Below are 54,965 nucleotides of genomic sequence, written 5' to 3' on the forward strand. Positions count from 1 at the left end.
TTCGGAGCGTCCGAGAAGCGGAGTGTGCCGAAGTGGCCGGTCGGCAGGTCGCCGTTGTCGAAGAACGACAGGGCGCGACCAGCGGTCAGGCCGCCGAACTGGATGAAGGCCTGGTCGACGTTCGGGGTGTTGACGAAAGCGCCGTACACGCCGGTGTCGCGGGTGATCTCGAAGCGGACGAACGTGCGCAGCAGGCCGTAGGCCGTGGCGGTACGGGCGTCGAGCTGGATGCGGCCACGAGCGCGGAAGCCGATCGCGTCCTGATCGCGGGTTTCCGGCTCAACGTAACGCAGTTCGGCGCGGACACGGCCGCCGACGCGGAGGCAGGTTTCCGTGCCGGGGATGTAGAAGAAGCCTGCGCCGTAGGTGGAGCAGACGCGGACGTATTCGACGGCAGCGGCCTTCTTCGCGGGAAGATCAGCGGCCTGAGCGCCGGCAACGGCGGCGAGACCCGCAACCGATCCGAGCAGAAGGCTCTTAACGAGCTTCATGGTTAAACCTCCAAAGTTTCGAGACCCTTGGGGGGTCGGGCTTTTGTGCTCTGAAGGCTTCGATGAAGCTCCAAACACACCCTTTTCCCCTAGTGATCTGGCGGCCCGCCTTTCGGCTGAACCCACCAAATGACGACTGGGGTGCCCCCGTCGCTTCTGTCACATTAGCCAGAGCGGTTCCGCAAGCAACCGAATGAAGGCACAAAATGGGCAGTCAGGGGGGCTTTTCAGGGGCATGTTGCACAAAGGCAACGTTTTCATCCCAAGGTGTTTACCTTCCGTCAAACTTTGAGGTCGGTTCCTAACAAACCCTTAATTTTCAAGGGCTTTCAATCTGAGGAGCGGCGCCCGGAACATAGTCCCTCATCCCCAATTTCAGGAATCACGAACGGGTGAGCCTGTGAATAAGTTTGTCCACATATTGGGCAGGACTGGGCCTCTGCAACTCGAAAAAAGAAGGCCGGGCAGGTCCCGGCCTTCGTCGAATCGTGGCCTCAAAGGGAGCCTCAAGCCACCTTCGGCTTCAGGACACCACGGCGAATCTGATCCTCCTCGATGGATTCGAAGAGCGCCTTGAAGTTGCCCTCACCGAATCCTTCATCGCCTTTGCGCTGAATGAACTCGAAGAAGATTGGGCCGATGGCGGTCTTGCCGAAACGCTGGAGCAGCACCTTCGTGAACCCGCCCTCCACGACGCCTTCGCCATCAATGAGGATGCCGTTCTTCTGTAGACGATCGAGAGGCTCGCCGTGGCTCGGGAGGCGCTTGTCGATGCGCGAGTAGTAGATGTCGTTCGGCGCGGGCATGAATTCGAGCCCGCTTGCGATCAGCGTCTCAATGGATTCATAGAGATCTTGCGAACCCAGGGCGACGTGTTGAATGCCCTCGCCTTTATACTCCTGCAGATACTCCTCGATCTGCCCGGTCTCGCCGGCATCCTCGTTGATCGGAATGCGGATCTTGCCGTCGGGGCTCGTCATCGCGCGGGAATGCAGGCCTGTCAGCTTGCCCTCGATGTCGAAGTAGCGGATTTGCCGGAAGTTGAAGAGACGCTCATAAAAACCCGCCCATTCGTTCAGCCGGCCGCGATAAACGTTATGGGTCAGGTGGTCGATATAATAGAGGCCGACGCCGCGCGGCTTGGGATCTTTCTCACCGAGCCACTCGAAGTCCACATCATAGATGGAGCCCTTCGCACCGTAGCGGTCGACGAAATATATCTGCAGGCCACCGATGCCTTCGATAGCCGGGATCTCGAGTTCATTAGGACCGACCTGCGTCTGTGCCGGCTTGGCGCCCATGGAGAGCGCGCGCTCATAGGCATATTTCGCATCGACCACGCGGAAAGCCATGGCTGGAGCGGATGGGCCGTGCTGGCTGGCGAAGCGTTCGGCGAAGGAGCCGGGTTGTGCATTCACGATGAAATTGATGTCGCCCTGCCGGTAGAGGAGCACGTTCTTCGAGCGGTGCTTGGCGACGACGGAGAACCCCATCGTCTTGAACAGCTCATCCAGCGCCTGCGGATCGGGGTGGCAGAATTCCACGAACTCGAAACCGTCGGTCCCCATCGGATTGTCTTCGCTGATGGCCGGTGGCGGTGCGTCGTGCGGGAACGGTCCCATGGCTTTCCTCCTGTCATGGATGCAGGCTCATTGAGGGCCTGCCGGTTTTTCGTCGGCGCATGCCTCACACGGGATGCGCCCCTTCTCACACCGCGTCCGGCTGGCGTTCCGGCGCGGCATCCTGAAAGGCGCGGAGTTCAGCGCAGGCTGCATCCACCGCGACGATCTTCGGATAGGCATGAAGCGGGATGTTGAAGCGCCGCGCATTGAAGACCTGCGGCACGAGGTAAATGTCAGCGAGCGTCACGCGCGAGCCGCAAACATAGGGGCCGGGCTCGATAAGTGCCTCGATAGCGTCGAATCCTTCGCGGACCCAATGGGCATACCAAGCATCGACTATCGCCTGATCATGCCCCAGCTTTTTCTTGAGATAATTGAGAGGCCCAAGATTGTCGAGCGGATGAACATCGCAGCCGATGATCGACGCGATGGCGCGTACCTTCGCGCGATTCACGGCACCGACGGGCAGCAGGGGCGGCTCCGGGTAAACCTCATCGAGATATTCGAGGATGGCGGGAGACTGGATCAGTATCGTGCCGCCGATGTCGAGAGCGGGAATGCGCTTCTGAGGGTTGATGGCGCCATATGCTTCTCCCCGCTGCTCGCCCTTGAGAAGGTTCACGGCCACGGATTCGTATGGCACGCCCTTGAGATTGAGAGCGATCCTGACCCGGTAGGCCGCCGAGGAGCGAAAATAAGTGTAGAGCTTCACCCTTCCGCCTCCCCTTCAGGTGCCATCTGGCGCGCGTGGCCGCTCAGGCGATCGATGAGGGAGGCGAGAACCCTCTGCTCCTCCTCGGTCAGCACGGAGATGAAGCGCTCCTCGAAGGCGAGCGCCTCGGGAGCCAAGGCCTCGTAGATCTCCCGCCCTTCCTCCGTCAGCTGCAGCAGTTCCTCCCGCCGATCGTCCTCGTTTGGGCGGCGCGCGATCAAACCGCGCTGCTCCAGGGCCGAGACCGCCCGCGAGACGGTGGATTTGTGCATGACACCGTGAGCCGCGATGTCCCGGGCCGTGCGGTATTCGTACTGGCCAAGCGTCGCAATGACCCGCCAAGCGGGAATCGAGAGGCCGAACCTCTCGGCGTAGATCTGCGCCAGCGCGTTCGAGGTCAGGCTCGCCAGCACATTGAGGCGGTAGGGCAGGAAATGCTCCAGGACCACCATAGGGCTGGGAGCCTCCTGTTTCTTTGCTGCGGAACGTGGGGCCATGGTTGACAAAATTTTGTTGCTGATGCAACTAATAGGATAAATTCGTTGCATTAGCAACTAGATTTGCGAGCCGTCCGGCCAATATCAAACGAGACTGCGATCGGCTCCGTTCCAGGGAGAACGCCTATGAACGTTCAGAACGTCTCCGGTTTCCAATCCGATGAGCCACGCAAAAGCGCTATCGTGCCGGGCTACATGTCGGGCTTCGGCAATTCGTTCGAGACGGAGGCGCTGGAGGGGGCCCTGCCCATCGGGCGCAACTCGCCGCAGAAGATCAATTACGGCCTTTATGCCGAGCAGCTCTCCGGCTCACCCTTTACGGCCCCGCAAGCAACCAACCAGCGCTCCTGGCTTTACCGCATTCGTCCGTCGGTAAAGCACTCCGGTCGCTACGTGAAAGTGGACAAGGGCCACATGCGCACGGCGCCAGCGGCGCGTGAAGAGAGTGATCTCCCTCTCGGGCAGTTGCGCTGGGATCCGACACCGATCCCGGATGAGGCACTCACCTTCGTGTCTGGTCTTCGCACCATCACGACGGCGGGCGATTCCGACACGCAGACCGGCATGGCGGCGCATGTGCTTCTCGTCACGCGGTCCATGGACAACGAGTATTTCTTCAATGCGGACGGCGAGTATCTCATCGTGGCGCAGCAGGGTAAGCTGCGCTTCCGCACCGAGTTCGGCGTGATCGACATCGAGCCCGGCGAGATCTGCATCATCCCGCGCGGCGTGATCTTCAAGGTCGAACTCATCGACGGCGCGGCGCGCGCCTATGTGTGCGAGAACTACGGCGGCTCCTTCACCCTGCCTGATCGCGGTCCCATCGGTGCGAACTGCCTAGCCAACCCACGCGACTTCCTCACGCCGGTTGCAGCTTATGAAGACAAGGAAGCCCTCTCCTTGCTCTTCGTGAAGTGGGGTGGCGAGCTTTATCGCACGGAGATCAACCAGTCGCCGCTCGACGTGGTGGCGTGGCACGGCAACTACGCGCCTTGCAAGTACGACCTTCGCCATTTCTCGCCGGTCGGCGCGATCATGTTCGATCATCCCGACCCGTCGATCTTCACCGTGCTCACCGCACCCTCCGAGACGCCCGGCACGGCGAACGTGGATTTCGTGATCTTCCCAGAGCGCTGGTTGGTGGCGGAAAACACCTTCCGCCCGCCCTGGTATCACCGCAACCTGATGTCGGAATTCATGGGCCTGATCTACGGCGTCTATGACGCGAAGCCCGAAGGCTTCGTGCCGGGCGGCATGTCGCTGCACAACCAGATGCTGCCACATGGTCCCGACACGACGGCTTTCGAACATGCGAGCAATGTGGAGCTGAAGCCGGTGAAGCTCACCGGCACCATGGCTTTCATGTTCGAAACGCGCTTCCCGCAGCGCGTAACGAAATACGCGGCCGAACTGCCGACGCTTCAGGACAACTACATCGATTGCTGGCGCGATCTGAAAAAGCACTTCGACCCCAACAAGCGCGAGCCGAAGTGAGGGCTACATTCGACACGCACGAGAAAAAGGCCGGCGCAGGGCACCGGCCTCTCTTAGGCATTCAAGGCTTCCGAGGCCTACGCCCGTCCGCGTGTGCGGATCATGAAGGTGTCGAAGGCGTATTCGTTGAGCTGCCACCAAGGCAGCACATCGTTGCGATAAGCCACCATCGAGTCATAGGCCTTCTTAAAGTTCGCGTTCTTGGCCGAGAGCTCGTCGTAAAGCTCGTTGGCCGCCTTGAGCGAAGCCTCCATGATGGGCTGCGAGAAGGTGCGCAGCTCGGCACCCGCGCCCACCATGCGGCGCAGCGCCTGGCCGTTCACGGCGTCGTACTTTGCCAGCATCCAGTTGTTTGCAGCCTCGGCAGCGTTGGACATAATGGCTTGGTAGTGCTTGGGCAGCTCGTCCCATTTCGCCTTGTTGATGACGAGGTGCAGCATGGCACCACCCTCCCAGAAGCCGGGCGCGTAGTAGTACTTCGCGACCTTCAGGAAGCCGAGCTTCTCGTCGTCATAGGGGCCGACGAACTCTGCCGCATCGAGCGTGCCACGCTCGAGAGCGGGATACACGTCGCCCGGGGCGATCTGCTGCGGCACGACTCCGAGCTTGGCGAGGACCTGGCCGCCGAGGCCGCCGATGCGGAACTTGAGACCCTTCAGATCATCGACGGTGTTGATCTCCTTGCGGAAGAATCCGCCCATCTGCGCGCCGGAATTGCCGCAGACCAGCGAGGTGCAGTTATACTTCGCGAGCACCTCGTTGATGATCTCCTTGCCGCCGGCGAAGTGCCACCAGGAATGAGATTGACGGGCATTGAGGCTGAACGGCAGGCCGGTGGCGACGCCGAGAGCCGGCTCGCGGCCGATATAGTAATAGGTCGGGGTATGGGCGAGTTCGACGGAGCCGTTCTCGACCGCGTCCATGGCCTGGAGACCGCCGACGATCTCCCCCGGGGCGAAGACCTGGATCTGGAATTTGTTGTCGGTCGCTTCCGCCATGTACTTGGCGAAGGTCTGGGCCGTGCCGAAAATCGTGTCGAGCGACTTGGGGAAGCTCGAGGTCAGACGCCAGCGGATTTCGGGGCTGGACTGAGCGATGGCGGGGGCCGCCACCGTGGTGGCTGCGGCCGCAAGGCCAGCCCCCTTCAGAAAGTTTCTTCTCTTCATCGTCGTCATTGGCGTTTCCCCGCGGACTCTTTCGTTGCAAGCTCAATAAACCACAACAACCAGGTGGGTGGCTATGAAGCTCTCCTCGCTCAAACAGGGCCGTGATGGCCGGCTCGTAATCGTCTCGAGGGACCTGACCCGCGCGACGGACGCATTTTTCATTGTTCCGACGCTACAGCAAGCCCTCGACGATTGGGAAAAAGTCGAGCCTCGCCTGCGTGACCTCGCGGAACAGCTGGAGCACGGATCCGTGCCCTCCTTCCGCTTTCACGAGCATGACTGCGCTTCGCCCCTGCCCCGCTCTTACCAGTGGGCGGACGGATCGGCCTATGTGAATCACGTAGAGCTGGTACGCAAAGCCCGGGGGGCCGAGATGCCCCAATCCTTCTGGACCGATCCGCTCATGTATCAGGGCGGCTCGGATTCATTCCTCGGGCCACGTGATCCGATCATCGCCGTCAGCGAGGCGCAAGGCATTGATTTCGAGGCGGAAATCGCCGTGATCACGGATGACGTGCCCATGGGCGCGACCCGGGAGGAAGCAGCAAATGCCATCCGCCTCGTCGTTCTCGTCAACGACGTTTCGTTGAGAAACCTGATCCCTGCCGAACTCGCCAAGGGCTTCGGCTTCTTCCAGTCGAAACCCTCTTCAGCCTTCTCTCCCGTGGCCGTCACGCCCGACGAGCTGAATGATGCATGGGATGGTGGCAAGGTTCACCTGCCCCTCCTCTCCACCCTCAACGACAAGCCCTTCGGCAGGCCCAATGCCGGGGTGGACATGACCTTCGACTTCCCGACGCTCATCGCGCATGCCGCCAAGACCCGGCCGCTCGGAGCCGGCACGATCATCGGCTCGGGCACCGTCTCTAACAAGGACGAAGGCGGAGGGCCGGGCAAACCCATCGACGATGGCGGCCTCGGCTATTCCTGCCTTGCGGAGCAGCGCACGGTGGAAACCATCCTCCACGGCGAGGCCCGCACGCCCTTCATGCGCTTCGGCGATACGGTCCGCATCGAGATGAAGGACAAGGAAGGCCACTCGATCTTCGGCGCGATCGAGCAGGAGGTTGTGGCTTATCGGAAGGAGACTTGATGCGTCTCCCATAGGCGACCGCCCGGAGCGCTCTACAACACTGCGTGCAAGCAACGCAGGGAGCACCCCATGGACGATCACGTCTACAAAGTTGTCGAACTCGTCGGCTCATCCACGGAGAGCATCGAGGATGCCATTCAGACGGCGATCAGTCGCGCGGGCAAGACATTGAGAAACCTGCGTTGGTTCGAAGTCCTGCAAACCCGTGGGCATGTCGAGAACGGCGAGGTGCGCCATTATCAGGTGGTGCTGAAGGCAGGCTTCACCCTTGAAGAAGGCAGCCAGTAACCCTCAGCGCCGCTCCCGTGAAGTCAGTCGTCCGCACGAACATCGAAGAGACGGGGATACTGATGGGGCTGTGAGCGCAGGTACTGATTTGGCGCCTTGACGGAGGCGCCGAAATACGCGGCCGCGTGCCAAGGCCAGCGCGGATCGTAGAGAATGGCTCGGGCCAAGGCGATGAGGTCGGCATCGCCGGTGGCGAGAATGGCCTCCGCCTGCACATAATCGGTAATCAGACCGACCGCGATGACCGGCATCCTGGTGGCTGCCTTGATGGCGCGCGCAAGCGGCACCTGATAGCTGGGCCCCACGGGGATCTGCTGCGCCGAGGAAAGACCGCCGCTCGAAACGTGCATCCCACTGCATCCGCGCGCTTCGAGCGCCTGTGCGAAGGCGACGGTCTCCTCGATCGTCCACCCGCCCTCGGCCCAGTCGGTTCCCGAGACCCGCACCGTGACGGGCCGCTCCGCCGGAAAGGCAGCGCGAACGGCATCGAACACCTCGAGCGGAAAGCGCATCCGGTTCTCCACCGAACCACCGTAATCGTCCGTTCGCTGGTTGGACAGTGGCGAGAGGAACTCGTGGATCAGGTAACCGTGAGCCGCATGGATCTGCACCGCATCGATGCCTAGCCGCGAAGCCCGCCTGGCTGCTTCGGCGAAAGCATCACGCACGCGCGCCAGCCCATCCCGGTCCAGCGCGGTCGGAGGCACATCACCGGCAGCGAATGGAAGCGCCGAGGGCGCTTCCGTCTGCCAGCCGTTGGCGTGATCCGGTGAGATCTGATGCCCCCCTTTCCAGGGCACCTCCGTGGAAGCCTTGCGCCCGGCGTGAGCCAATTGAATGGCAAACGGCATGTCGGACCAGCGTCGGACGCTGTCCAGAACGCGCCCCATGGCGGCTTCGCACTCATCCGAATAAAGGCCCACGTCGGCATAGGTGATGCGCCCTTCCGGCACGACTGCGGTCGCCTCGATAGTCAGGAGCGCGGCACCCGAGAGAGCCAGCTGACCGAGATGAATCACGTGCCAGTCGGTCATGCACCCGTTCTCGGCCGAGTACTGGCACATGGGTGCGATCACAATCCGATTGGGAAGTTCAAGCTCTCCGACCCGGAAGGGCGTGAACAGATTTGCATGGGCCATAGCTGTCTCCCAGGTAACGGCAGGGCTCGAAGTCACCGAGCTAAAACGCGCAAGAGATCCAAAAGGTCTAAGCGGAGCGATCAGCCGAGACGGGCGACGATGTCCCCCATAAACATCGTCGCCCACCAGGTGACAATTCGCTACTTCACCTCGGCCTCGTAGATGTAGAGCACGGACTTGTCGTCCTCGGGCATGAAGTAGCCGCGAATCCCCGCCTCGCTCGTCTCCATCCAGACCGGGTTGTGGGTCATGTCGAACCCGGAAGCGGTCCAGAGCAGCACCGGCGTCTGGAAGAGAGGGCGCCCATCGGTGAGATCGACCAGATCGAGCCCGCCGAGCCGGAACGGAGCTTGATCGGGCGTGACCCGCATTTCCGTGACGCCGGAGCATAGCATGCGGTGATTGCCAGTGTATTTGCAGTCCTGATAGTCGAGATAGTGCGACGTGTTCAGCTTCCTCAGCTTCTCAGGCGATTCATCCCCATTGGTGGGCTTGCCGCCGGCATCGAGAGTCCAGCGATAGAACCGGCGCGAACCCCAGCTCACGCCATGCAGGGAATTGTCGTCGGTATCGTGAACCACGCCGCCGATATGGTCCGCGAAGCGGAACATCTCCTCCGCCTTCATTGTCTCCGGATCGACCCGGTAGACGATGGAGCGGCTGTTCGGCCGATATTCCGCCACCGGCACCCAGATATAGCGCCCGTCATAATCGATCCCGCCCGGATGATAGATCGAGCCTTCCCCGAGGGTGATCTCCGAGATGAGGTTGCCCTTCATGTCGATCTTGAAGAGATGACCCACGCCCGCACCCGTGTCCCGGTCATAACCATCCACGGGCTGCGGAAAGCGCCTGGTCGGTTCCTTGATCTCCACAGACGACACGAACAGCGTATCGCCGATCCTCACCATGCCCTGCGGATGATAGGTCATGAAGTTGATCGGAACGGCCGAGACCGGCCTCCACTGCGTGCCACGAGACAGCTTGGTGACCCGTTCGGCCAAGAGATCCCGATCGAGATCGGCCGCCTGCAGGACCGAGGGCACCGCCCCGACACTGAGCATCGTCAGAAATACGGTCAGGAAATATCGTGAAAAGCAGTTCATCACACTCCTCCTTGGTGACGATCCGCTTCTAGCGAGCGGGTGATGTCACTTTAGTGTCGAGTTCCCATCCTCAGCAATGCCGTTAGGTCATACCGAACGCTCATTGTGCGGACCGGGGTGACGGGTCGACCTTATCCCTCCAGCTCCTCACGCAGCATCTCCAATTCCAGCCACCGCTCTTCCGCCGCATGCAGATCCGCCTGCAGCTGCGTGAGCGCGTCCATTGCCTTCTGGAACCGGGCGGGGTCGCGGGAATAGAGTTCCGGATCGGCGAGGATCTCCTGGACCTTGGCGATCTTGGCCTCCAGCTCCTCCATGCGCTTGGGCAGAGTCTTGAGGTCGTGCTGCTCGTTGAAGCTGAGCTTCCGCTTGGCTTGAGCCGAAGGCGCAGCAGCTTGTTTCTCGGCACTCCTCGGCTTCACGTCCTTCTCGGCGGTACGGGCCTGCACGCCCTGGCCGCGCTGGGCCACCATGTCGGAATAGCCGCCCGCATACTCGATCCAGCGCCCCTCGTTTTCCGAGACGAGGACGGAGCCCACCGTGCGATCGAGAAAGTCGCGGTCGTGGCTGACCAGGATGACCGTGCCGGAATAATCCGTGATCATTTCCTGCAGCAGGTCGAGGGTTTCGAGATCGAGATCGTTGGTCGGTTCGTCGAGAACGAGAAGATTCGAGGGCTGAGCCAGGGCGCGGGCCAGCATGAGACGATTGCGCTCACCGCCGGAGAGCACGCCCACGGGGGTGCGGGCCTGCTCGGGCGAGAACAGAAAGTCCTTCATATAGCCGATCACGTGCTTCGTCTGCCCGCCGATGGTGACGCTATCCCCTCGCCCGCCGGTGAGCGTCTCGACCACCGTCGCGTTGGGATCGAGGCTCGCGCGCCGCTGGTCCAGGGTGACCATCTGCAGGTTGGAGCCCAGGCGCACCCGCCCCGAATCCGGCTCGAGATTGCCGGTGAGCAGGTTGATGAGCGTGGTCTTGCCCGCGCCGTTCGGACCGATGATGCCGAGCCGGTCGCCGCGCAGGATGCGCAAGGAGAGGTTCGAAACGATGGGACGCGCGCCGTAAGCCTTCGAGATGCCCTCCGCCTCCACCACGAGGGTGCCGGACTGCTCGGCCTCGGCCAGGGTCATATTGACCATGCCGACGGCGCGCTTGCGGTCGCGGTATTGCTGACGCATGGCATGGAGGTTGCCGAGACGTCGGACATTCCGCTTGCGCCTTGCGGTCACGCCGTAGCGCAGCCAATCGGCTTCGGCCACGAGCTTGCGACCGAGCTTGTGGTGCTCGGCCTCCTCCTGTTCCAGCACCTGATCGCGCCATTCCTCGAAATGGGCAAAGCCCTGGTCCATGCGCCGGGTGCGGCCCCGGTCGAGCCAGATGGTGGACTGGGACAGGCTTTCCAGGAAGCGCCGGTCGTGGCTGATGAGCACGAGGGCGGAGCGCAAACTCTCCAACTCGCTTTCCAACCACTCGATGGCCGGGAGGTCGAGATGGTTGGTCGGCTCGTCCAGCAGCAGAATATCGGGCTCCGGAGCCAGCACATGGGCGAGCGCCGCCCGGCGGGCCTCCCCGCCCGAGAGATCGGCAGGCTTCTCTTCGCCGGTCATGCCGAGCTGCTCCAGCAGGTAGCGTGCCCGGTAAGGATCATCGCCCGGGCCGAGGCCGGATTCCACATAGGCCAGGGTATTCGGAAAGGCGCTCAGATCCGGCTCCTGCGCCAGGTAGCGCACGGTAGCGCCGGGCTGGACGAAGCGCTTCCCGCTGTCCGGCTCGATCATGCCTGCGGCAATCTTGAGCAGGGTGGATTTGCCCGAGCCGTTACGGCCCACGAGGCAGGCGCGCTCGCCGGGCGAGACGGAAAGTTCCGCGCTCTCGATCAGGGGCGTTCCGCCGAAAGTGAGCGCGATGTCCTGGAGAAGAAGAAGAGGAGGAAGAGCCATTCCTGCTCACCTGACACCTCTTGCCTGAGGATGCAAGACCACTCTGTGGGTGTTACGGGGTGGACGCTCAACGATCTTTATGATCCCCTGCTCCCATCTGGCTGGACTCCTGCATGACTCTGACGAGACGTTTGCTCCTTTTGGCGTTGATCTCCGTTCTGCCGGCGATCGTCATCTGGGCGTTTACGGAGGTTTCGCTGCGGCGGGCCCGGGAAGCAGAGGTAAACGACCTTGCCGTCCGGCAGGCCCAACTGGTGGGTGCGGAACTCGAGAGAATCTTTGACGGGATCCACGGCCTTCTGCTCGCTGTGGATGAAACCCCATCCATCCGCACGTTCGATACCGCAGCCTGCAGTCCGTATCTGAAAGCAATTCAGGAAAAAGTGCCGTATGTCCTGTCCTTCGTCGCTATGGACATCAGCGGACATATCCGTTGCCGACCGACCGGCACCGTCGATACGCAACACTACTATGCCGATCGCCCCTATTTCCATAATGCACTCGGCATGAAGGGCTTCGTCGTGGGCGAGTATACGCCGGTCTTCGACGAAGGCGCGCTCGGCCCCCATCCCGTGCTGCCACTCGCCGTGCCGATCTGGAACGATAGGGGCGATGTGGTGGGTGTGTTGGCCGCGGCTCTCGATCTGAAGTGGCTCAGCCAGAAACTGAAGGAACGGACCGTGCCGACGAACGGCTCGGTCACGATCGCGGACCGGAGGGGAATCGTCATCGTACAGGATCCTTCTCCGGAAGGCTTGGTCGGAAAGCTGCTGCCATGGGATTACTTAGCTCAAGCCAGGGCAAACGAAGTGGGAACGGCCGAGACCGTCAGCGTCGACGGAGTCAGGCGCGTCGTGGGCTACATCCCGCTCGCACTTCCACCGAAAGACATCTACATCAATGTCGGCCTGTCGACGAAGGCCGCCTTTGCGTCGATCAACCAGGCAGCCAAGCGTGGCTTCATGCTGATCGCGGCTGCGCTCGTCCTCGCGCTGTCGCTCTCATGGCTCGCGAGTCGCGCCTTCATCACGAAACCATTCGAGATCATGACGAATGCCGTAAAGGATTGGCGGCGCGGCGATTATCAGGCCCGCATCAATCTTCCCAAGAAATCGGGTGAGTTCGGCATTCTCGCAAAAGCCTTCAACGATCTCATGGACGATGTCGCCGAGCGTCAGGAAGCGCTGAAAGCCAGCGAAGAGCGGGCCCGGCTGGCGCTGGAGGCGGGCCACATGGGAACGTGGTGGTATGACCACCGGAAACGGATTGGCGGCTGGTCGAGTCAGGCAGCCCTGCTCCTCGGCTTCCCTGCTCTGGAAACCACGGTTGACCCGCAGGAATGGAGATCTCTGATCCATCCTGAGGATGAGCTCAGCGCCGTTGAGAAACTGAAAGCGGCTGTCCTCGGCAACGGCGAATACGAGGACGAGTACAGAGTGCGACGCCCGGACGGACGGGTGCGCTGGATCAGCTCCAAAGGCAAGGTATCCTATGACGCCAACAAGAAGCCGACATTCCTTGTCGGCATCATCCAGGACATCACCGAGCGCAGACAGGTGGACGAGCAGCAGCGCTTCTTTCTCGATGAACTGAATCACCGCGTGAAAAATACCCTTGCCACTGTGCAATCCATTGCTGCGCAGACCCTGCGCTCCGCTGAGAGCACCGCGCAGTTTAAGGAAGCGTTCGAGGGACGGCTGCTCGCCCTTTCCATGACCCATAACCTGTTGACGCTGAAATCCTGGCGCGAGGCGGATCTGCACGATATCGCCGAGCAGGAACTGGCCCCTTATAAGCGCGAATCCGATGAACGGGTCGTGATCGACGGGCCGAGGGTGAATCTGCCGCCCCGTTATGCCATCAATCTTGGCCTTGTTCTGCATGAGCTGGTGACAAACGCAGCCAAATACGGCGCTCTTTCTGTACCCACAGGTCGGCTCAACCTCTCGTGGACGGTGACCCCCGCCAAGGACCGACCGTCACAATTGCGCATCCGCTGGACCGAAACAGGCGGGCCCCCCGTGCAACCGCCCAAGCGCCAGGGCTTCGGATCGCGCCTGATCCGCCGAAGCATCGAGGGAGAGCTGGACGGCTGCATGGCGCTCAATTTCGCCGTGACGGGTGTTTCCTATGACATCTCCGTTCCGCTGCCCGGATAATCAATGTCCGTAAGAGAAGGGACAGCATGCGCTCCATGCGGCTGCCGTAAGGCGGCTTCATCATGCCTGCGCCATTGATGCGGCTGTTCCCAACCAAGCGGGCAGGCGGGTTTTCAAACGCCAAAGAGCCCAAATGGATTGACGAATGGGCTACCGGGCGAAGATGCTCCCTTCTCCGTCTGACTCCGGAAGTCCGTAGCAGGAGAACGTGTGTGACCGGCCCCTCCCCCGTGCTGTCGATTGAAAACCTCTCCATCGGTCTGCCTGCCCTAGCCGACCGGCAGCACGCAATCAAGGATCTCTCCCTCACGATCCAGCCGGGCGAGACGCTCTGCGTCGTCGGGGAATCGGGCTCCGGCAAGTCCATGACGGCGATGGCTGCCATCGGCCTTCTGCCGCCTTCGGTCACGGTACGTTCCGGCGCCATCAAACTCGGTGGGTTCGACCTGCTCTCCCTCGATGAAGAAGGATGGTGCGACGTTCGCGGGCGGGACATCGGCATGGTGTTCCAGGAGCCCATGACCTCGCTCAACCCGGTCATGCGCGTGGCGGACCAGATCTCCGAAACCTTCCAGGCGCATCGCCTCCTAGGCCCGGCCGAGCGGTACAGGCGCGCCGTCGAATTGCTCACCGAAGTGAACCTGCCGAACCCGGAGCTCATCGCCCGTGCCTATCCGCACGAGCTCTCGGGCGGCCAAAGGCAGCGCGTGATGATCGCCATGGCCCTGGCGCTCGAGCCCAAGCTCCTCATCGCCGACGAGCCGACGACAGCACTCGACGTCACCACACAGGCGCAGGTGCTGAAGCTCATCGACAACCTGCGCCGCAAGAAAGGCACGGCAGTTCTCTTCATCACGCACGATTTCGGCGTCGTGGCCGAGATCGCCGACCGCGTCGCCGTTCTCCAGAACGGCGAGCTGGTGGAACAGGGAACGGCGGATGAGGTGCTTCACAATCCGCAGCACCCCTATACCGAGCGACTTCTGGCCGCCGTTCCGTCGCTCACGCCTCCTCCGCCGAAGGAATTGCAGAACGAGCCGACCATCCTGAAGGTCGATGCCCTTACTAAATCTTATGGTGGACATGGCCTTTTCAGGAAAAGTCGCGAGGTCCAGGCGGCCAATGCGGTGAGCTTCGACATCCGCCGCGGCGAAACCCTTGGACTTGTGGGCGAGTCAGGCTCGGGCAAATCCACCGTCGGGCGCTGCGTTCTGCGGCTGATCGAGCCGGATGGCGGCACAATCGAGATCGGAAGCCTGCCCTTCAGCGCTCTCTCGCAAGCTGACCTGCGTCCTCACAGGCGCAAGATCCAGATCGTGTTTCAGGACCCCTTCGCCTCCTTGAATCCGAGGCGCAAGGTAGGCTACATCATTGCGGAGGGCCCGATCACGCAAGGCGTCGATCCCGTCAAGGCTTTCGAAGAAGCCCGCAACCTGCTTGAGAAAGTGGGCCTGCCCTCCCAATCCGCCGAGCGCTACCCGCACGAATTCTCCGGCGGCCAGCGCCAGCGCATCGGCATCGCCCGGGCGCTCGCAATGAAGCCTGACGTGCTGGTCGCGGACGAGGCCGTTTCGGCCCTTGATGTCTCCGTGCAGGCTGACGTCCTGAAGCTGCTCAAAGGCTTGCAGAACGAGCTAGGCCTCTCCATTCTCTTCATCACCCACGATCTTCGCGTCGCTGCCCAGATCTGTGATCGCGTGGCTGTCATGCAAAAAGGTCGAATTGTCGAAATGGCCCAAACTGCGCAACTCTTCGCCGATCCGCGCGACGCCTATACGCGTCAGCTTCTGGCCGCCGTGCCGGGAAAGGCAAGAATATTTCAGGGAGTGCAGAACCGGTGAACGACCAGATCAGCTCGAACATCGCACCGAACATGGTTTTCAAGAATCTCATCGGCGGCAAGGACGTCCCAGCCTCTGACGGGATGCTGCTCGACGTCGTCTCGCCGGTCGATGGCGTGCTCTTCGCCAAAATCGCTTCCGGCACGGCGCAGGACGTCGATGCAGCGGTCAAGGCCGCGCGCAACGCCTTCGAGGGAGCCTGGGGCAGGCTGACGGCGACTGAGCGCGGACGTTTGCTGATGAAGCTCGCCGCCATCGTCGAGGCGCATGCCGATGAGCTGACAGCCCTTGAGAGCCGCGACAACGGTAAGCCCCTGCGTCAATCCCACGCGGATGCCGTCGCGCTTGCCCGCTATTTCGAATATTACGGCAGCGCCGCCGACAAGCTGCACGGCGATGTCATTCCTTATCTCAACACGCATTTCATCGGCGTCGAGCGCGTGCCGCATGGAGTCACGGGGCATATCGTGCCCTGGAACTATCCGCTTCAGATCTTCGGCCGTTCCGTAGGCGCAGCGCTTGCTGCCGGCAACGCCACCGTCGTGAAGCCTGCGGAAGATGCATCGCTCACCATTCTGCGCGTCTCCGCCCTCGCCCGTGAAGTTGGCTTTCCTGATGGGGCGATCAACCTCGTGACGGGTCTTGGCCGCACCGCGGGTGCGGCGCTTGCTGCCCATCCCGGCATCGACTTCCTGTCCTTCACGGGAAGCCCTGAGACCGGCACGGCCGTGCAGACGGCTGCGGCCAAGAATCATGTGGGCGTAACCCTTGAGCTCGGCGGAAAGTCGGCGCAGATTGTCTTCGACGATGCGGATATCGAGCGCGCCCTCCCCAGCCTCGTCAACGCCATCATCCAGAACGGCGGCCAGACCTGCTCGGCGGGCAGCCGCCTGCTGATTCAGCGCGGCATCTTCGAGGATGTGGTGAATGCGGTTGCCGAGCGCTTCCGGGCGCTGCGGGCAGGCCATCCGGAGCGCGAGCCCGATCTCGGCCCCATGATCAACCAGGCCCAGCAGCGCCGCGTTCTCGGCTATCTGGATCGCGCGCGCAACGAGGGCCTCACCGTCATGGGCGAAGGCGTGGTAGCCATCGATGCGCCCGCTGAAGGCTTCTATGTCCCGCCGGTCTTCTTCGCGCCCGTGCCGCACCAGAGCATGCTGTCCCAGGAAGAAGTGTTCGGCCCGGTTCTCGTGGCTACTCCATTCGAGGACGAGGCGGAGGCGATCCGGTTAGCGAACGGCACGCCTTATGGTCTTGCGGCCGGCGTGTGGACCCGCGACGCCATGCGCTCCACGCGCGTGGCCCGCTCCATGCGAGCTGGCCAGGTATTCGTGAACTGCTACGGCGCGGGAGGCGGTATCGAGCTGCCCTTCGGTGGCTTCGGTCGATCAGGCCATGGCCGCGAGAAAGGCTTCGAGGGCCTGATCGAGTTCACGACCACCAAGACCCTCGTCATGGCTCACGGATAAGACTGACAAAACTAACGAGGAAAAACCATGAAACGCCTCGAAGGCAAGGTGGCGCTGATCACGGGCGCCGGATCGGGCTTCGGTCTGGGTATTGCGGAAACATTCGCCCGCGAAGGTGCAAAGGTCGCCATCATCGACATCAATGAAGCCGCTGCCAAGGCTGCTGCGGAAAAGATCGGAGCTTCGGCCATTGGTGTGGGCGCCGATGTCTCGAAGGCCCTCGATGTGAACACGGCGGTGGCCAAAACTCTCACGGCCTTCGGCAAGCTCGACATTGTGGTCAACAATGCGGGCATCACTCACCGCAACCGGTCCATGCTGGAAGTGGAGGAAGACGAGTTCGACCGCATCTTCGCGGTTAACGTGAAGTCTATCTATCTCTTCGCCAAGGCCGCCATTCCGCTCATGCAGGACCAAGGCGGCGTCATCATCAATGTGGGCTCCACGGCAGGATTGCGTCCGCGTCCGGGCCTCACCTGGTACAACAGCACCAAGGGTGCGGTGCACACCATGACCAAATCCATGGCGGTGGAGTTGGCGCCTCAGAGGATCCGCGTCTGCGCTCTCGCGCCGGTGGCAGGCGAGACGCCGCTGCTCGCGACGTTCATGGGTGAGGACACGCCCGAAAGACGTCAGCAATTCGTCAACTCGATCCCGCTCGGCCGTTTCTCCACGCCGCAGGACATCGCCAATGCGGCGCTTTATTTGGCTTCCGACGACGCCAGCATGATCACCGGCGTGGTGCTGGAGGTCGATGGCGGGCGCTGCATCTGATCGGCGCGACAGCCTGAGCCCTCGTTCTGCGGATCTCGGGAACGCCCGGGATCCGCTCCTGCTTGCAGCGCGCATTCCGAACCAAGAGGCAATGCCTTTGCACTCGCGACTCTCTCCCAGCCTCGCAGCCGCTCTCCTCGCCTATGCGCTCGGCAGCCTGTCCACCGCATTTGGCGCGGGCTCCGATCAGGACGCCAAGGTACGGCAGGTTGTCGATGATGCGATGAAGCCGGTCATCCAACAATATGGAATCCCCGGACTGGCCGTCGCCGTGACGGTCGGCGGGACGCGCCATTTCATCGAATACGGCCTCGCCTCGAACGACCCTCGGGTTTCCGTCACGCGCGACACGCTCTTCGAACTGGGATCGATCAGCAAGACGTTTACCGCGACCTTGGCGACCTACGCCGAGGGTGAAGGAAAGCTGTCGCTCAACGATCCCGTCAGCAAGCACATGCCCGAGCTGAAGGGGAGCGCCCTGGACGATGTGCGATTGCTGGATCTCGCTACGCATACGGCTGGCGGTTTTCCGCTCCAGCTGCCCGACAACGTGAAAGATCAACAACAGCTCATTGCCTATTATCGCGCGTGGAAACCCCGGTTCTCTCCCGGCACGCATCGCAGCTACGCCAACCCGAGCATCGGCCTTCTGGGCGTGATCGCCGCAAAGACTATGGAGGCGAGCTTCGAGACCCTGGCGGAGCGTCTGTTCTCCGAACTCGGGCTGCGGCGCACCTATGTCAACGTTCCTGCAGCGGAAATGAAGTCATATGCCTGGGGGTACAATCGCGACGGCAGACCCGTCCGGGTCTCCCGAGCTCTCCTCGCGAACGAAGCCTATGGGGTGAAATCGAACGCCGTCGACATGATCCGCTTTCTGGAAGTGAACATGGGGATCGGCACGGTTCCGACGAGAGTCGCCCGCGCCCTCAAGGCGACACATACCGGCTACTTCCGCTCGGGCGAGCTGATCCAGGATCTCGTCTGGGAGCAATATCCCTATCCGGTCGAGCTGGAAAAAATCGTTGCCGGCAACTCGATGAACATGAAGGCAATGCCGGCAACCGCAATTGATCCGCCCATGGCACCGAGAGAGGATATGATCCTCAACAAGACTGGTTCGACCAACGGTTTCGGAGCCTATGTGGCCTTCGTTCCGGAGAAGAAGGTCGGCATCGTCATGCTGGCGAACAAGGCCTATCCGAATGAAGCACGGGTGGAAGCCGCCCTTCAGGTGCTTTCGCGCCTAAGGGAATAACCTGCCCCTCAGCCCTTCACCCATTGGAACAGGAGTGGAGCCTCGCGGAACGCAAAGCGGTCGAGATGAGAGGCGACGACGCCTTTCATCCGCTCCAGGGTCTCGCCGTCCTCCGCTTCGACCGTTACCGTGAGTTTGTCGTCATCCGCCTTCATGGTGGCGATGGCGTTCGGGAAGCGGACGATGCCCTCGTTATCGCTCGACTGCACATCGAGCTTATGGCTCCAATGCTTGCAGAGTTGCTGAAGGTAGCGGGCGCCGTTGCCGGTCGGCACCTGGGCTGTCTCACGAGCCATCTTGAGCCTTTCGTGCAGCCTCTCCCTACGAGAGGTTCATTTCCAGAGATTTATGCGTTTGAAACCCCGCCGGCACGTTAAAAATCGGTAAGGAACATCTTCCCTCCGGCGTCACTCTGCGTAAGCTAATGGCAACCGCGACCCTTCGCCCCTTACACCGGATGGAGATCCGCCCCATGTCGAAGCGTTTCCTGGCCGCCGCCCTGCTCCTCTCCGTCAGCGCCCTTCCGGCCTTTGCCGCCAAGACGTCCCTCGTCGTCGGCATGCCCATCGAGCCTCCGGGCCTCGACCCGACGGTTGCCGCGCCCGTCGCGATCCGAGAGGTCACCTGGGTCAATCTCTACGAGGGCCTTGTGCGCATCGATCGGAGCGGCAAGGTGCAGCCGCTGCTGGCGAAAAGCTGGGAGATCTCACCCGATGGCCTCACCTACACCTTCCGCTTGCAGGAAGGTGTGAAGTTCCATGACGGCACCTCCTTCGACTCGGCCGACGTGAAATTCGCTTTCGATCGTGCCCGCGATCCGAAATCCACCAATGCTCAGAAGCAGATCTTCGCGCCCATCGCCTCCATTGAGACGCCCGATGCGGCAACCGTGGTGATCAAGCTGAAGGAGACCTCGGGCAACTTCCTCTACTATCTCGGCTGGGGCGATGCCGTGATCGTGGCGCCTGAAACGGCCGAGAACAACAAAGCCAACCCGGTCGGCACGGGACCGTTCAAGTTCAAGTCCTGGACGCGTGGCGACAAGGTCGAGCTCGTCAAGAATCCCGATTATTGGCAGAAGGACAAGGTGAAGCTCGAAAGCGTCACCTTCCGCTTCATCAGCGACGCACAAGCGCAGGTCGCGGCCCTGCGCTCCGGGGACGTGGACGCTTTCCCGACCATCAGCGCGCCCGAACTCTTCGCCGAATTTCAGAAGGATTCCCGCTTCAAGGCGGTGGCCGGCAACACGGAAGGCGAAACGGTCGCCGGCCTCAACAGCGCCAAGAAGCCATTCGACGATGTGCGGGTGCGCCGCGCCCTGATGCACGCGGTGGATCGCAAGGCGCTGATCGAGGGCGCCTATTCCGGCTTCGGCCAACCCATCGGCAGCTTTTTCTCGCCGAACCATCCCGCCTTCGTGGATATGACCAATGTCATTCCCTACGATCCGGCAAAGGCGAAAGCGCTGCTGACGGAAGCTGGCTACGGCAATGGCCTGTCGATCACGATCAAGACGCCGCAGATGGCCTATGCGAGCCGCTCGGCGGAGCTGCTCTCCGCCATGTTCGCGGAAGTGGGCGTCGACATGAAGATCATCCCCACCGAGTTCCCGGCCAAGTGGATCGAGGAGGTATTCAAGGCCAAGGATTACGACGTCACCATCGTCTCCCATACGGAGCCACTCGATATCGAGATCTTCGCCCGCGACAACTATTACTTCAATTACAAGAACGACAAGTTCAAAGCGCTGATCGCGGAAGCCGGCAAGACCACGGACGAGAAGGCGCGCTTTGCCAAATATGCGGAAGCGCAGAAGATCCTGGCCGAGGACGTGCCTGCCCTCTTCCTCTTCCAGCTGCCGAAGCTCGGCGTGTGGAATGCCAAGCTGCAAGGCCTGTGGGAGAACTCGCCGATCCCGTCGAACGACGTGACGGAAGTGTCGTGGACTGACTAATCGGCTCAAGAAAAACAGCATTCCGTGGCTCGTTCGGCTTTACGCCGGCCATGAGAATGCTGTTTGCTTGTGATCAGGATCCAATCCAAAGGATAGGCAGCCCTCACCCGTGTTGCGCCTCGTCATCTCCCGGCTGGCTTCGCTCGCCATCACCCTGCTCTTCGTCTCGCTGGCGATCTTCCTGATATTGGAAGTGCTGCCGGGCGATCCGGCGGCGATCATGCTGGGGACTGCCGCTCGGGAGGATACGCTGGCGGCGTTGCGGCAGGAACTCGGGCTCGATCAACCGGCTCTGCTTCGCTACCTGGATTGGATCGGCGGGATTTTGCACGGCGATCTTGGGCTGTCGATCACCTACAAGATGCCGGTCTCGACACTGGTGGCCGAGCGCATGAGCGTGACGCTGCCGCTGAGCCTTCTCGCTATTCTGATTTCGACCGCCCTCGCCCTGCCCCTGGGCATCGCCGCAGCTGCGCGGCGCGACGGTCCGGTGGATCGGGCCGTGCTGGTGTTCAGCCAGATGGGCGTGGCCGTGCCGAATTTCTGGATCGGCCTCCTGTTCATTCTCTTCTTCTCCACCCGCCTCGGCTGGTTCCCAGCCGGCGGCTTTCCCGGATGGGGCGCGGGACTATGGCCAGCATTTCAAGCGCTTCTGCTGCCTTCTGTCGCCCTCGCTCTGCCCCAAGCCGCCGTGCTGACCCGGGTCACGCGCTCGGCCACATTGGAAGTGATCGGCGCGGATTTCGTGCGCACCGCGCGGGCGAAGGGCGTGGACAAACGCGCCACGTTGCGCCGCCATGTGGTGCCGAATGCGCTCATTCCCGTCACCACGATCCTTGGCCTGCAGCTTTCCTTCTTCTTCGGCGGTGCGATCCTGGTCGAGAACGTGTTCAACCTGCCAGGTCTGGGGCGGCTCGCCTATCAGGCGCTGAACCAGCGCGATCTCGTGGTGATCAAGGATATCGTGCTGATCTTTTCCGGCCTCGTGATCGTCGTGAACTTCCTCGTCGATATCGGCTACACGATCCTCGATCCGCGCCTGAGGAGTCGGACATGACGAAGCGCTCCTCCATCCGCCTGAACGCCGCCCTCGTGATCGGCGGCATCCTCACAGCCCTGCTGATCGCCACCGCTCTCCTCTCGCTCGTCTGGACCCCGGAGGTGCCGACCCGCGTGCGCGTCGCCATGCGCCTCAAAGCACCGCTGGAAGCCGGCCTGCTCGGCACGGATCATTTCGGGCGCGATGTCCTGTCACTTCTTATGGTGGGAGCCTGGAACTCGCTCGCCATTGCATGGCCTGCGGTTCTTCTCGGAGCCGCCATCGGCACCGCCATCGGTACGGCGGCCGCCGCATGGAAAGGCATCGCCGACGAAATCGCCATGCGCGTGTCAGACGTGGTCTTCGCCTTTCCCGCCGTTCTCTCGGCCATCATGATCGGCGCTCTCGTCGGCTCTGGCCCCTTCTCGGCTATTCTGGCGATTGCCGTGTTCAACGTGCCCGTCTTCGCGCGCGTCACGCGTGGCGTGGCGCTCCAGATCTGGACCCTCGACTACATTGCCGCCGCTCGCGCCATCGGCAAGCATCCCCTGCGCATTACCTGGGAGGATGTGTTGCCCAACATCGCAGGTGCGCTCATCGTGCAGGTCACGATCCAGCTCGCACTCGCGATCCTCACCGAAGCGGGCTTGAGCTATCTCGGCTTGGGCGTTCGCCCGCCGAACCCGAGCTGGGGCCGCATGCTCAGCGATGCGCAGACCTATCTCTCGCAAGCTCCTCATCTTGCCATCGCGCCGGGCATCGCGATTGCGCTCTCGGTACTGGGCTTGAATCTCTTAGGCGATGGATTGCGTGATGCGCTGGACCCCACGCTGAAGGGCCGTGGCGCTTCGGCCTAACGCATCGTGCGGAAAAGTGGACCCGGTTTTCCGCACGATGTGCTCTTCAAGAAAGGGACATCGGACCCAAAAGTGGAAACCACTTTTCTCGTCCGATCCTTTAGGTGACTTTGCTCGTCGCCTTCTGCACGTCTGCCAGGATCTCGTAGGAACGCAGGCGCTTGCCGTGATCGTAGATGGCCGAGGCCACGATCAGTTCGTCCGCGCCCGTCTGCTCGATGAAGCCTTCAAGACCCTCGCGCACGGTCTGCGCCGAGCCGACGAAGGAGCAGGCCAGCATGTTGGAGGCTTGCACCTTCTCGGCTGGCGTCCAATAGGTCTCGATATCGTCGATAGGCGGCTGGAGCTTGCCGCGCGTGCCGCGGAACATGTTGGTGAAGGCCTGCTGCGCCGAGGTGAAGAGGTACTTCGCCTCCTCGTCCGTATCGGCGGCGATCACGTTCACGCCCACCATCGCATAGGGCTTGTCGAGCTGGGTCGAGGGCTGGAAGCGCTCGCGATAAACCTGCAGCGCCTGGAACAGGGCATTTGGCGCGAAATGCGAAGCAAAGGCATAAGGCAGCCCCAACATGGCTGCTAGCTGCGCGCCGAAGAGGCTGGAGCCGAGAATCCAGATCGGCACATTGCTGTCGGTGCCCGGCACCGCCTGGATCGCCTGGCCCGGCTGCAGCGGCCCGAGCAGAGCCTGCAGCTCCAGCACATCCTGCGGGAAGGTATCGGCGCTCGTCGGATCGCGGCGCAACGCGCGCATGGTGCGCTGGTCGGTGCCGGGAGCACGGCCGACCCCGAGATCGATACGACCGGGGAACAGCGCATCGAGGGTCCCGAACTGCTCGGCGATGATCAGCGGCGCATGGTTCGGCAGCATGATGCCGCCTGCGCCCACGCGGATCGTCTTGGTTCCGCCGGCCACATGCGCGATCGCGATGCTCGTCGCAGCGCTCGCAATCCCGATCATGTTGTGATGCTCGGCGAGCCAATAGCGGTTATAGCCCCAGCGCTCTGCATTCTGTGCCAGATCGAGCGAGTTGCGCAAAGCATCGGAAGCCGTGGAGCCTTCCGTGATATGTGCGAGGTCGAGGATGGAAAGCGGCGGCATGGGCAAGGATCTCTCAAACGAGGCTGGGCGACAGGAAGTCTTCAGATCAGCACTCTGCGCTCTTGATACAACCCCCGAAGCTCCTCGCCCAAGGCGCAGCAGCCTTGCATAAGAGAAACCCGGCGCTTTCGGCGCCGGGTTTCGAGGTCTTCGACTGCTCTAGGCTCAGCCGCGGGTGCGGGCCCGGATCATGTAGCTGTCGAAGGCGTACTCGGCCACTTGGAACCAGAGATATTCCTCGTTTCGGAAGGCACGGATCGAATCGATGACCTTCTTGAAGTCCGCGTTCTGGGCGGAGATTTCCGCATAAACCTCGTTTGTGGCCTTGAAGGCGGCATCGAGGATCTCCGCCGAGAACGGACGCAGCTGCGCGCCAGCACCGACGAGGCTGCGGAGAGCCGCCGGGTTCTTGGCGTCGTACTTGGCTAGCATGTCCTGATTGGCGGCCATGCAGGCTGCCTCCAGGATGGCCTGGTAGTTCTTCGGCAGCGATTCCCACTTCGCCTTGTTGAACATGAAGTGGAGCGTCAGGCCGCCTTCCCAGAAGCCCGGATAGTAGTAGAACGGCGCGACCTTCTGGAAGCCGAGCTTCTCGTCGTCATAGGGGCCGATCCACTCGGCGGCGTCGATGGTGCCGCGCTCGAGCGACGGATAGATGTCGCCGCCCGCCACCTGCTGGGGGATGACGCCAAGCTTCGCCATGACCTGACCGGCGATGCCCGCAATGCGCATCTTCAAGCCCTGCAGGTCTTGAACGGTCTTGATCTCCTTACGGAACCAGCCGCCCATCTGGGTGCCGGTGTTGCCGCCCGGAAGAGCATAGAGGTTGTGCTTGGCCATGAATTCGTTCACGAGGCCGATGCCGCCGCCGTGATACTGCCAGGCATTGAGCTGGCGGGCGTTGAGCGTGAATGGTACCGCCGCAGCCGCAGCAAAGGTCGGATCCTTACCAACGTAGTAGTAGGCAGCCGTATGAGCCATCTCGACCGTTCCGGCAGAGACCGCGTCGGCCGCCTGGAAGGTACCGACGATTTCACCAGCGGCGAAAGGCTGGATCTGGAACTTGCCTTCGGTCGCTTCGGAGACGTACTTCGCCAGGAAGTCCGCGCCGCCATAGATCGTATCGAGCGACTTCGGGAAACCGGAGGTCAGACGCCAGCGGATTTCAGGATTCGACTGAGCGATCGCCGGCTTGGCGACAGCGCCTGCGGCAATGCCTACACCGGCCGTGGCGAGAAAATTGCGGCGTTTCATGAAAAGCTTCCTCCAATTTGGGGGCGTGTAAATTATTCGGAACCCTCGCTAACAGGGATGAGCTACGCTGAGTAAAGTTAGACCAAAGGCGCAGCCGCTCCTTCAATGTTTAGCGCGTCATCGCGGTTTCCCCCGAGTGATCCAGGAAGACACTGCCACCAAACCGTTGATGGGCTGGAGATACCGCCCTTTGCCGCGGACGGGAACGATGTTTCTGCCGCCATCTGCATTGACCTTCTGGTATGAATCCCACGCAGGGCCAAACACCAACCCGTGCAATGACTGCATGCTCTTACTTGTTCCAGGGCAAGCGTAAATAGGACCACGCGGCCTGAAACGGCATGGTCCTATGGATCAATGTTCTACCGCTCGACGACGATCTCACCTTTCATATTGGGATGATAACGGCAGAAATAGCCGAACGTGCCCGGAACCTGCATGGTTATGCGTCCGCTCCGCCCCGGCGTGACGCTGATATCCCAGCTTTTGTCTGACGCCGTCGCCGTATGAGCAACGATGTCCTGGTTCACCCATTCGACAACGTCGCCCACCTGTACTCTGACCTGCTTGGGCGCGTAGTCGGCAGCCTTCATGACGGCACGGTGCGGGCTGTCGGCGGAGGAAGCGGCCGCAAGTGTCAAGCCCAGCATAGCCACGACCCGTGTCCCGATTTGGAGACCCCGAGCCAACATGATCATCTCACGGCCGAGGCGCGGCTCGGGAGCTGACCTGCAAGCTGCTCCGCATGCTGCTGGTGACCTTGGAAGATCCTGAGACCCGTCGAGAGCAGATCTTTCAACTCGCCATTTGTCGCTGACGGGATCAGCGTATTCTGAAGAGCGGCATTGACCTGCTGATGATAGGCGACCTCGTTTTGCACATAAGCCTTGTCGAAAGCAGCGCCTTTCAAAGAGCTCAGCTCTTTCTGTTTGGCTTGCGCCTGCTGCGCGAGCGCGCGACTCGTATCATTATCCTCAGGTTTGACGTTTAGCTTCTTGACGAGTGCCAAAGCCTTTTCATTCACCGCCTTATGATCGCGGATCATGTCGTTTGCGAAAGCCCGCACATCTTTGTTCTTGGACTGTTTCAAGGCCAGTTCGGCAACCGTGACGTCGATTTGACCCGCCGTATACGCAATGTGCGCGATCTGAGGATCGGTCGGTTTGGCGGGGGTTTGAGCAAAGGCGCCTTGCGAAGCAAGACAGAGGCTGGCGCCCAAGAGCGCAATGTGAAGCCTGGACATATGGATCTCCTGTGACAACTGGGCATGCGATCCAAGCCAGTTTGCAGCGCAGAACCCATGCCTGCTCCATGAGATGTCACCAGGCAGGATGAGGTTCCCGTACTCGCTGGAGTTCGAGCACTCTCTGCATCACGCGGTCCATAATGCGGGCACAGCGCAGGCCATCGAAGGGAAAGGCATCCTTCATGGCCGAGACGAGGCGCTCGTCCAAAGCCTTGCGCAACAATCGACGGGCTCTGTGCAGTCTCGTCCTGACTGTCGCCGCGTTGATCCCGAGCTGCGCTGCCGTCTCCTCGACACTCATCTCCTCGACTTCGCGCATGATGAAGACCGTCCGGAAGATGGGCGAATCGCCTCTGAACTCGCCGAGGTGAGCAAAGGCGCGCACATAAGCCTCCTGGAGAACATCCTCTGCATCCGTGTCGTTCCCGACAATTCCACGCGCGACCCTGCAGAGATGCCGGTTATGATGTTTATGGGAGCCCGGAAGGCCTGAGGCGCGCCTGCCAGAGCGAGGCTCACAAGACTCTCGTCATCCGATGTTGTCCAATCGACAAAGGATTTCGGCTTGGCCGGCATTCTGCACCTGCTATCCGCCTGTTGGATGGCAGCATAGACCAGAAGGTTCTCGGCTACAGAAGCCCATCATCCCAAAGAAAAAGGCGCCGGTAATGACGGCGCCTTCCTGTTCTGGCAGAAGTAAGATGCTTAGAAGTCCATGCCGCCGGGCATGGCCGGAGCCGCAGCTTCCTTCTTCGGCTTCTCGGCGATCATGGCCTCGGTGGTGATGAGGAGGCCGGCCACGGAGGCTGCGTCCTCGAGAGCCACGCGCACGACCTTGGCCGGGTCGATGATGCCGAATTTGTAGAGGTCGCCGAACTCGCCGGTCTGGGCGTTCCAGCCAGCGGAGTAGTCCTCTGCCTCGGCCACTTTGCCGACGATCACCGAGCCGTCCTCGCCTGCATTCAGAGCGATCTGGCGAGCCGGAGCCTGGAGCGCGCGACGCACGATCTCGATACCGGTTCTCTGGTCGTCGTTGACGGGCTTCACGCCGTCGAGCGCCTTCAGCGCACGAAGCAGTGCGACGCCGCCGCCGGGCAGGATGCCCTCCTCGACTGCTGCCTTGGTGGCATGCATGGCATCGTCCACGCGGTCCTTCTTCTCCTTCACCTCGACCTCGGTCGCGCCGCCGACGCGGATCACCGCGACGCCGCCGGCCAGCTTGGCCAGACGCTCCTGCAGCTTCTCACGGTCGTAGTCCGAAGTGGTCTCCTCGATCTGCGCCTTGATCTGCGCCACGCGCGCCTCGATGTCCTTCTTGTCGCCCGCGCCATCGACGATGGTGGTGTTCTCCTTCTCGATCACCACCTTCTTGGCACGGCCGAGCATCGGGAGAGTGACGTTCTCGAGCTTGATGCCGAGGTCCTCGGAGATGACCTGACCCTTCGTGAGAACGGCGATGTCCTCGAGCATGGCCTTGCGGCGGTCGCCAAAGCCCGGCGCCTTCACGGCGGCGATCTTCAGGCCGCCCCGCAGCTTGTTGACCACCAGAGTCGCTAAGGCCTCGCCCTCAACATCCTCGGCAATGATGAGCAGCGGCTTGCCGGTCTGCACCACGGCCTCGAGAACAGGCAGCATCGCCTGGAGACCGGAGAGCTTCTTCTCGTGGATGAGGATGTAGGGGTCCTCAAGCTCCACGCGCATCTTCTCGGCATTGGTGATGAAGTACGGCGAGAGATAGCCGCGGTCGAACTGCATGCCCTCGACCACATCGAGCTCGGTGGCGAGAGACTTCGCTTCCTCGACGGTGATCACGCCCTCGTTGCCGACCTTCTGCATGGCCTCGGCCAGCATGCGGCCGACCTCGGCATCACCATTGGCCGAGATGGTGCCGACCTGGGCGATCTCGTCGTTGGACGTGACCTTCTTGGCGTTGTTCTTGAGGTCCGCCACGACAGCCTCGACAGCCATGTCGATGCCGCGCTTGAGATCCATCGGATTCATGCCGGCAGCCACCGCCTTGGCGCCTTCCTTCACGATGGCCTGGGCGAGCACCGTCGCCGTCGTCGTGCCGTCGCCGGCGCGGTCGTTCTGCTTCGAGGCGACCTCGCGGACCATCTGCGCGCCCATGTTCTCGAACTTGTCGCCGAGTTCGATCTCCTTGGCGACGGTGACGCCGTCCTTGGTGATGCGCGGAGCGCCGAAGGACTTTTCGATCACCACGTTGCGGCCCTTCGGGCCGAGGGTCACCTTCACCGCATCGGCGAGGATGTCGACGCCGCGCAGCATCTTCTCGCGCGCGTCCGATGAGAATTTGACTTCCTTAGCAGCCATTGTTCGTCACTCCTTCGAGACGTAACGATATGTGACTCTGATTGCTTGGCCTTAAGCGGCCTTCTTCTGAGCGGCGGTCTCTTCCAGCACGCCCATGATGTCGCTCTCCTTCATGATGAGGAGATCCTCGCCATCGATCTTCACTTCCGTGCCGGACCATTTGCCGAAGAGCACGCGGTCGCCGACCTTCACGTCGAGGGCGACGAGCTGACCAGCCTCGTTGCGGGCGCCAGGCCCGACGGCGATGACCTCGCCCTGCTGGGGCTTTTCCTTGGCGGTGTCCGGGATGATGATGCCACCCGCCGTCTTCTCTTCCGCATCGATGCGCTTGACCAGAATACGGTCATGCAAAGGACGGAACTTCATGAAGCTTCCTCCAATGTTTTCAGTGCGTTAACTGTCATGTGCGGAGCCCCTCCGGGCCTCCGCGATCGAAAATTTGGTTGAGCAAGCTTCACCGTTCAAGAGGGGCGGGTAAAATTTTTTGGCAGTTAGAGTTCACGAGTGCCAAGCTGGTCGGTAAGAGCTCTGATGGACAAGGGATCAGGCCGGGGGCTATGGCCTCTTCAGCGGGGCGCGAGGCGCGCCCAAGGAGACCGATATGAGCGATTTGGTTGTCAGGGACAGCAACGGGGCCCAGCTCAACGAGGGCGATTCCGTGCAGGTCATCAAGGACCTGAAGGTGAAGGGCTCCTCCACGACGCTGAAACGGGGAACCGTGTTCAAGAACATCCACCTGACGGACGATGCGGAAGAGATCGAGTGCCGATCGGCTCAGATCAAAGGTCTCGTGCTCAAGACCTGCTTCGTGAAGAAGGTTTAGAACTGGTTCGTCATGGCCGCACCTGTTGCGGCCATGACGTGGAAAAGCGGATATTTCTCGATCATGCGGCGGAGCTTCACCGCGATTTCGGTCAGGCCGGCAGCCGCCGGTCGTATTCGCTCTTCAGGCGAGCCCAGCCGTCCCAGAACGCCTCCGGTTCCTCGCCCGCCATGCGCGCCGCCAGAATATCGAGGTGCATGTGCCAGCCGGCGCTGACGTTCAGCATCGTTGCGCGATCCGGCAGGCGGCGGTGGATCACGGTAAGCAGCACCTCGCCGCCCTGAGGCTCCAGCTCGAACGAAACGCCACCGGTGCTTCCCCAGGTGATGGCGAGCTTGCGAGGCGGATCGAGTTCGGTGATCCGGCTCTCCATTCGGTGCTCCTCCGCGAAGCCGGCAGGGCGCTGGCCAGGCGGGTTGCTGAGTTCGTCATTTCGCCAGACGAATTCAAAGGGTGCACCCAACGTCATCTCCATATGGCCAGCTGCCAGCCACTGCCGGCGCAATTCGCTCTCCGTGAGATAGGCCCAGACGCGCTCGATAGGGCCCGGCAGCAGGCGCTGGATCGTCAATGTCGCGGGCTCTGTCAGCACACCATAGGCGTCCAAGGTCGCAAGATCAGTCATGGGTCGTCTCCTCTCGGGGGTGGGGTTTTGCGGGCATCCTCCTCACGGAGGAGCCGCTCCAGCACGTCCAGACGCTCGGTCCAGAAGCGTTCGTAGAAGCTCAGCCATTCATGGGCGCTCGCAAGCGGCCCAGGGGCGAGGCGGCACACGTGGGTGCGGCCGCGCACCTCGCGACGGATCAGCCCTGCATTTTCCAGCGCCTTGATGTGCTTCGAGGCGGCCGCGAGCGAAATCTCAAAGGGTTCTGCAAGCTGACTGACTGTTCGCTCTCCCCCGGCCAGTTCGCGAAGCATCCGCCGGCGCGTGGCATCGCCGAGAGCGTGAAAGACGGAGTCCAGCCGAGATGTCTGTAATTCAACCATATGGTTGAATATAGGCGCACACTTTTGAATAGTCAACCGATTGGTTGAATAATCGGCCAGAGGCCTCAGTAATGCGGCGGCGGGGGCTCAGGTGCGCGGGGTCCGGTCGAGCTGTCCTCGACCTCCTGGACGCGGTCTAGCAATTCGGCGAGCTGGCGCTTGAGCGCGTCGATCTTCTTCCATTGGTCGATGACGGTCTGGTTCAGGTCTTCGATGACCTGATCCTGATAGGCAACGCGCACCTCCAGGGCCTCCAAACGAGCGTTGATGCCCTCAACGTCACTCATCGGCCGGGCTCCTGTCCTCCGGGCGTTCGACCAACCCATGGCCAAGAGACACGCGTTCGTCGAACACGAAGCAGCCGCCGTTCCACCGGCTCTCTGCTTCGGGCACATCCTCCAGATATTGCAGGATGCCGCCCTTCAAGTGGTAGACCTCCTCGAAGCCCTGGCCCAGCATGTAGGAGCTGGCCTTCTCGCAGCGGATGCCGCCGGTGCAGAACATGGCGACCTTCTTGTGCTTGGACGGGTCGAGCTCCTTCTTCACGAAATCCTTGAACTCGCTGAATTTCCTGATGCGCGGATCGACGGCCCCGGCGAAGGTGCCCATCTCGACCTCGAAATTATTGCGGGTGTCGAGCAGGATGACGTCCGGGCTCTCGATGAGCTTGTTCCACTCCGCAGGCGACACATAGGTGCCGACCTGCCTCGTCGGGTCCGTCTGCGGATCGCCCAGCGTCACGATCTCCTTCTTCAGGCGCACCTTCATCTTGCCGAACGGCATGTCGGAGGCTGTCGAGAACTTGAGCTCCAGATTGTCGAGGCGGCCATGGAAGAGCGGGCCTTGCTGCAGCTCGACCACGAGGGCATCGACGCCCTCTTCCGTTCCGGCCACGGTGCCGTTGATCCCTTCTTCAGCGAGCAGGAGCGTGCCCCTGATCCCGAGATCGGCGCAGACAGCATGGAGCGGATCGCGGATGTCCCGGAAGTCGGGAAGCGAAACGAACTGATAGAGAGCGGCAACTTTGTACGTCATGGCCATTCTCTACCAGCAGGCGGCTATTTGGAAAACCCGCTCCAACGGTGCTTGGTGTCGCTCTCTCCTCTTCCGTCATGGCCGTCCCCGGACTCGATCCGAGGATCAGTCCCGGCCATCCACGTCTTGGAAGCGCCGCGCCAGAAAGACGTGGATCACCGACACAAGGCCGGGGATGACGTGAGAGGTTACATCGCGTCGTTTCTAGAGCTTCGGCCAGGGCCGCCTGTCGGGGCACTTCTTCTCCCAGGCATGGGAGAGCCGCAGCACGCCAAGGTCATCGAAGCGCCGGCCGATGATCTGCAGCCCAATCGGCAGTCCCGCTTTCGTGAAGCCTGCATTCACCGAGGCTGCCGGCTGGTCGGACATGTTGAAGGCCACGGTATAGCCGATATGCTCGAACGGCTTTTCGGGATCATGGATCGGTGAAGCAAGCTCCGCCTCATAGGCCACATTGGGAGCGACCGGCGAGAGCACGAAATCGAAGCGGTGAGTGGCGGCAACCGCCGCGTGGCGCATCACCATCATCTGGTTCATGCCGCTATACACCTGAGCCCCCGAGAGGTTCTTTCCGCCCTCGGCCCATTGCAGGATGTACGGCAACACCCGCGCGCGCTCCTCTTCACTCAAGCCGCCTATATCCATCCACGCACGCTGGCGCCAGAAGTCGTCGAGACCGTCCAGCATTTCGCGGGTGATGAAGGGCTTCACCTCCTCGATCGCTGCCCCCGCATGCTCAAAGATTTTCGCGGCTTTCTCCACGGCTGCGCGAATTTCAGGATCGAGAGGCGACCCAACGCCCGCCTCCATCATGACACCGATCTTGAGCCCCCTGATGTCGATGTCGAGGTCGAGCCAGGGCCAATCCCCATATGGCAGACTCATCGGATCACGCGCATCAGGCCGCGTCAGGCTCATCATCATCAGCGCGGCATCGCGCACGCTGCGCGTCATCGGGCCTGCCACGCGTCCGTAATAAGTCGGGTCGATGGGAATGCGGCCGAAGCTCGGTTTCAATCCGAACACGCCACACCACGCAGCCGGCAATCGAATGGAGCCGCCGATATCCGTGCCGATATGGAAGGGACCATAACCGGCGGCTGCCGCAGCACCCGCCCCCGCCGAGCTACCGCCTGGATTCTTGGACAGATCCCACGGATTGCGAGCGAGCGGATGGAAGCTCGACAGGCCGGATGAGAGCATGCCGTAATCCGGCATCGTGGTCTTGGCGAGAATGACGACACCGTCCTCGCGCAGGCGCGCGGCGGGCGGCGCATCTTCGGTCGCTGGCGTCAGCGGGCGCGCCGCCGTACCAAGCGGCACGGGTGTGCCCTTGGTCGCGATGTTTTCCTTGATGGTTGCGGGGATTCCGTCGAGCGCCCTCCCCCCGCCTTTCATCCAACGCTGTTCGGATTCTCGAGCGCTCGTGATCGCAGCATCAGGATCGTAGGCATAAAGCGCCTGCAAGCGTGGCTCATAAGCTTCGATGCGTGCAATGACAGCCTTCGTGACATCGACCGGCGAGACTGTCCTGCGGGAATAAGCCTCCAGCAGGTCCGAAGCCGACCAATCGGCCAGATCCGCCGGCAATTGAGGGGATGGTTGTGCGCTCACCTGAATGGCCCCGATGCAACATGGATTCGCTTTGGACCATGCTGCGCTATCCCCTTCGTTACGTAAACAGGGGTAGTCCCAAAGCCAGCTCATAGTGTCAGCTCACCGGCACCGTGAGCTATCCGATAGCAGCCGATACCTCTTTCGGACCACTCTCGAACGAGGAAAGTTGTCAACCTCTTTCACGCGTGAGTGTTTTTACACACAGATTGAAGCTGAAAGGCTGTTTACAACGGTCATGATACACGTTGACCACCTGAAGTTGCACGGCCATCTTGTACATAGATCAGGGCCTGATCGGGTTTGGACATCTGCGCGGATCGGTACACCTTGCCATGCAGCATGGTTTTAAGGCGATCACCCATCGGAAGAACCGGCTCCTGGCCGCACTGGAGCTTGAAGATTTCAGCGTCTTGGAGCCTGATCTTGAAGTCGTCGAATTGCCGAGAGGCAAAGTCGTTTACGAGGTCGGCGAGGCCGTTCGCTTTACTTACTTTCCGCACAACACCATCGTGTCGCTCACTACCGTCCTGGAGAATGGCGGCTCGGTCGAGATGGCGGTGTTCGGGCGCGAATCCATGTTCGGCTTCGTCAGCGCGCTCGTCACGCGGCAATCATTCGGGCGTTATGTTACGCAATTCTCGGGCACGGCCTCGCGAATACCAGTCGAGAAATTGAATGAAGCGGCCGGCCAGCGCCCAAATATCCGCCAGATAATTTTGAGGTTTACGGAAGCGTTGATGGCACAGACCCTACAGACGGTTGCCTGCAACGCCGTACATAGCGTGGAAGCTCGCTGTTGCCGCTGGATCCTGAGCACGCGTGATCGTGTTGATCGCGATGCGCTGCCCCTCACGCATGAAACTCTCGCCGAGATGCTGGGCGTGCAACGTTCCACGGTCAGCAGCGTGACTCGTGTTCTGCAGATTGCCGGTCTGATCAATCAGGGCCGAGGCGTCATCACGATCACCGACCGCGCTGGCCTCGAAGAGATGTCGTGCGAATGCTACAGAGCGATTCGCAGAAGTTTCGAACGGCTTCTCCCCGCCACTTACGATAGAGACTAACAAGCCTTCTTCGGCCTGGCGCTCTCCAGGAAAGCAGGAATTCAAAATTCGAGCCGCCAATGTGAGAGGAATGCAAAATCTTTTTGCAGCTTTGTCGGATACCCAACAGACGGAGTAACCCTAGGTCATTATCGTCGGAGGTGTTAACGCAAAGTTAATGCGAGGCCGCGAATGGATGATACTGAATTCCATAACGATAAACCTCCGGGCGATTTGAAATCCGCCCAAATGTACTCTCCTAACACCAAGCCTTTACTTCAGTCCCTCCTATCGACCCTGGCCGATATCGACTTCGAATACGAGCAAGCCAAGGACAAGATCAGCAAGAGTTCGCCGGATCTAAACCTGAAGATCCGAGTTCTTGAGAAGCTGAAGGCGCAACATCAGGAACGGCGGACACCCTATATTCAGCAATTGGCTATTCTGCAGGAGCGCATGATATCACCCAGGTAAGAACGGCGAGCAATACGACTAAATGAATACAAGTACAGAGTCAGAATTCATAATTTCATAACGAAAGCGACTCTTCGGGGCTAAAAGTAAAGCATCGGGTCATGGGCATTCCACCCACAGATCTGAGCCTGTTTTCCGACCTCCTTGAGGGAATGAGCCAATGACCGAAGAAGAAATTGAGATCGTCGCGGAAGAACTTGCGAAAATCGGTGGCGTCTCCTGGTATCCGGGACGCGAGAAGGGAACCCTGATGCGGGTGGTCTCCGACCGCTATCGGGATCGGGCCCGTGTGGCCATCGAGGCGCTCGACCGCTACCGGGCCAGCAAAAAGGCCTCCCTTGTTCAGGATAACGGCCACCGCGAGCCCCATACGCCTTATGCGGGCTCCAATGACGAGATCAGGCCGGGCAGCACGGTGGTTTATCGCCCTCCGGGTGACCGTCGGGCCTATCCGTGCCGCGTCGTAGAGATCGAAGGCAGCCGTGCCTATTTGGCTCCCATCCTGCGGGCCTGCACGGATTGGGTTTCGATCGAATACCTGACCCCCCAGGGTGACGTTCAACAATTCAGCGCGCGGGACAAGAATTAAGGCGCAAACCAAGTAGCTTCCGGCGTGAGGGCTCATTCCCGCCGGAAGCTGTCTTCTTGCAAAGCTCGTGGTCACAGCCGAGCACGGGTGCTACGCGGGGTCGCCAAGAGCAGATTGGTTTCCGAGGCTATCACGCCGGGAATCAGGCGAATGCGTCTCAAGATGCCATCGAAATCGGACAGATTGGCCGCGCCGAGTTCGACGATGAGATCCCATTTCCCGTTCGTGGTGTGAATGGCGCTGACCTCTGGAAAACCGCCCAAAGCATCGACCACCCGATCTGCGGCACGCCCCTCCACCTCGATCAGCATGATGCCGCGCACGGGCAGCGAAACCGCATCCGCCCTCAGGATCACCGTATAGCCCACGATATCACCCGAACGCTCCAGGCGTTCCATCCGCGAACGCACCGTGGCGCGGGAGACATCCAGTTCAAGGGCGAGGTCGGACACACTACGACGCCCATTGTGGCGCAAAAGCGTAACGAGGCGCTGGTCGAGATCGTCCATAATTCTCACTTTGGAACGGCAGATGAACCAAAGTGGTCAATCATCTTGCTCTATTTGTCAAACTATACTGTTCAAATCGCCAAGGCCCTCGCCTAGCTTGGTACTCCTGATCTGGAGATAACGAATGACGCAGAAGCCCTGCATTCTCTTTGGAGTGCCCGTTCAGGAAGGCGCCGGCCGGCTTGGCTGCGATATGGGCCCTAGCGCCTTTCGCACGGCTGGTCTGGCGACGGAGCTGATCAATCTGGGCTACGCGGTCGAAGACCGCGGCAATGTCGTGCCCGCGCCGCTGCGTGAGCTGCGCCATGAGAACGGGGCCATCAAGGCGCTGTCGGAGACAGTCGCATGGACCGAGGCCATTGCCGAGGCAGCCTACAGGGTGAGCGGTGAAGGCATGCCGATCTTCCTAGGGGGCGACCACAGCCTCTCCGCCGGCTCGATGACAGGCCTTGCCCGCCGCGCGGCGGAGGAAGGCCGCGAGTTCTTCGTGCTGTGGCTCGACTCGCACCCGGACTTCCACACCCTCGAGACGACGACCAGCGGCAACCTGCATGGCGTGCCCATGGCCTATGCCACAGGGCGTGACGGCTTCGAAGGCTACTTCCCCAAAATTCACGCACCGATCAGGCCTGAAAATGTCTGCATGATGGGCATCCGCAGTGTCGATCCGGCCGAGCGCAAGGCGCTCGCGACAGCAGGCGTGACGATCCACGACATGCGCGCCATCGACGAGAATGGCGTTGCGCCCCTGCTCGATGCGTTTCTCAAGCGCGTCGCGGAGGCCGACGGCATTCTTCACGTGAGCCTCGACGTGGACTTCCTCGATCCTGGCATCGCGCCGGGCGTCGGCACGACGGTGCCCGGCGGCGCCACCTTCCGCGAGGCGCACCTCATCATGGAGATGCTGCACGACAGTGGCCTCGTGAGAAGCCTCGATCTCGTCGAACTCAACCCCTTCCTGGATGAGCGCGGCCGCACGGCTCTGCTCATGGTCGATCTCGCCTCGAGCCTCATGGGCCGCCGCGTCCTCGACCGCCCGACCCAGAGCTACCGCCACACTCCCAAAGTGACGTCATGATTCCGAAACTCAACATCGTCCCCTTCGTCAGTGTCGATCACATGATGAAGCTCGTTCTCGCCGTCGGCGTGGAGCGCTTCCTGATCGAACTGGCCGAGTCCATCGAAACCGATTTCCGCCGCTGGGAGCTGTTCGACAAGACCCCGCGCGTGGCCTCGCACAGCCGCGAGGGCGTGATCGAGCTGATGCCCACCAGCGACGGCGAGGTTTATGGCTTCAAGTATGTGAACGGGCATCCGAAGAACACGCGCGAGGGACGCCAGACCGTAACGGCCTTCGGCGTGCTGGCAGATGTGGGAACAGGCTATCCCGTGCTGCTCACGGAGATGACCATCCTTACGGCGCTTCGCACCGCCGCGACCTCGGCTGTGGCCGCCAAGTACCTCGCGCCGAAGAATGCGCGCACCATGGCCATCATCGGCAATGGCGCGCAGGCAGAGTTCCAGGCCATGGCCTTCAAGGCACTTCTCGGCATCGACAAGCTGCGGCTCTACGATATCGACCGGACGGCGAGCACGAAATGCGTGCGCAATCTCGCAGGCCACGGCTTCGACATGACGATCTGCAGCACCATCGAGGAAGCGATGGAGGGCGCCGAGATCGTCACGACCGTCACCGCCGACAAGCAGAATGCCACGATCCTCACCGACAACATGGTCGGCTCAGGCCTGCACATCAACGCGGTCGGCGGCGACTGCCCGGGCAAAACGGAGCTCCACGCCGACATCCTGAAGCGCTCCGATATCTTCGTGGAATATCCGCCGCAGACGCGCATCGAAGGCGAGATCCAGCAGCTCGCGCCCGACCACCCCGTCATGGAGTTGTGGCGCGTGATCGCAGGCCAGGAGACAGGCCGCGCGAACGAGAGGCAGATCACGCTGTTCGACTCCGTGGGCTTCGCCATCGAGGACTTCTCGGCTCTGCGCTACGTGAAGCGGCAGATCGAGCAGACCGGTCTTTACGAGGAGCTCGATCTCCTCGCGGATCCGGACGATCCGCGCGATCTCTTCGGCATGCTGCTTCGCGCGGCGGTCGCAGCTCCGACCGCCGCTTGAAGAGAAAGGGCCTGATCGACGATCAGGCCCTTTTCATTTCAGAACCGATCCGCGCGATAAGGCGACGGATCGCAGAACGGCGCCTCGCCCGTCATCATCTCGGCGAGCAGACGGCCTGAGACGGGCCCGAGCGTCAGCCCGTGATGGGCATGGCCGAAGCAGAACCACAGGCCCTGGTGGCGGGGTGCTGCGCCGATCACGGGCCGCATGTCGGGCAGGCAGGGCCTGCGCCCGAGCCACGGCTTCGGTTCGACCCGCTCACCCAAGGGGAACAGGTTGCGGGCGAGAGCCTCGGCCTGATCGAGTTGGCGGGCATCCTCCGGCGCATCGAATGCCGCAAGCTCGATACCTGTGGTGAGCCGGATGCCCTTGGTCATTGGCGTCAGCACATAGCCACCCTCGAAATCGAGAACCGGCTGGTTGAGCCTGGCCTCACCCCGGGAGCCAAAATGCATGTGATAGCCACGCTTCACGCCGAGCGGGATGCGATAGCCGAGCGGTTTGAAGATCTGGTCGGACCATGGGCCGAGAGCAACGACCACCTGACCCGCAGCGATGGCCCCCTCCTCCGTCATCACAACCCAGTCGCTCCCGCTCTGCGCGAGAGTGCGCGCATCGCCGGAGGCAAAGCGCCCGCCTTGCTGCGTGAGCAGCGCGGCATAGCCTTTGGTGAGCGCCTCAGGATCCGACACCGTCGTAGGATCGCGCCAGTGAACGGCACCGATGGGCGCATCCAGCAGATGAGGCTCACGCGCCTTCAACTCTGCCGGGTCAAGCACATCGTAGCGAAGCCCGTATTGCTCCACGTCCTTCGCTGCAGCGAGAGCCTTCTTCCTGCCTTCAAGCGTGCGGAACGTCTCGATCCAGCCGCTGCGGCGCAGGAGATGCGTCAAGCCTGCCTTGTCGATCAGCTCATCGTGCTCCGCCACGCAATGCTCGATGAGCGGCAACATGGCATTGGCGGCCTCCAGCAAACGCTGCGGCGAGGAGTGCAACCAGTATTGGAAGAGCCACGTGCTCATCCTGGGCAGATGCGCGAGGCGATAGCGAACCTCCGGCGAACGATTCAGGCTGTAGCGCAGCAGCGCCGAGAACTGACGCGGCATCGCGTAAGGGATAACGCTCGCGCGCTCGATGAGTCCGGCATTGCCGTAGCTCGTTTCCTCGCCGGGCGAGCGGCGGTCGACGAGGCAGACGGAGCGGCCGCGCGATTGCAGGTGAAGCGCGGCAGAGACCCCGACGATCCCTGCGCCGAGCACGATGACGTCATAACGCATGATGGGTGATCTCTACTGAGCGTTGGGATTGAGAACGGATTTCGTCATGCGACTCAGCCAAGTCGTTTGAACAGGCTGCAATTCCCCTGCCCTCAGATGCCGTGTCAGCCGTCTCTCGAGCACAGCCCAGAGCCGCCGGATACACTCGACAATCAGGAGGTAGAGCACCGCCGCCCACAGATAGAGCTCGAAATTGTACGAGCGCGAGAAGGCGAGCTTCGTCACGCCCATGAGGTCGTAGATCGTGACGAGAGAAGCGATGGCGCTGGCCTTGACCATGAGGATCAGCTCGTTCCCGAGCGGACGCAAAGCCACGATCATGGCTTGAGGGAAAATGACCTTCACAAAGGTGACGACCTTATGCATTCCGAGGGCTGCGGCCGCCTCCCTCTGACCTCTCGGCACGGCCTGAATGCCGCCGCGGAAAATTTCCGCCTGGTAGGCGGCCGTGTTCAGGGTGAAGGCGAGCAGCGCGCAGTACCAAGCCTCACGGAAGAACCACCAGAGACCAAGATCCGTCCACAAGGTGCGTAGCGATCCGAGGCCGTAATAGAGCAGGAACAGCTGCGCGAGCAGCGGCGAACCGCGGAAGAAATAGACATATGCGCCCGAGAGCCATCGCAGAGCACGCCTGTTCGAGAGACGCGCGAGTCCCAGCAGAAGCCCGAGGATGCTGCCGAGCGTGAACGAGATCGCGACCAGCTGCGCAGTGACACCAACGCCTTCAAGGAAGCGCCAGCCATAGCGGTCGAGGAGATCGAGGTCGATGACAAGGCCCAGAAGATCGCGGAACATTCTTCTAGCCCCTCACATGGCCGCGATTGGCGCGGCGCTCCAGGAACGTGAAGGCAAGACCCGATCCCGCCGACAGCAAAAGGTAGATGAAGCAGGCCGTCAGATAGAACACCATCGGCTGCTTCGTGGCACCCACTGCAAGGTTCGTCTGGCGCATGATGTCGACAAGCGAGATCGTCGAGATCAGCGAGGTATCTTTGAGCAGCGTCAGCCAGTTGTTGGACAGGCCCGGCAGAGCCGCGCGCATGAGCTGCGGAAAGACAACAAGGCGGAAGGAGAGCCATTTGGAGAGGCCCAGCGCGCTTGCGGCTTCGTACTGTCCTCTCTGAATCGTGTTGAGCGCACCCATCCAGACCTCGCTGGAAAAGGCCGCAAGAACGAGGCCGAAGGCAATCACGCCGGCGAGAAAAGCATTGATCTGAATCTGGCCTTCATAGCCCATCGCCGCCATCAGGCGTTGGATGAGGATCTGCCCGCCGTAATAGACGATGAGAAGGGTCAGCAGTTCCGGCAGTCCACGGAAGATCGTGGTAAAGACCGTGGCAGCGGCCCGCACGCGGGGGCTGCGGGAGCGCGCCATCAGCGCGACGGCGAGGCCGAGAAAAATGCCAACGGGAAGCGTGGTGAGAGCAAGCGTCAGCGTCACGAGCGTTCCCGCCGCGAGCGCGCTGCCCCAGCCGCCTTCGGAAAAGGAAAGAAGTGAAAATATATCCTGCAATGGACCGACCTTTAAGCAGGGTTTACGGAAGGCGCCAGCATGAACGAGCGGGCGCCTTCCGGTGTCATACCAACGGTTCGAGCGTCTTAGTAGATGTCGAACTCGAAGTACTTGGCCTGAATCTTCTTGTAGGTGCCGTCGGCGACGATGTCCTTGATCGCCTTGTTGAACTTTTCCTTCAGCTCCTTGTCTTCCTTGCGGATAGCAATGCCGGCTTCGGAGGTCGTTCCCTCGATGTCCCCGAGCAGCTTGCAGCAATCCTTGCCGGCGTTCTTCAGCCATTCGACGAGCACGAACTTGTCGGCCACGGAAGCGTCCAGGCGGCCGTTCGCGAGATCGGCATTGGCCTCATCCTGCGTCGGATAGAGCTTCGCGGAAGCACCGGCCTTGCCGTAGGTTTCCTCGGCATAGATGGCCTGGGTAGTGGAGGACTGGGCGCCGACGCTCTTGCCCTTCATGGAGGCGGCCGTCGTGTCCTTGATCGGCGAATCCTTCGGCACGGCGACGGAGAGCGGCGTGCGGTAATAGCGGTCGGTGAAGTCGATCTGCTTCTTGCGCTCTTCCGTGATCGTCATCGAAGCGACGATGGCGTCATATTTCTTGGCGAGCAGTGCCGGAATGATGCCGTCCCAATCCTGGGCGACGATGGTGCACTTCACCTGCATCTTCTCGCAGAGAGCATTGGCGATATCGATGTCGAAGCCCTGGAGCTTGTTGTTGGAATCCATGAAGTTGAAGGGTGGATAGGCGCCTTCCGAGGCGATCACGATTTCCTTCTTCTCCTGGGCGGACGCCAGGGACGTCATGCTCAGGATGCAGATGCCTGCTGCAAGAAGCGTCTTGTACATTCTTGTACCCTCTGTTGTTTCGACCTGTCAGGTCCTCTCCACGCCAGCCCTTACGGATGCTCCGTATAGCCGACGAATTCGTGATAAAGCGCGGCCGTGGCATTCAGCCGCTCCTCGACCTTCGGGCCGAGCTCATTGAATATCGCGTTCAGCAAAAGATGCACCAGGGAGAGCATCGGCGCCGTCGACTCCCAGAACAGGTTCAGGTCCGTGGGAATGCGGAACACCTCGCTGGTGCAATCGTCCGCCCAGTTGCAATAGGCGTCCGTCACCAGGGTGACCGGGATGCCGCGTTCATGCGCCTTGCGCGCCAACAGCTTGGCCTGCCGCGAGTAGCGGCGCGCCTCGAACATCACGAGGGCGGACCCGCCATCGCCGCCGAGGATCGCGTCACCGAAATGGCCGGAGGCCCCGTCCAGCAATTGCACCCCATCGCGCAGGTATTGGAGATTGTGGGCAAGGGAGGCAGCGAGCCCCCTCTCCGTCTGAAAACCGGCGACATAGACCCGAGGGACTGTCGCCAAACGCCGGCTGACTGTCTGAAAGGCGGCCGACTGAGCATATTCGTAAACCCGGACGAGGGCGCCGACCTCCAGCTCGAAGCTCTTGGTGAGCTCCCCCATGTCCTGCCGGCTGCGCTTCTGGAACTCTTTCAGCCGATCCCCGATGAGCCAGGGGCTTCCCCCCAGATCCGTCCGCAGATGATCCTTGAGATCCTTCAGATGTCGATAGCCGATGGAGCGGCAGAAACGCCCCACGGTCAGCTCGCTGACACCGATCTTGTGGGCGATCGAGGCCGAGGTTTCAAAGGGGAGATCGTTCAGGTTCGCAAGCATGTAGCTGGCCACCGCCCTGCCGGACGCGGTCGCCGTATTCAGGCTCTCTTCCAGGCGCTGCTTCACGTGCTGGCTCACGAAATCCCTCCGCGCGGCTATTAAGACAGCTCTCTGACATAAAAGCAATCGGTGCTATTTTTCTGTCCAACGTGACACAAGCGAAAGGCTTTGGACCCCCGACAGTCGAACACAAGCTTGAATGATATGACATTTAAATGCACTGTATTCAGTCTAACAGAGCATTCCTGCCGACAAAGAATCCTCAAACAACTGTCAGCGAGATGTAAAATCTGCGGAATAATTCCTTATTCTATTGTCTATCTCGGTACGTTCCGCCTATAGAATTAAGTTCAGTTAAGGTTGCGTGGCGCTACTCGATGAAACGTCTGTTCTCAGAAATATTTCTGAACATAGTTGCAGGCATCATCGCGTTGAGCATCCTTGCAATTTCAGCCTACACTCTGTGGATCGACCGCTTGGACACATGGCAGGAAGCGGAACGGTCATCCCGCAACGTGCTGACCGCCATCGCGCGCGACCTCACCAGTGACCTCGAGCTGCTGGATCTGTCATTGAAGGGGGTCATGGAGGCGCGGCGCACCGTCGACTTCCAGAAACTTGCGCCCGATATTCAGTACCGGCTGCTGTTCGATCGTGCAGCCTCGGCAACCTTCATGGGATCCCTCCTGGTTGTCAACGCGGCCGGTGGTCTCTTGGCGGATGCAGGTCCGGTTATTGCACCTCGTAATCTGAACGTCGCCGACCGCGACTATTTCAAGATTCACAAAGAGAACAATCACATCGGCCTGTACGTCAGCCGCCCCTTCAAGAGCAAAATCCGAAAGGACGATTTCAGCATCGGCATCAGTCGCCGGCTCTCTCACCCCGATGGCAGCTTTGAAGGCGTGGTGATGGGGTCGATGCCCCTGTCCGACATCGATCAGCTGTTCAGAGACCTGAGCCTCGGCCAGGAGGGGACCATCAATCTCTTTCGCAGCGACGGCATCCTGCTGACCCGGCACCCCTTTGATGCAAGCCAGGTCAATCAGGATTTTGGCGGCTCCCCGCATGTGCAGCGCCTCTTGCAGGGGAAATCTGGAACCTTCGATTCCATCTCCCCCATCGATGGCGTGCGCCGCATCATCTCTTTTGAGCGGCTGGACAGGTATCCTCTCGTTCTGACGGTCGCCTTATCCGTGGACGAGATCTTTGCGACCTGGAGACGAAAGGCCCTCGTTCTGGGCCTTATCACGGCAGCGCTTTGCTCTGCTGTCGTGGGGCTGACATTTCTCTTCCAGAGCGAGTTGCGACGCCGCACGAGGGCCGAGACCAAGCTCAGAAGAATAGCCAGAACAGACGATCTATCGGGGCTGCCGAACCGCCGCGGCTTTCGGGAGGCGTTCGAGCGCGAGTGGCGTCAGGCGATTCGCGCGGGCTCATCGCTCTCGTTGCTGTATGTCGATGTCGACTGGTTCAAAAGCTTCAATGACCGGTATGGTCACGGAAGGGGCGACGAAGTGCTCCGCACGATTGCCGGTACGCTCGATGCCAATATTCGTCGTCCGCGGGATGTCGCCGCCCGTCACGGCGGTGAAGAATTCGCCGTCGTCCTCCCTGAGACCGATTTGGAGGGCGCCCGGATGATTGCCGAGAACATCCGCAAGGCCATCCTGGCACTTGGCATTGTTCATGAGGGCAGCCCATACCAGCTCGTGACAGTCAGTATCGGGGTCGCCTCGGCCAAGCCTTCACGAGGAAGCAATGGCTCATATCTGCAAGAGGCATCAGATAGAGCTCTCTACGAAGCCAAGGCAGCAGGCCGAAACTGCATTCATGAATCTGCCGCAAATGAGATCGACGCGCCTAAGCGGCAACTTCAGGATGTCACTTCCTGAGGCTGAGCCTGTCGACCACTCTTCCAAGACAGCGTTGCTAAGAAGTCCTCGGACGCTCCAGCGCAGGCTCTCAGCCTTTTAGATGTTATGGGGCACCCGAGAACTCCACCACGTCCCTGTTAAAGAGATGTAGAGTTTGCCAGAAAGTTCAGGATTGAGGAGCGTAGAAACAGCCAGCTGCGGCGGAGGTCACCCCACAATTAAAAGCGGTATCACTCTCGATCTTCGGCACCGGACACGCGTCAGCCTTATGCCTGACCATTCACAATTCGGTACTCTGCAATGGACTTGGTCGAGTGACATTCTGAATGCTGGGTCTGACCCGCTTGGCTGACGCTAGCAATTGATCGCCTCAGCCACATTTTGGACCTTATCAACACTACCGAACTACGCTGCGCGGGCAGAGGTCGTGCTCTGCCCGGCAACTACGAGGCACCTTGCCGGAACCCACTGACTTCGGAGCAGGCATATGTTGGACCGGCGGGATCCCAGGGTCGGTGCACAATCTCCCGGTTGGACGGACATTGTTCCGGCCGCACGATGTTTGCTGAGGCTCAGGCCGCACGCGCCATCTTCAGGGCGTTCGCCCACCAGACGAGTTCGTCGAGCATGGCTTTGACATTCGGCTCAAGGTGTGCAAGCTCGGTGAGGCTCTTGCCCTGCTGGAATGTGGCGATGAAATCTGCACCCTGAATGTGCACGCCCGTGCGGGTCGGAGCCATCTGTAGCTCAATCGCTATGGTGCGCAGGTGCTCGACGGCACGCGCCGCCCCAACGCTACCGTAGCCGACAACAGCAGCGGGTTTGCGGTTCCATTCGGGATACGAGAAGTCGAGGGCGTTCTTCAGCGAAGCATTGATCGAACGGTTGTACTCGGGGGTGACGAAGATGTAGCCATCGAACTCGGCCACCTTCTTCTGCCACCGCTGCCCGACCTCGTCCTCCGTCGGCACCCAGGCATTCGAGGCTTTTTCATTGAAGAAAGGCAACGGGAAGTCCCGCAGGTCGACAAGCTCGACGTCCATGTCGGACCGCTTGGAAGCGGTATCATAGATCCACTGGGCGGGCTTGATGCCGTAGCGCACGTCACGGGTGCTGCCGATGATGATCGCGATCTTGGGGATTGCCATGAAGAATTTCCTGTGGTTGCGGAACTGGTTCGGTTCTCGGGTTGCCAGATTTGATGGAAGTTTTGAGCCCGCTTCGGGCCCCTAGCGGAACACAGGAGTTGATCCTGATGCGGTGCGCCGATTGCCGGCTGCCCTCAGTCGCTCGCCCAGTTCCTCGATGCGACGCTCACCCGCCGCCAGGGCCTGCGCCGACGTATGGACCGAGTAGTAGCCGAGGTGGAGATCATGTGGATGCGGGACGGCCGATCCGAGCACGAAGGTTGTGCCAGAGCCTTCGCCCCCCTGAAGCATGATGGGGGCCTCACCCGCCTCGAAGATCGCCATGTCGCCCTTGGAGAGTTGCTCGCTGGCCAGCAGACCGCCCTTTGCCACCGCCACCCAGGCGACCGAATGGCCCGCAGGCGGCTCATAGGTCCAGCGTTCACCGGGCTTCAAGGTCACGAGCAGGTAGTTGATCCCGCCCGGTGCCCGCACGGGGCTGGCCGTCCCGCCATAGGCGCCAACGATGACGTGCGCGGGACCGGCACGCGCCATGGCGTCGGCCTCAATGTACTGGCTCTCCGGCTCCCCGTTCTCGAGTTCGGGGGGCAGCGCGACCCAAAGCTGGAACCCCTGGACCGTGGCGGATGCACCGGCCGAAAGCTCCTGGCCGTGCCAGACGCCGCCGCCGGCCCGCATCCACTCGACACCGCCATAGCCGATCGTGCCATGCCCGGCCTCGGGATCGTCGAAGGTGACATCGCCGTCGGTGAACACCGTGACGGTGGCGATGCCCGAATGGGGATGGATCGACATGCCCCTGCTCATGGCGCGCATGTCGGCCTCGAACAGGTCGAGGAACACGAACGGCTTCAGATGCTCGCCCAGGTCCGACGGGCTCATCAGGCGCACGATGGGACCGTGGCCGCGACCGCGGGTCCGGTGGACCATCTTGCGGGAGGACGGGGCGAGGGTTGGCGGGGCTGCTTCTCGAATAGCTGTTGCCGACATCGGTAATTCTCCTTCTCCGTTGCGCTCAGCGTGACCCGCCTGGGATCGATGGAGGAAGTCTCAGTGGCTGGCCGTCGGGAACCTCGATCGGCTGGAACCCTCTGGTGTCCCCAAAATCCTGGTCCGTGACCGGCGAGGGCGGGCGGGGGAACCCGATGGCGCGACCGAGCTCACTCCTATGGCATCCGGCGAGCCCAACGACGCCGAGTGAGAAATCAGAACCAGGCAGCCTTGATGGCGCCGCGATGCCTGTCGGCCTGGATAGCGGGCCGTTTCCATGCGCAGCCCCATCTCAGCGGCCCACGAGTGCCAGGATCTGGCGACGGCGCAACCAGACCACGCTGAGGGCAAGCACCAGCAGAGCGATCGCTGGAACGGCACTGCCGCCAATGACGAACTGGTGCGTGAAGACCGCTCCGACCATCGTGCAGGCCAGAACGGCCGCCCCGAAAGCCGCAGAGCCAGGGATGAGAAGCGCCATCGCTCCGATCACCTCGATGAGGCCGGTGACATAGCGAAACCACTCCCCGACGCCGATCGCTTCGAACACCTGGACCATCTGGTCCGCGCCAGAGAGTTTGGCGCCGCCAGCAGCGAGGAAGGCTGCGGCCAGCAAGAGTTGCAGCGCCCACGCAGCCCAGTCTTGCACTTTGCTTGGCAAGGGCAACGCTGTTGCGGATATTGACATCGGAAGGCTCCTTCAATGGCGTGAGGCAGGTGTGGCCCGATCTGGAGATACGCTGGCCACATGCATCGCAGAAGCCTATAATTTCAGATGAAATGTATCGGCAGGAACGATAGATGCTGGACGGGTTCTCCCTCGATCAGATCAGAATCTTCATCGCCGCGGCCGACCAGGGCAGCTTCTCGGCGGCGGGACGAAAGCTGAGGCGGGCACAATCCGTCGTCAGCCAGACCGTCGCGACGCTCGAGGCCCAGCTTGGCGTCAAGCTGTTCGACCGAACGGGGCGGCATCCGCAGTTGACGCCGCAGGGACATGCCTTGCTGGCCGATGCCCGGGCCGTGGTTGCCGGCATTGATGCCTTGAAGGCGAAGGCCAAGGGGCTTGCCCGGGGCCTTGAGCCGGAGCTCTCGATCGTGGTCGACGTCATGTATCCCATCGCGACGTTGACCGAGACGGTGACGGCCTTCCGCGATGCGTTTCCGTCGACACCATTGCGGCTTCACGTCGAGGCTTTGGGAGCCGTGGTGCAGCATGTCCAGAGTCGGGTCTGTCAGTTCGGCATCATGGGCACCCTGCCCGTCGTTCCGCCGGATTGCACCCGGCAGCCCTTGCCCGGCGTGAAACTGGTGATTGTCGCCGCTCCCTCGCATCCGCTTGCCGGCGCGACTGAGCCAATCCCCAGCTCGGAACTGGCCCGGCACGTTCAACTCGTCCTGACCGACCGGTCAACTCTCACGCAGGGCCGCGACTACGGCGTGATCGCCCAGCAGACGTGGCGTCTCGCCGATCTCGGCGCGAAGCTCGCGTTCCTGCGGGCGGGTCTGGGGTGGGGGCTCATGCCGGCATGGATGGTGGCGGAGGATCTTGCCCGTGGGAGTCTCGTCCCGGTCACGGCGCAAGAAGCTTCTCCCGGTGACATCATCATGCCGATGTACGCCATCCACCCGACGGATGAGCCTCTCGGACCGGCCGGGCAATGGTTCGTTTCATACCTCAACGGATCCTAGATCGCGCAGGCTGCGAGGTTTGGACCTCGGGTATGGGATCTGCGTGCCAGAGAGCCTGCGATGGGAAGACCGATTTCTGCCGCACTTGATTGGTTAAGCCGGTTTCAGGCGGCGCGTAATGCCACAGCCAGGGCATCCGGGTCGCCGTAGAGCATGCTCGAGTTGACAATCCCCCTGCCCTGGGCGGTGTCGGCGATCAGGGTCGGCACGCCCCGTACGCCGAAGCGGCGCATTTCGGCGCGGCCTTCCGCAATGCGGGCGCGGTTGGCGGAGAGCAACTCCTCATTCGCCGCATGAAAGCGCGCGGCGGCATCCTCCAGTCCAAGGCTGGTGAGGACATCGGCTATCACGGCCGGATCGCCGTTGTCGTGCCCATCCACATACCGTACATGCTGGATGGCCTTGAGCGCTTCGAACTCCTTGTCCGGAGCTGTCAGACGGACGGCGGTGAGCGCAAGCGTCGCTGGCCCGGAATCGACTCTCGACGTGCGGCTCTCCAGCACGTTGACGCGATAGTCTTCGGTGAAGCGCTGGCCCGAGAGTTGGGCGATCCGCTGGTCGGCTTCCCAGGCATGGGCAGCGAAACCGGCGTTCATGGGGAATGCGCCCTCGTCGGCAAAGAGCCCGGTCGGTACAAGATCGATCTTGAAGTCCTCTTGCGCCCCGAGTTTTTCCAACGTGGGTGACGCGCCGTAGCACCAGCCGCAGAGAGGATCGAACAGGTAGGTGAGCCGGCGCATCTCAATATCCCACCGTGAAGCGCTGGCGCGGATGCTTCGGGTCTTCGATCTCGTCCACCATAGCGATTGCATAATCATCAGAGGAAATGCTGCTGCCGTTGTCGGTGGTCAGGAGCTGGTCCTTGCCGAGGCGGAACTTGCCCGTGCGCTGACCCGGCAGGAATCGGGCCGAAGGCGACAGAAAGGTCCAGTCGAGGTCGTTGACGGTTTTGAGCAGGTCGAGAAATTCCGCGCCGCGCAACGCCTCCGGCTTGTACTGGGCCGGGAAATCGACCTGATCGACGAGGCGCTCCCCTGGCGCGACCTCCAGGCTGCCTGCGCCGCCGACGACGAGGAAGCGCTTCATGCCCGAGGCGCGCACGGCATCGACCAGCACGTCGAAATCCGCGTCGAGGAACCTGACCGAGCTGACCACCGCATCGTGGCCCGCAAGAAGCGCGGCAGGGCCAGACCGGTCCTTGACGTCACCCATGACGGCCGTAACACCCGGCAACGAGGGGATTTTGTCGGGGTTGCGTGCGATCGCCGTAACCTGATGTCCTCGATCGGATAGTTCCGTGAGAATGCGCGAGCCGACATTGCCGGACGCGCCGATGAGCGCGATACGTGCCATACCATTCCTTTTGGTTCGAACTGATGATCAGGTCTGCAAACTAGACCGAGAGCCTCGGTCTATGGTATGCGGACAGCCCCCGCAAGACGTCATCGTCAGGTGATCAGGTCAGCCCGGCGTGACCACAGCGTCATGGAGCGCAGGATGAACCAAGGCGACCTCGTCCCTATTCCATTCGTGTTCGAACAGCCTTGTCCGATCAGAGACGTTCTCGACCGGATCGGGGACCAATGGAGTCTGCTCATTCTCGAAGTGCTCGCGCATGGAACCATGCGCTTCAGCGAGATCGAGCGAGCGATCGGCGACATCTCCAAGCAGATGCTGTCCAAGACGCTGCGGCGCCTCGAGGAGGACGGCTTCGTGCGGCGCACCCTCTATCCGGAAGTACCGCCGCGCGTCGAATACGAGCTGACGGACCTCGGCCGCTCGTTTCTGGTGCCGATGAAGAATCTCATCGCGTGGGCAAACGCAAATCACCGTGCAATCTGCGAGGCCCGTGACGAATATGGCGCAAAGGGCGCTGGTCGGTGAGCCGCGCGCCTCTCAGCCACGCGGCGACAACGAGAGCCAGACGACGTTGCGGAACTTCAACAGCGCATCGCTGTCCTCGCCCGGCGACCAAGCTCCAAATTCCCTCGGAAGGACCATCGGCGCAGTCAAAAAACGACACGGCCACAGGAAGATCAGCCTCGCGCGGCCGGGCAAAAATCTGCAACCCCTCAACTGGTTCGTCGTCGGCCGACTCGTCGTGCCGGAAGCTTTCGCCCGCATTCATCATCAGCTCGTCGGCCGAAACGGCAGCGCGATGGCCGACGCTGTCTTCATGCACCGAGGTCCCACGCAACACGTAGCTGTGAATTCCATCGTTCTTGTGCTCGTGCATCTCCACAACCATGCCGATGCTGAGGTGGGCATGATCAATCGCGCTGAGAGGGCCGAAGGCGGGATCGGCGAATGGTTCGGCAATGACACCCGGGCGCACGCGGCGGACGCGCAAGTCATCATTCCCATGAGTTGGGCTTTGGTGGGCACGAAGGATCTGCATGACCACCCGCTCGTGACCCAACTTAGCCGCCGAGCCCCATCAGACTGGCCAGGGCATGCCCCCTTGGCGTCGTCCAGTCGGCCGCAAGTTCAGAGATGATCTGTGGCGTCGACGTGATCACCGCGCCGGCCTGCTCCATGCGGCGCAGCGCGGCGTCGTCGCCCATCTTCGTGAACGATGCCGAGGCATCGGTGACGACCTGCACCTCATAGCCCTCGTCCGGCAACTGGAGGACCGGGAACACAACGCAAACCTCGGTCGTGATCCCGGCGACCACCACCTTCCTCCGACCGGTGGCCTTGACCGCGCCGTTGAAATTCTCGTCGTGCATCGCGTTGACGATCCCGGCGCGCTTGATCCGGTCAGCGAACGCCTTTGGTGCGATTGTCTCGAACTCGGGCAGCAGCGGTCCCTGGGCCTGATCCTCCATGCTCGACGTCAGCACCAGTGGCATGTCGACGGCCGTGGCGATCTTCGCCAGTTGCAGGGCATTCTTTTTCACCTCTTCGACATCATGCGAATGCGTCCAGGATGTCGTGCCGGTTTGATGGTCGATCAGCAGCATCGCGGCGTTTTCCGGGGTAAACACATTCTTGTGCATCCAATAGACTCCTTCGGTTTTTCGGGCTCTTCGGCCCCAGGTTCCACTTCCAGGAGGGAGTGAAGGTCACGGACCCGGCTGTTTGGCGAGCCAGTCTTCAAACGTCATGATGCCGGGCTGCCGCGCCCTCAAAGCCGGGATGTCGGCGGCATAGCCGTCGGCGCCGAACCATTCGAACATTCTGCGCACGTCATAGGGGAGCGGGCGCAGCAGCAGCCTCGGAACCGGAACCGGAAGGCCGGCCGACCATCCGTGGCGCTTCAAGGCGGCGACGATTTCTGCGCGGGTCAGCTCTCGCCGGCGATCTCCTCGGCCTTTCCCATGAAGGTCGCGGGATCGGCAAAGGCGCGCGCCACCCACTTGCCGATGTCCTCAACGGCGATCATCTGAAGCGGTTTTCCCCTGGGCACATAGCTGCGCATCAACGCCATCAGCACGACCCGCATCACGGGCTTCACGAAGTTGTCCATGAAGAAGACCGACCGAACGATGGTCGAGGGCAGACCGATGCTGCGGATATGCTCTTCGATACGCCATTTGCTCTCAAAGTGAGGCACGGCGGATCGCCGGTCCGCGCCACCCACGGATGCATAGATGAAATGATCAACACCGGCTGTGAGCGCGGCATCCGCGACGGCAATGCCGCGGCGTGTCTCGAGCTTCCCGCCATGTCAGCGCTCTGGACCGAAAAGACGCCATGGGCACCCTTGAAGGCTGCCCGCATGGAAGCCGGATCGTCCATATCGGCTGCGACGACTTCAAAGCCTTTGGCGGCCAGGCGGCTGGCTGCATCCGAGGCAGGATTTCGGGAGGGGACCTTGAGCTTCCATCGGCCATCCGCGACGAGCGCGCGGACTACTGCGCCGCCCTGCTGTCCGGTGGCACCAAGGACGACAATTGTCTTCGAAGGATTGTTGTTTGGCGTGTTCATGGTATGAAAATCGCCAGTAATATTGGACTGAGCAAGTAGGATGAAAAATCAGACTAGTATGGATGATCATACTGATGAGACCTCGGCACTGGAGCCGTGCGCGCCCACGGCGGTCGAACTCAACGAGTTCCGCCGCGCCGTAAACATGATCATCGGAAGGTGGAAGATAGATATCCTGTGGGTGCTGTTGGGCGGGCCCATGCGCTTTGGCGAGTTGCGCAAGGCGCTACCGGGCATCACTCAACACATGCTCACGGCACAGCTTCGAGCGCTTGAAGCTGATCGCCTGGTCAGCCGAACGGCTTATGCGGAGATACCGCCTCGGGTGGAGTATGCGCTTACCGACAACGCCATCGCGCTCAAGCCGATTTTCCTCGCTTTGACGGAGTGGGCTCGTGTCCTGCGTGACACCAAGGAGGAAAATCAGCCGATCCGGAAAGCGTGAATTCGCAACTTGAGTGCCGCTGCTCAAGCGTCAGACCTTCGGCGGCTGCTATCTCTTTCGCATGGGTCAGCGCCTTAACTGCAGACTTCATGCGATACAATCGAACTCAATCTGTAAGAGCAAGGCAGCCTCTCGGACGGGTGAGAACACGTCCACGATCGCGTCGACGACCGTATCGACGCTTTCTCTGGAAACATCGATGTTAATGCCTGGATTAGCTCCGCCCTCGGATGACGGCTCCGGCTTATTGTCTGTTCCCATGCTCTGACGCGCCTCAACAATACGGTAGAAATGAAGTTCGACCTATTGTCCCACAAGCGCCGTCCTAAGCTGGTCAGCGTTATCCGCAGATAAGCTGCTGCAAAAGCCCTGACAAATGCCAGGCTAAACCCTTGATACTCTTGACAAAAAGAGAATGGCGGAGACGGAGGGATTCGAACCCTCGATACCCTTTTGGGGTATGCTCATTTAGCAAACGAGTGCCTTCAGCCTCTCGGCCACGTCTCCGTTCGCGATCTGCGGGGTGGTAACCCTGCTTCGCACAGGTGGCGCAATAGACGCGAACAGCCGCCCTTCGTCAAGGCCAAAAGCGTCCCAAGGCCGTGCAAAACCGATCTTGAAACTGGGTCCTCAGCCGTCCCCTGTGATACGAGGTGGCACAGACAACAAGAGAGGAGCCCCAAGTGGCAGACATCAAGCGAGTTGGCGTTGCCGCCCGTTACAGCGATCTCGTGATTCACGGCAACACAGCCTATTTCTCCGGCTATGTGCCCGAGGAGAGCCTGGGGCGGTCGGTGACCGAGCAAACCCGAGACGTTCTGGCGCAGATCGAGCAGTCGCTGACCGAGATCGGCAGCGACAAGACCAAGCTCCTGCAGGCCACGATCTGGCTGACCGATATGGCCTCTTACGACGAGATGAATTCGGTCTGGGATGCCTGGGTGGCTCCGGGACACACACCTGCGCGGGCCTGTGTCCAGGCTCGTCTTGCTGATCCGGATTATGCCCTGGAGATCCAGGTCATCGCTGCGCTTTGAGCCACCGCAGGGGCGCTCAGGCCGGTTCGACCTTGTTCGCCTTGGCCTGGGCGTTCAGACGCTTTCTCTCATAGTGTTTCGCCAGACGAAGGTGGCGCCAGATGGCGTAGTTCATGGCGATGAGAAAGCCATAGGTGCCCCGCAGGAAGTGAAGGCGCCCGAAATAGGCTTTGATGAAGGCTGCAGGGAACTCGGCATAGACCCGCCAAATCGGAATGGAGACCCCCCTCACCTCAAGATCGATGGCCAGCTGATCGGTATACGCGTTCAGCTTCGCGATTTGGTCGCCGAGCGACCGGATCGACCGATGGTGAACCAGCCCCTTGAGCTTTCCAACCTTCGTCCCCGGCTTCAAATCCACCCGGTCATGGACCAAGGAGGACGAATAGCGGCCGGCATCCCTGCGATAAAGCCGTACCGGTCCGATGCGATAGGCAAAAAGGTGCGGCTCCGCCTCGCCGGGGTAGGTCTCCGCGATCCGAACGCCGTAGGCTTGGCATGGCGGTTCCCCGTGGGCAAAAAGCGCTTTGACTTCCTCGTGTAGGGCGGGCGAAAGCTCCTCGTCCGCATCGAGATTGAGAAGCCATTCGTGACGGCACTGATCCTCGCCGAAGCGCTTCTGCGGGCCGTACCCGGACCACGGATTGAAGATCACACGAGCGCCGAGTTCCTCTGCTACGGCTTGGGTGCCGTCTGTCGAGCCTGAATCGATAACGATCAGATCATCCGTCAGGTCTCGAACGGCCTGGATAGTCGCTCCGATCCGGTCGGCCTCGTCCTTGGCAATGATGAAGACGGAGATTGGAACCATAACAATGGGACTTAGCGCATCGTGCGGAAAAGTGGACCCGGCTCTCCGCTCTAGACGAGGCGCTTCTTTAAGAAGGGAGCATCGGACCCAAAGGTGCAAGTCCACTTTTCTCGTCCGATGCTTCAGCCTCCTCATCAAGGGGAACAAGAGGGCCAAGCCCTTAACCCTGGCCTTACCCGTCCCCTTTGATTTCAAGCTGCGTGCCTCAACCCCTCCGCCTTCATTGCCTTGTGGACCATGGGACGGTTCGAAACATTCTGCATGAAAGCCTGAACGGCGCCGTATTCCGACAGGTCGATTCTGTGGAATCGAGCCCAGTTCAGGATGGTGAAACAATAGGCATCCGCTACCGTGGATTCATCGCCCACGAGATAGGAGAGCCGGCGCCGAAGATATTGGACGGCAAGGCGGCGGGCAGCATCGGGCATGAGGCCGTCCGACAAGGGATCGAACCACTTGTGGAGCTCGGTGCCGATGAAGCCCACCCATTCCTGAACCCGGTAGCGCTCCATCGAACCC

The 54,965-nt window shown here is 61.4% G+C and carries 58 protein-coding genes, 1 tRNA gene and 3 pseudogenes (1 of these 62 running past the window's edge); 22 read left to right on the forward strand and 40 right to left on the reverse strand.

Annotated features, from left to right (window positions below; genetic code table 11):
- The 4 genes from AA309_RS12455 to AA309_RS12470 all read right to left on the reverse strand — a co-directional run.
- A partial coding sequence (locus AA309_RS12455) for a porin (RefSeq protein ID WP_047189349.1) occupies nt 1-491 on the reverse strand: 491 nt, incomplete at its 3' end.
- Nucleotides 492-997: 506 nt separating this feature from the next.
- On the reverse strand, nt 998-2,113 hold the full coding sequence (gene hppD / locus AA309_RS12460) for a 4-hydroxyphenylpyruvate dioxygenase (RefSeq protein WP_047189350.1): 1,116 nt from the start codon (nt 2,111-2,113) through the stop codon (nt 998-1,000).
- 85 nt (nt 2,114-2,198) lie between these two features.
- Nucleotides 2,199-2,825: a maleylacetoacetate isomerase gene (maiA, locus tag AA309_RS12465; protein WP_047189351.1), complete on the reverse strand. Its 627-nt coding sequence runs from the start codon at nt 2,823-2,825 to the stop codon at nt 2,199-2,201.
- Entirely contained in the window at nt 2,822-3,277 is a 456-nt protein-coding gene (locus tag AA309_RS12470) for a MarR family winged helix-turn-helix transcriptional regulator (RefSeq protein ID WP_052954667.1), read from the reverse strand. The genes maiA and AA309_RS12470 overlap by 4 nt, the downstream gene beginning before the upstream one ends.
- A 171-nt stretch (nt 3,278-3,448) precedes the next feature.
- On the opposite strand from AA309_RS12470, the gene hmgA reads away from it, so the two are divergent.
- The gene (hmgA, locus tag AA309_RS12475; protein ID WP_047189353.1) at nt 3,449-4,816 is read left to right on the forward strand and encodes a homogentisate 1,2-dioxygenase; all 1,368 of its coding nucleotides are present in this window, start codon (nt 3,449-3,451) and stop codon (nt 4,814-4,816) included.
- A gap of 77 nt (nt 4,817-4,893) precedes the next feature.
- Here the strand turns inward: hmgA and AA309_RS12480 are convergent, their stop codons facing one another.
- Entirely contained in the window at nt 4,894-5,982 is a 1,089-nt protein-coding gene (locus AA309_RS12480; protein WP_047189584.1) for a TRAP transporter substrate-binding protein, read from the reverse strand.
- 73 nt (nt 5,983-6,055) lie between these two features.
- On the opposite strand from AA309_RS12480, the gene AA309_RS12485 reads away from it, so the two are divergent.
- Nucleotides 6,056-7,075, forward strand: a complete 1,020-nt coding sequence (locus AA309_RS12485) for a fumarylacetoacetate hydrolase family protein (protein WP_047189354.1) — start codon at nt 6,056-6,058, stop codon at nt 7,073-7,075.
- A gap of 69 nt (nt 7,076-7,144) precedes the next feature.
- Nucleotides 7,145-7,363: a dodecin gene (locus tag AA309_RS12490; protein ID WP_047189355.1), complete on the forward strand. Its 219-nt coding sequence runs from the start codon at nt 7,145-7,147 to the stop codon at nt 7,361-7,363.
- A 23-nt stretch (nt 7,364-7,386) separates the two neighbouring features.
- On the opposite strand, the gene AA309_RS12495 is transcribed toward AA309_RS12490, so the two are convergent.
- From AA309_RS12495 to AA309_RS12505, 3 genes are all read right to left on the reverse strand, one after another.
- A complete protein-coding gene (locus tag AA309_RS12495) occupies nt 7,387-8,502 on the reverse strand; it encodes an NADH:flavin oxidoreductase/NADH oxidase (RefSeq protein WP_047189356.1) in 1,116 nt (371 codons plus the stop codon).
- 140 nt (nt 8,503-8,642) lie between these two features.
- Entirely contained in the window at nt 8,643-9,608 is a 966-nt protein-coding gene (locus tag AA309_RS12500) for a DUF6454 family protein (protein WP_084731167.1), read from the reverse strand.
- Between the two features lie 131 nt (nt 9,609-9,739).
- On the reverse strand, nt 9,740-11,551 hold the full coding sequence (locus AA309_RS12505) for an ABC-F family ATP-binding cassette domain-containing protein (protein WP_047189357.1): 1,812 nt from the start codon (nt 11,549-11,551) through the stop codon (nt 9,740-9,742).
- Between the two features lie 113 nt (nt 11,552-11,664).
- On the opposite strand from AA309_RS12505, the gene AA309_RS31955 reads away from it, so the two are divergent.
- The 5 genes from AA309_RS31955 to ampC all read left to right on the forward strand — a co-directional run bounded on the left by AA309_RS31955 (nt 11,665) and on the right by ampC (nt 19,052).
- Complete coding sequence (locus AA309_RS31955) at nt 11,665-13,710, forward strand: HWE histidine kinase domain-containing protein (RefSeq protein ID WP_084731169.1); 2,046 nt, start codon at nt 11,665-11,667, stop codon at nt 13,708-13,710.
- A 212-nt stretch (nt 13,711-13,922) separates the two neighbouring features.
- Entirely contained in the window at nt 13,923-15,551 is a 1,629-nt protein-coding gene (locus AA309_RS12515) for an ABC transporter ATP-binding protein (protein WP_047189358.1), read from the forward strand.
- Nucleotides 15,548-17,020, forward strand: coding sequence for an aldehyde dehydrogenase family protein (locus AA309_RS12520; protein ID WP_150117526.1), 1,473 nt, complete (start codon nt 15,548-15,550; stop codon nt 17,018-17,020). Before AA309_RS12515 ends, AA309_RS12520 begins: the two co-directional genes overlap by 4 nt.
- A 27-nt stretch (nt 17,021-17,047) precedes the next feature.
- A complete protein-coding gene (locus tag AA309_RS12525) occupies nt 17,048-17,794 on the forward strand; it encodes a glucose 1-dehydrogenase (RefSeq protein ID WP_047189359.1) in 747 nt (248 codons plus the stop codon).
- A gap of 91 nt (nt 17,795-17,885) precedes the next feature.
- On the forward strand, nt 17,886-19,052 hold the full coding sequence (ampC, locus tag AA309_RS12530; protein ID WP_047189588.1) for a class C beta-lactamase: 1,167 nt from the start codon (nt 17,886-17,888) through the stop codon (nt 19,050-19,052).
- 8 nt (nt 19,053-19,060) lie between these two features.
- On the opposite strand, the gene AA309_RS12535 is transcribed toward ampC, so the two are convergent.
- Nucleotides 19,061-19,348: a DUF2218 domain-containing protein gene (locus tag AA309_RS12535; protein WP_047189360.1), complete on the reverse strand. Its 288-nt coding sequence runs from the start codon at nt 19,346-19,348 to the stop codon at nt 19,061-19,063.
- A 128-nt stretch (nt 19,349-19,476) separates the two neighbouring features.
- On the opposite strand from AA309_RS12535, the gene AA309_RS12540 reads away from it, so the two are divergent.
- The 3 genes from AA309_RS12540 to AA309_RS12550 all read left to right on the forward strand — a co-directional run bounded on the left by AA309_RS12540 (nt 19,477) and on the right by AA309_RS12550 (nt 22,902).
- The gene (locus AA309_RS12540) at nt 19,477-21,006 is read left to right on the forward strand and encodes an ABC transporter substrate-binding protein (protein ID WP_425286873.1); all 1,530 of its coding nucleotides are present in this window, start codon (nt 19,477-19,479) and stop codon (nt 21,004-21,006) included.
- Between the two features lie 109 nt (nt 21,007-21,115).
- Nucleotides 21,116-22,063, forward strand: coding sequence for an ABC transporter permease (locus AA309_RS12545; protein ID WP_047189361.1), 948 nt, complete (start codon nt 21,116-21,118; stop codon nt 22,061-22,063).
- On the forward strand, nt 22,060-22,902 hold the full coding sequence (locus AA309_RS12550; RefSeq protein ID WP_047189362.1) for an ABC transporter permease: 843 nt from the start codon (nt 22,060-22,062) through the stop codon (nt 22,900-22,902). The genes AA309_RS12545 and AA309_RS12550 overlap by 4 nt, the downstream gene beginning before the upstream one ends.
- A 100-nt stretch (nt 22,903-23,002) precedes the next feature.
- Here the strand turns inward: AA309_RS12550 and AA309_RS12555 are convergent, their stop codons facing one another.
- The 7 genes from AA309_RS12555 to groES all read right to left on the reverse strand — a co-directional run bounded on the left by AA309_RS12555 (nt 23,003) and on the right by groES (nt 29,198).
- Nucleotides 23,003-24,001 carry an LLM class flavin-dependent oxidoreductase gene (locus tag AA309_RS12555; protein ID WP_047189363.1) on the reverse strand — a complete coding sequence of 333 codons (999 nt, stop codon included), beginning with the start codon at nt 23,999-24,001 and terminating at the stop codon, nt 23,003-23,005.
- Nucleotides 24,002-24,166: 165 nt separating this feature from the next.
- Nucleotides 24,167-25,255 carry a TRAP transporter substrate-binding protein gene (locus AA309_RS12560; RefSeq protein WP_047189364.1) on the reverse strand — a complete coding sequence of 363 codons (1,089 nt, stop codon included), beginning with the start codon at nt 25,253-25,255 and terminating at the stop codon, nt 24,167-24,169.
- A gap of 362 nt (nt 25,256-25,617) precedes the next feature.
- Nucleotides 25,618-25,947, reverse strand: coding sequence for a cupredoxin domain-containing protein (locus tag AA309_RS12565; RefSeq protein WP_047189365.1), 330 nt, complete (start codon nt 25,945-25,947; stop codon nt 25,618-25,620).
- A 2-nt stretch (nt 25,948-25,949) separates the two neighbouring features.
- Nucleotides 25,950-26,498 (reverse strand): DUF4142 domain-containing protein, encoded by a 549-nt coding sequence (locus AA309_RS12570; RefSeq protein WP_047189366.1) that lies wholly within the window; start codon nt 26,496-26,498, stop codon nt 25,950-25,952.
- A 76-nt stretch (nt 26,499-26,574) separates the two neighbouring features.
- A complete protein-coding gene (locus AA309_RS36420) occupies nt 26,575-26,886 on the reverse strand; it encodes a sigma factor-like helix-turn-helix DNA-binding protein (protein ID WP_047189367.1) in 312 nt (103 codons plus the stop codon).
- 320 nt (nt 26,887-27,206) lie between these two features.
- Nucleotides 27,207-28,832, reverse strand: coding sequence for a chaperonin GroEL (groL, locus tag AA309_RS12580; protein ID WP_047189368.1), 1,626 nt, complete (start codon nt 28,830-28,832; stop codon nt 27,207-27,209).
- A 51-nt stretch (nt 28,833-28,883) separates the two neighbouring features.
- Nucleotides 28,884-29,198 carry a co-chaperone GroES gene (gene groES, locus AA309_RS12585; RefSeq protein ID WP_047189369.1) on the reverse strand — a complete coding sequence of 105 codons (315 nt, stop codon included), beginning with the start codon at nt 29,196-29,198 and terminating at the stop codon, nt 28,884-28,886.
- 235 nt (nt 29,199-29,433) lie between these two features.
- Here groES and AA309_RS12590 point away from each other — a divergent pair, with 235 nt between their 5' ends.
- On the forward strand, nt 29,434-29,655 hold the full coding sequence (locus AA309_RS12590) for an alkylphosphonate utilization protein (RefSeq protein WP_047189370.1): 222 nt from the start codon (nt 29,434-29,436) through the stop codon (nt 29,653-29,655).
- 91 nt (nt 29,656-29,746) lie between these two features.
- Here AA309_RS12590 and AA309_RS12595 read toward each other — a convergent pair whose 3' ends face one another.
- The 5 genes from AA309_RS12595 to AA309_RS12615 all read right to left on the reverse strand — a co-directional run bounded on the left by AA309_RS12595 (nt 29,747) and on the right by AA309_RS12615 (nt 33,291).
- A complete protein-coding gene (locus AA309_RS12595) occupies nt 29,747-30,280 on the reverse strand; it encodes an SRPBCC family protein (RefSeq protein ID WP_047189371.1) in 534 nt (177 codons plus the stop codon).
- Nucleotides 30,277-30,642, reverse strand: a complete 366-nt coding sequence (locus tag AA309_RS12600) for an ArsR/SmtB family transcription factor (RefSeq protein WP_047189372.1) — start codon at nt 30,640-30,642, stop codon at nt 30,277-30,279. Before AA309_RS12600 ends, AA309_RS12595 begins: the two co-directional genes overlap by 4 nt.
- 65 nt (nt 30,643-30,707) lie before the next feature.
- Nucleotides 30,708-30,929 carry a SlyX family protein gene (locus tag AA309_RS12605; RefSeq protein WP_047189373.1) on the reverse strand — a complete coding sequence of 74 codons (222 nt, stop codon included), beginning with the start codon at nt 30,927-30,929 and terminating at the stop codon, nt 30,708-30,710.
- Nucleotides 30,922-31,677, reverse strand: a complete 756-nt coding sequence (gene trhO / locus AA309_RS12610) for an oxygen-dependent tRNA uridine(34) hydroxylase TrhO (RefSeq protein WP_047189590.1) — start codon at nt 31,675-31,677, stop codon at nt 30,922-30,924. Before trhO ends, AA309_RS12605 begins: the two co-directional genes overlap by 8 nt.
- Before the next feature lie 204 nt (nt 31,678-31,881).
- Nucleotides 31,882-33,291, reverse strand: a complete 1,410-nt coding sequence (locus tag AA309_RS12615) for an amidase (RefSeq protein ID WP_244470338.1) — start codon at nt 33,289-33,291, stop codon at nt 31,882-31,884.
- A gap of 335 nt (nt 33,292-33,626) precedes the next feature.
- Between AA309_RS12615 and AA309_RS12620 the strand changes: the two genes are divergently transcribed.
- The 3 genes from AA309_RS12620 to AA309_RS12630 all read left to right on the forward strand — a co-directional run bounded on the left by AA309_RS12620 (nt 33,627) and on the right by AA309_RS12630 (nt 35,400).
- Complete coding sequence (locus AA309_RS12620) at nt 33,627-34,358, forward strand: Crp/Fnr family transcriptional regulator (RefSeq protein WP_047189591.1); 732 nt, start codon at nt 33,627-33,629, stop codon at nt 34,356-34,358.
- Between the two features lie 171 nt (nt 34,359-34,529).
- Nucleotides 34,530-34,811 carry a hypothetical protein gene (locus AA309_RS12625; protein WP_047189375.1) on the forward strand — a complete coding sequence of 94 codons (282 nt, stop codon included), beginning with the start codon at nt 34,530-34,532 and terminating at the stop codon, nt 34,809-34,811.
- 160 nt (nt 34,812-34,971) lie between these two features.
- The gene (locus AA309_RS12630; protein WP_047189376.1) at nt 34,972-35,400 is read left to right on the forward strand and encodes a hypothetical protein; all 429 of its coding nucleotides are present in this window, start codon (nt 34,972-34,974) and stop codon (nt 35,398-35,400) included.
- 71 nt (nt 35,401-35,471) lie between these two features.
- On the opposite strand, the gene AA309_RS12635 is transcribed toward AA309_RS12630, so the two are convergent.
- Entirely contained in the window at nt 35,472-35,909 is a 438-nt protein-coding gene (locus AA309_RS12635; protein ID WP_047189377.1) for an Lrp/AsnC family transcriptional regulator, read from the reverse strand.
- A gap of 124 nt (nt 35,910-36,033) precedes the next feature.
- On the opposite strand from AA309_RS12635, the gene rocF reads away from it, so the two are divergent.
- Both rocF and AA309_RS12645 read left to right on the forward strand, forming a co-directional pair.
- Complete coding sequence (gene rocF, locus AA309_RS12640) at nt 36,034-36,987, forward strand: arginase (RefSeq protein ID WP_047189378.1); 954 nt, start codon at nt 36,034-36,036, stop codon at nt 36,985-36,987.
- On the forward strand, nt 36,984-38,042 hold the full coding sequence (locus tag AA309_RS12645; RefSeq protein WP_047189379.1) for an ornithine cyclodeaminase: 1,059 nt from the start codon (nt 36,984-36,986) through the stop codon (nt 38,040-38,042). The genes rocF and AA309_RS12645 overlap by 4 nt, the downstream gene beginning before the upstream one ends.
- Before the next feature lie 38 nt (nt 38,043-38,080).
- Here the strand turns inward: AA309_RS12645 and AA309_RS12650 are convergent, their stop codons facing one another.
- The 5 genes and pseudogenes from AA309_RS12650 to AA309_RS12670 form a co-directional block, all read right to left on the reverse strand.
- Entirely contained in the window at nt 38,081-39,319 is a 1,239-nt protein-coding gene (locus tag AA309_RS12650) for an NAD(P)/FAD-dependent oxidoreductase (protein ID WP_047189380.1), read from the reverse strand.
- A gap of 90 nt (nt 39,320-39,409) precedes the next feature.
- A pseudogene (locus tag AA309_RS12655) lies at nt 39,410-40,114 on the reverse strand (ABC transporter permease); the annotation flags it as partial.
- A 4-nt stretch (nt 40,115-40,118) separates the two neighbouring features.
- Nucleotides 40,119-40,832: an ABC transporter permease gene (locus tag AA309_RS12660; RefSeq protein WP_047189381.1), complete on the reverse strand. Its 714-nt coding sequence runs from the start codon at nt 40,830-40,832 to the stop codon at nt 40,119-40,121.
- A gap of 86 nt (nt 40,833-40,918) precedes the next feature.
- Nucleotides 40,919-41,680, reverse strand: coding sequence for an ABC transporter substrate-binding protein (locus AA309_RS12665; RefSeq protein WP_047189382.1), 762 nt, complete (start codon nt 41,678-41,680; stop codon nt 40,919-40,921).
- Between the two features lie 50 nt (nt 41,681-41,730).
- A complete protein-coding gene (locus AA309_RS12670; RefSeq protein ID WP_047189383.1) occupies nt 41,731-42,594 on the reverse strand; it encodes a MurR/RpiR family transcriptional regulator in 864 nt (287 codons plus the stop codon).
- Nucleotides 42,595-42,893: 299 nt separating this feature from the next.
- On the opposite strand from AA309_RS12670, the gene AA309_RS12675 reads away from it, so the two are divergent.
- Nucleotides 42,894-44,411 carry a sensor domain-containing diguanylate cyclase gene (locus AA309_RS12675; RefSeq protein ID WP_047189384.1) on the forward strand — a complete coding sequence of 506 codons (1,518 nt, stop codon included), beginning with the start codon at nt 42,894-42,896 and terminating at the stop codon, nt 44,409-44,411.
- Nucleotides 44,412-44,965: 554 nt separating this feature from the next.
- Here the strand turns inward: AA309_RS12675 and AA309_RS12680 are convergent.
- The 3 genes from AA309_RS12680 to AA309_RS12690 form a co-directional block, all read right to left on the reverse strand.
- Nucleotides 44,966-45,541 carry an NADPH-dependent FMN reductase gene (locus AA309_RS12680; protein ID WP_047189385.1) on the reverse strand — a complete coding sequence of 192 codons (576 nt, stop codon included), beginning with the start codon at nt 45,539-45,541 and terminating at the stop codon, nt 44,966-44,968.
- Nucleotides 45,542-45,622: 81 nt separating this feature from the next.
- Nucleotides 45,623-46,531, reverse strand: coding sequence for a pirin family protein (locus AA309_RS12685; protein WP_047189386.1), 909 nt, complete (start codon nt 46,529-46,531; stop codon nt 45,623-45,625).
- A 292-nt stretch (nt 46,532-46,823) separates the two neighbouring features.
- Nucleotides 46,824-47,219: a DoxX family protein gene (locus tag AA309_RS12690; RefSeq protein WP_047189387.1), complete on the reverse strand. Its 396-nt coding sequence runs from the start codon at nt 47,217-47,219 to the stop codon at nt 46,824-46,826.
- Between the two features lie 113 nt (nt 47,220-47,332).
- Between AA309_RS12690 and AA309_RS12695 the strand changes: the two genes are divergently transcribed.
- The gene (locus tag AA309_RS12695) at nt 47,333-48,223 is read left to right on the forward strand and encodes a LysR family transcriptional regulator (protein WP_047189388.1); all 891 of its coding nucleotides are present in this window, start codon (nt 47,333-47,335) and stop codon (nt 48,221-48,223) included.
- 104 nt (nt 48,224-48,327) lie between these two features.
- Here the strand turns inward: AA309_RS12695 and AA309_RS12700 are convergent, their stop codons facing one another.
- Nucleotides 48,328-48,963: a DsbA family protein gene (locus AA309_RS12700; protein ID WP_047189389.1), complete on the reverse strand. Its 636-nt coding sequence runs from the start codon at nt 48,961-48,963 to the stop codon at nt 48,328-48,330.
- A gap of 1 nt (nt 48,964) precedes the next feature.
- Nucleotides 48,965-49,576, reverse strand: a complete 612-nt coding sequence (locus tag AA309_RS12705) for an NAD(P)-dependent oxidoreductase (protein WP_047189390.1) — start codon at nt 49,574-49,576, stop codon at nt 48,965-48,967.
- 144 nt (nt 49,577-49,720) lie between these two features.
- On the opposite strand from AA309_RS12705, the gene AA309_RS12710 reads away from it, so the two are divergent.
- On the forward strand, nt 49,721-50,107 hold the full coding sequence (locus AA309_RS12710) for a winged helix-turn-helix transcriptional regulator (protein WP_200901984.1): 387 nt from the start codon (nt 49,721-49,723) through the stop codon (nt 50,105-50,107).
- On the opposite strand, the gene AA309_RS33065 is transcribed toward AA309_RS12710, so the two are convergent.
- The 5 genes and pseudogenes from AA309_RS33065 to AA309_RS37660 form a co-directional block, all read right to left on the reverse strand.
- Nucleotides 50,028-50,621 (reverse strand): pirin family protein, encoded by a 594-nt coding sequence (locus AA309_RS33065; RefSeq protein ID WP_084731179.1) that lies wholly within the window; start codon nt 50,619-50,621, stop codon nt 50,028-50,030. The genes AA309_RS12710 and AA309_RS33065 overlap by 80 nt on opposite strands.
- A 22-nt stretch (nt 50,622-50,643) precedes the next feature.
- Nucleotides 50,644-51,222, reverse strand: a complete 579-nt coding sequence (locus AA309_RS12720) for an isochorismatase family protein (protein ID WP_047189393.1) — start codon at nt 51,220-51,222, stop codon at nt 50,644-50,646.
- A gap of 66 nt (nt 51,223-51,288) precedes the next feature.
- A complete protein-coding gene (locus AA309_RS12725; RefSeq protein ID WP_047189394.1) occupies nt 51,289-51,486 on the reverse strand; it encodes a hypothetical protein in 198 nt (65 codons plus the stop codon).
- 23 nt (nt 51,487-51,509) lie between these two features.
- A pseudogene (locus tag AA309_RS37215) lies at nt 51,510-51,869 on the reverse strand (NmrA family NAD(P)-binding protein); the annotation flags it as partial.
- A gap of 65 nt (nt 51,870-51,934) precedes the next feature.
- Nucleotides 51,935-52,153 (reverse strand): annotated as a pseudogene (locus AA309_RS37660) (NmrA family NAD(P)-binding protein); the annotation flags it as partial.
- Nucleotides 52,154-52,211: 58 nt separating this feature from the next.
- On the opposite strand from AA309_RS37660, the gene AA309_RS12735 reads away from it, so the two are divergent.
- Nucleotides 52,212-52,598, forward strand: coding sequence for a winged helix-turn-helix transcriptional regulator (locus AA309_RS12735; protein ID WP_047189593.1), 387 nt, complete (start codon nt 52,212-52,214; stop codon nt 52,596-52,598).
- Between the two features lie 416 nt (nt 52,599-53,014).
- Here AA309_RS12735 and AA309_RS12740 read toward each other — a convergent pair.
- Nucleotides 53,015-53,105: transfer RNA gene (locus AA309_RS12740), tRNA-Ser, on the reverse strand.
- A gap of 176 nt (nt 53,106-53,281) precedes the next feature.
- Between AA309_RS12740 and AA309_RS12745 the strand changes: the two genes are divergently transcribed.
- Entirely contained in the window at nt 53,282-53,635 is a 354-nt protein-coding gene (locus tag AA309_RS12745; RefSeq protein ID WP_047189395.1) for a RidA family protein, read from the forward strand.
- A 16-nt stretch (nt 53,636-53,651) separates the two neighbouring features.
- Here AA309_RS12745 and AA309_RS12750 read toward each other — a convergent pair whose 3' ends face one another.
- The gene (locus AA309_RS12750) at nt 53,652-54,452 is read right to left on the reverse strand and encodes a glycosyltransferase family 2 protein (protein ID WP_150117552.1); all 801 of its coding nucleotides are present in this window, start codon (nt 54,450-54,452) and stop codon (nt 53,652-53,654) included.
- 185 nt (nt 54,453-54,637) lie between these two features.
- Nucleotides 54,638-54,965 carry the 3' portion of a glutathione binding-like protein gene (locus AA309_RS12755; RefSeq protein ID WP_425286879.1) on the reverse strand. The gene runs 122 nt beyond the window's last position, so 328 of the gene's 450 nt are visible here — the last part of the coding sequence; its start codon lies beyond the right edge, outside the window; the stop codon is at nt 54,638-54,640.

It is taken from the genome of Microvirga vignae, assembly GCF_001017175.1.
Lineage (GTDB): Bacteria > Pseudomonadota > Alphaproteobacteria > Rhizobiales > Beijerinckiaceae > Microvirga > Microvirga vignae.

Bases quoted from the DNA above. Each gene is read 5' to 3' on its own strand.
- hppD (WP_047189350.1), bottom strand. From the start codon at position 2,113: ATGGGACCGTTCCCGCACGACGCACCGCCACCGGCCATCAGCGAAGAC.
- AA309_RS12470 (WP_052954667.1), bottom strand. From the start codon at position 3,277: ATGGTGGTCCTGGAGCATTTCCTGCCCTACCGCCTCAATGTGCTGGCG.
- hmgA (WP_047189353.1), top strand. From the start codon at position 3,449: ATGAACGTTCAGAACGTCTCCGGTTTCCAATCCGATGAGCCACGCAAA.
- AA309_RS12480 (WP_047189584.1), bottom strand. From the start codon at position 5,982: ATGAAGAGAAGAAACTTTCTGAAGGGGGCTGGCCTTGCGGCCGCAGCC.
- AA309_RS12485 (WP_047189354.1), top strand. From the start codon at position 6,056: ATGAAGCTCTCCTCGCTCAAACAGGGCCGTGATGGCCGGCTCGTAATC.
- AA309_RS12490 (WP_047189355.1), top strand. From the start codon at position 7,145: ATGGACGATCACGTCTACAAAGTTGTCGAACTCGTCGGCTCATCCACG.
- AA309_RS12495 (WP_047189356.1), bottom strand. From the start codon at position 8,502: ATGGCCCATGCAAATCTGTTCACGCCCTTCCGGGTCGGAGAGCTTGAA.
- AA309_RS12500 (WP_084731167.1), bottom strand. From the start codon at position 9,608: ATGAACTGCTTTTCACGATATTTCCTGACCGTATTTCTGACGATGCTC.
- AA309_RS12505 (WP_047189357.1), bottom strand. From the start codon at position 11,551: ATGGCTCTTCCTCCTCTTCTTCTTCTCCAGGACATCGCGCTCACTTTC.
- AA309_RS31955 (WP_084731169.1), top strand. From the start codon at position 11,665: ATGACTCTGACGAGACGTTTGCTCCTTTTGGCGTTGATCTCCGTTCTG.
- AA309_RS12525 (WP_047189359.1), top strand. From the start codon at position 17,048: ATGAAACGCCTCGAAGGCAAGGTGGCGCTGATCACGGGCGCCGGATCG.
- ampC (WP_047189588.1), top strand. From the start codon at position 17,886: ATGCCTTTGCACTCGCGACTCTCTCCCAGCCTCGCAGCCGCTCTCCTC.
- AA309_RS12535 (WP_047189360.1), bottom strand. From the start codon at position 19,348: ATGGCTCGTGAGACAGCCCAGGTGCCGACCGGCAACGGCGCCCGCTAC.
- AA309_RS12540 (WP_425286873.1), top strand. From the start codon at position 19,477: ATGGCAACCGCGACCCTTCGCCCCTTACACCGGATGGAGATCCGCCCC.
- AA309_RS12550 (WP_047189362.1), top strand. From the start codon at position 22,060: ATGACGAAGCGCTCCTCCATCCGCCTGAACGCCGCCCTCGTGATCGGC.
- AA309_RS12555 (WP_047189363.1), bottom strand. From the start codon at position 24,001: ATGCCGCCGCTTTCCATCCTCGACCTCGCACATATCACGGAAGGCTCC.
- AA309_RS12560 (WP_047189364.1), bottom strand. From the start codon at position 25,255: ATGAAACGCCGCAATTTTCTCGCCACGGCCGGTGTAGGCATTGCCGCA.
- AA309_RS12565 (WP_047189365.1), bottom strand. From the start codon at position 25,947: ATGTTGGCTCGGGGTCTCCAAATCGGGACACGGGTCGTGGCTATGCTG.
- AA309_RS12570 (WP_047189366.1), bottom strand. From the start codon at position 26,498: ATGTCCAGGCTTCACATTGCGCTCTTGGGCGCCAGCCTCTGTCTTGCT.
- groL (WP_047189368.1), bottom strand. From the start codon at position 28,832: ATGGCTGCTAAGGAAGTCAAATTCTCATCGGACGCGCGCGAGAAGATG.
- groES (WP_047189369.1), bottom strand. From the start codon at position 29,198: ATGAAGTTCCGTCCTTTGCATGACCGTATTCTGGTCAAGCGCATCGAT.
- AA309_RS12590 (WP_047189370.1), top strand. From the start codon at position 29,434: ATGAGCGATTTGGTTGTCAGGGACAGCAACGGGGCCCAGCTCAACGAG.
- AA309_RS12595 (WP_047189371.1), bottom strand. From the start codon at position 30,280: ATGACTGATCTTGCGACCTTGGACGCCTATGGTGTGCTGACAGAGCCC.
- AA309_RS12600 (WP_047189372.1), bottom strand. From the start codon at position 30,642: ATGGTTGAATTACAGACATCTCGGCTGGACTCCGTCTTTCACGCTCTC.
- AA309_RS12605 (WP_047189373.1), bottom strand. From the start codon at position 30,929: ATGAGTGACGTTGAGGGCATCAACGCTCGTTTGGAGGCCCTGGAGGTG.
- trhO (WP_047189590.1), bottom strand. From the start codon at position 31,677: ATGACGTACAAAGTTGCCGCTCTCTATCAGTTCGTTTCGCTTCCCGAC.
- AA309_RS12620 (WP_047189591.1), top strand. From the start codon at position 33,627: ATGCAGCATGGTTTTAAGGCGATCACCCATCGGAAGAACCGGCTCCTG.
- AA309_RS12625 (WP_047189375.1), top strand. From the start codon at position 34,530: ATGGATGATACTGAATTCCATAACGATAAACCTCCGGGCGATTTGAAA.
- AA309_RS12630 (WP_047189376.1), top strand. From the start codon at position 34,972: ATGACCGAAGAAGAAATTGAGATCGTCGCGGAAGAACTTGCGAAAATC.
- AA309_RS12635 (WP_047189377.1), bottom strand. From the start codon at position 35,909: ATGGACGATCTCGACCAGCGCCTCGTTACGCTTTTGCGCCACAATGGG.
- rocF (WP_047189378.1), top strand. From the start codon at position 36,034: ATGACGCAGAAGCCCTGCATTCTCTTTGGAGTGCCCGTTCAGGAAGGC.
- AA309_RS12645 (WP_047189379.1), top strand. From the start codon at position 36,984: ATGATTCCGAAACTCAACATCGTCCCCTTCGTCAGTGTCGATCACATG.
- AA309_RS12650 (WP_047189380.1), bottom strand. From the start codon at position 39,319: ATGCGTTATGACGTCATCGTGCTCGGCGCAGGGATCGTCGGGGTCTCT.
- AA309_RS12665 (WP_047189382.1), bottom strand. From the start codon at position 41,680: ATGTACAAGACGCTTCTTGCAGCAGGCATCTGCATCCTGAGCATGACG.
- AA309_RS12675 (WP_047189384.1), top strand. From the start codon at position 42,894: ATGAAACGTCTGTTCTCAGAAATATTTCTGAACATAGTTGCAGGCATC.
- AA309_RS12680 (WP_047189385.1), bottom strand. From the start codon at position 45,541: ATGGCAATCCCCAAGATCGCGATCATCATCGGCAGCACCCGTGACGTG.
- AA309_RS12685 (WP_047189386.1), bottom strand. From the start codon at position 46,531: ATGTCGGCAACAGCTATTCGAGAAGCAGCCCCGCCAACCCTCGCCCCG.
- AA309_RS12690 (WP_047189387.1), bottom strand. From the start codon at position 47,219: ATGTCAATATCCGCAACAGCGTTGCCCTTGCCAAGCAAAGTGCAAGAC.
- AA309_RS12695 (WP_047189388.1), top strand. From the start codon at position 47,333: ATGCTGGACGGGTTCTCCCTCGATCAGATCAGAATCTTCATCGCCGCG.
- AA309_RS12700 (WP_047189389.1), bottom strand. From the start codon at position 48,963: ATGCGCCGGCTCACCTACCTGTTCGATCCTCTCTGCGGCTGGTGCTAC.
- AA309_RS12705 (WP_047189390.1), bottom strand. From the start codon at position 49,576: ATGGCACGTATCGCGCTCATCGGCGCGTCCGGCAATGTCGGCTCGCGC.
- AA309_RS12710 (WP_200901984.1), top strand. From the start codon at position 49,721: ATGAACCAAGGCGACCTCGTCCCTATTCCATTCGTGTTCGAACAGCCT.
- AA309_RS33065 (WP_084731179.1), bottom strand. From the start codon at position 50,621: ATGCAGATCCTTCGTGCCCACCAAAGCCCAACTCATGGGAATGATGAC.
- AA309_RS12720 (WP_047189393.1), bottom strand. From the start codon at position 51,222: ATGCACAAGAATGTGTTTACCCCGGAAAACGCCGCGATGCTGCTGATC.
- AA309_RS12735 (WP_047189593.1), top strand. From the start codon at position 52,212: ATGGATGATCATACTGATGAGACCTCGGCACTGGAGCCGTGCGCGCCC.